At 63.6% G+C, this 56716-nt stretch carries 55 protein-coding genes (2 of these 55 only partly in view); 30 read left to right on the top strand and 25 right to left on the bottom strand.

Annotation, left to right across the window (positions count from 1 at the left end):
• The 7 genes from SKA58_RS15135 to SKA58_RS15105 form a co-directional block, all read right to left on the bottom strand.
• Positions 1 to 323: the start of a cysteine desulfurase gene (locus SKA58_RS15135; RefSeq protein WP_009823341.1), read on the bottom strand. 883 nt of this gene lie to the left of the window's left edge; 323 of the gene's 1206 nt are visible here — the first part of the coding sequence; its start codon is at positions 321 to 323; its stop codon lies off the left edge, out of view.
• A complete protein-coding gene (locus SKA58_RS15130) occupies positions 320 to 1072 on the bottom strand; it encodes a SufD family Fe-S cluster assembly protein (RefSeq protein WP_009823340.1) in 753 nt (250 codons plus the stop codon). Before SKA58_RS15130 ends, SKA58_RS15135 begins: the two co-directional genes overlap by 4 nt.
• The gene (sufC, locus tag SKA58_RS15125; protein ID WP_009823339.1) at positions 1069 to 1815 is read right to left on the bottom strand and encodes a Fe-S cluster assembly ATPase SufC; all 747 of its coding nucleotides are present in this window, start codon (positions 1813 to 1815) and stop codon (positions 1069 to 1071) included. Before sufC ends, SKA58_RS15130 begins: the two co-directional genes overlap by 4 nt.
• Positions 1816 to 1818: 3 nt before the next feature.
• On the bottom strand, positions 1819 to 2274 hold the full coding sequence (locus SKA58_RS15120) for a hypothetical protein (RefSeq protein WP_037543284.1): 456 nt from the start codon (positions 2272 to 2274) through the stop codon (positions 1819 to 1821).
• Between the two features lie 106 nt (positions 2275 to 2380).
• On the bottom strand, positions 2381 to 3865 hold the full coding sequence (gene sufB / locus SKA58_RS15115; protein ID WP_009823337.1) for a Fe-S cluster assembly protein SufB: 1485 nt from the start codon (positions 3863 to 3865) through the stop codon (positions 2381 to 2383).
• Positions 3862 to 4272, bottom strand: a complete 411-nt coding sequence (locus tag SKA58_RS15110) for an RrF2 family transcriptional regulator (protein ID WP_009823336.1) — start codon at positions 4270 to 4272, stop codon at positions 3862 to 3864. Before SKA58_RS15110 ends, sufB begins: the two co-directional genes overlap by 4 nt.
• Before the next feature lie 76 nt (positions 4273 to 4348).
• Positions 4349 to 5293, bottom strand: a complete 945-nt coding sequence (locus tag SKA58_RS15105) for a helix-turn-helix transcriptional regulator (protein ID WP_009823335.1) — start codon at positions 5291 to 5293, stop codon at positions 4349 to 4351.
• A gap of 346 nt (positions 5294 to 5639) precedes the next feature.
• Here SKA58_RS15105 and SKA58_RS15095 point away from each other — a divergent pair, with 346 nt between their 5' ends.
• Together SKA58_RS15095 and ggt are read left to right on the top strand one after the other, a co-directional pair.
• Positions 5640 to 6692 (top strand): quinone-dependent dihydroorotate dehydrogenase, encoded by a 1053-nt coding sequence (locus tag SKA58_RS15095; protein WP_009823333.1) that lies wholly within the window; start codon positions 5640 to 5642, stop codon positions 6690 to 6692.
• A gap of 71 nt (positions 6693 to 6763) precedes the next feature.
• Positions 6764 to 8473: a gamma-glutamyltransferase gene (gene ggt, locus SKA58_RS15090; RefSeq protein ID WP_009823332.1), complete on the top strand. Its 1710-nt coding sequence runs from the start codon at positions 6764 to 6766 to the stop codon at positions 8471 to 8473.
• A 104-nt stretch (positions 8474 to 8577) separates the two neighbouring features.
• On the opposite strand, the gene SKA58_RS15085 is transcribed toward ggt, so the two are convergent.
• Positions 8578 to 9258, bottom strand: coding sequence for an OmpA family protein (locus SKA58_RS15085; RefSeq protein WP_009823331.1), 681 nt, complete (start codon positions 9256 to 9258; stop codon positions 8578 to 8580).
• A 156-nt stretch (positions 9259 to 9414) separates the two neighbouring features.
• Here SKA58_RS15085 and SKA58_RS15080 point away from each other — a divergent pair, with 156 nt between their 5' ends.
• Together SKA58_RS15080 and SKA58_RS15075 are read left to right on the top strand one after the other, a co-directional pair.
• Positions 9415 to 10734 (top strand): hemolysin family protein, encoded by a 1320-nt coding sequence (locus SKA58_RS15080; protein ID WP_009823330.1) that lies wholly within the window; start codon positions 9415 to 9417, stop codon positions 10732 to 10734.
• Between the two features lie 60 nt (positions 10735 to 10794).
• Positions 10795 to 11610, top strand: a complete 816-nt coding sequence (locus SKA58_RS15075; protein ID WP_050763039.1) for a kinase — start codon at positions 10795 to 10797, stop codon at positions 11608 to 11610.
• Here SKA58_RS15075 and SKA58_RS15070 read toward each other — a convergent pair.
• The 11 genes from SKA58_RS15070 to SKA58_RS15020 form a co-directional block, all read right to left on the bottom strand.
• The gene (locus SKA58_RS15070) at positions 11564 to 12058 is read right to left on the bottom strand and encodes an MmcB family DNA repair protein (RefSeq protein ID WP_009823328.1); all 495 of its coding nucleotides are present in this window, start codon (positions 12056 to 12058) and stop codon (positions 11564 to 11566) included. The two genes, SKA58_RS15075 and SKA58_RS15070, sit on opposite strands and share 47 nt — an antisense overlap.
• Positions 12059 to 12153: 95 nt before the next feature.
• Complete coding sequence (locus SKA58_RS15065) at positions 12154 to 12807, bottom strand: cell wall hydrolase (protein ID WP_009823327.1); 654 nt, start codon at positions 12805 to 12807, stop codon at positions 12154 to 12156.
• Positions 12808 to 12982: 175 nt separating this feature from the next.
• Positions 12983 to 13294: a DUF1491 family protein gene (locus SKA58_RS15060; RefSeq protein ID WP_083784922.1), complete on the bottom strand. Its 312-nt coding sequence runs from the start codon at positions 13292 to 13294 to the stop codon at positions 12983 to 12985.
• Between the two features lie 19 nt (positions 13295 to 13313).
• On the bottom strand, positions 13314 to 13802 hold the full coding sequence (locus tag SKA58_RS15055) for a PaaI family thioesterase (RefSeq protein WP_037543280.1): 489 nt from the start codon (positions 13800 to 13802) through the stop codon (positions 13314 to 13316).
• Complete coding sequence (locus SKA58_RS15050) at positions 13762 to 14229, bottom strand: PTS sugar transporter subunit IIA (RefSeq protein WP_037543705.1); 468 nt, start codon at positions 14227 to 14229, stop codon at positions 13762 to 13764. Before SKA58_RS15050 ends, SKA58_RS15055 begins: the two co-directional genes overlap by 41 nt.
• Before the next feature lie 132 nt (positions 14230 to 14361).
• Entirely contained in the window at positions 14362 to 14955 is a 594-nt protein-coding gene (hpf, locus tag SKA58_RS15045; protein WP_009823323.1) for a ribosome hibernation-promoting factor, HPF/YfiA family, read from the bottom strand.
• A gap of 75 nt (positions 14956 to 15030) precedes the next feature.
• On the bottom strand, positions 15031 to 15723 hold the full coding sequence (gene dnaQ / locus SKA58_RS15040; RefSeq protein ID WP_009823322.1) for a DNA polymerase III subunit epsilon: 693 nt from the start codon (positions 15721 to 15723) through the stop codon (positions 15031 to 15033).
• Positions 15724 to 15754: 31 nt separating this feature from the next.
• Positions 15755 to 16348, bottom strand: a complete 594-nt coding sequence (gene coaE, locus SKA58_RS15035) for a dephospho-CoA kinase (RefSeq protein WP_009823321.1) — start codon at positions 16346 to 16348, stop codon at positions 15755 to 15757.
• Complete coding sequence (aroE, locus tag SKA58_RS15030; RefSeq protein ID WP_009823320.1) at positions 16345 to 17172, bottom strand: shikimate dehydrogenase; 828 nt, start codon at positions 17170 to 17172, stop codon at positions 16345 to 16347. Before aroE ends, coaE begins: the two co-directional genes overlap by 4 nt.
• Positions 17169 to 17774, bottom strand: a complete 606-nt coding sequence (locus SKA58_RS15025; protein ID WP_009823319.1) for a Maf family protein — start codon at positions 17772 to 17774, stop codon at positions 17169 to 17171. The genes aroE and SKA58_RS15025 overlap by 4 nt, the downstream gene beginning before the upstream one ends.
• Positions 17771 to 18598: a pyruvate, water dikinase regulatory protein gene (locus SKA58_RS15020; protein WP_009823318.1), complete on the bottom strand. Its 828-nt coding sequence runs from the start codon at positions 18596 to 18598 to the stop codon at positions 17771 to 17773. Before SKA58_RS15020 ends, SKA58_RS15025 begins: the two co-directional genes overlap by 4 nt.
• Positions 18599 to 18886: 288 nt before the next feature.
• Between SKA58_RS15020 and hemE the strand changes: the two genes are divergently transcribed.
• Together hemE and SKA58_RS15010 are read left to right on the top strand one after the other, a co-directional pair.
• A complete protein-coding gene (gene hemE, locus SKA58_RS15015) occupies positions 18887 to 19945 on the top strand; it encodes a uroporphyrinogen decarboxylase (RefSeq protein WP_009823317.1) in 1059 nt (352 codons plus the stop codon).
• A complete protein-coding gene (locus SKA58_RS15010; protein ID WP_009823316.1) occupies positions 19945 to 20385 on the top strand; it encodes a CopD family protein in 441 nt (146 codons plus the stop codon). Before hemE ends, SKA58_RS15010 begins: the two co-directional genes overlap by 1 nt.
• Positions 20386 to 20400: 15 nt before the next feature.
• Here SKA58_RS15010 and panC read toward each other — a convergent pair whose 3' ends face one another.
• On the bottom strand, positions 20401 to 21246 hold the full coding sequence (panC, locus tag SKA58_RS15005; RefSeq protein ID WP_037543703.1) for a pantoate--beta-alanine ligase: 846 nt from the start codon (positions 21244 to 21246) through the stop codon (positions 20401 to 20403).
• 107 nt (positions 21247 to 21353) lie between these two features.
• Here panC and SKA58_RS15000 point away from each other — a divergent pair, with 107 nt between their 5' ends.
• From SKA58_RS15000 to SKA58_RS14945, 12 genes are all read left to right on the top strand, one after another.
• Complete coding sequence (locus SKA58_RS15000; protein ID WP_009823314.1) at positions 21354 to 22160, top strand: division plane positioning ATPase MipZ; 807 nt, start codon at positions 21354 to 21356, stop codon at positions 22158 to 22160.
• Positions 22160 to 22594 carry a molecular chaperone DnaJ gene (locus SKA58_RS14995; protein ID WP_009823313.1) on the top strand — a complete coding sequence of 145 codons (435 nt, stop codon included), beginning with the start codon at positions 22160 to 22162 and terminating at the stop codon, positions 22592 to 22594. The genes SKA58_RS15000 and SKA58_RS14995 overlap by 1 nt, the downstream gene beginning before the upstream one ends.
• Entirely contained in the window at positions 22591 to 23973 is a 1383-nt protein-coding gene (gene pgmG, locus SKA58_RS14990) for a phosphoglucomutase/phosphomannomutase PgmG (RefSeq protein WP_009823312.1), read from the top strand. Before SKA58_RS14995 ends, pgmG begins: the two co-directional genes overlap by 4 nt.
• Positions 23974 to 24396: 423 nt before the next feature.
• Positions 24397 to 25698, top strand: coding sequence for an OmpP1/FadL family transporter (locus SKA58_RS14985; RefSeq protein ID WP_037543276.1), 1302 nt, complete (start codon positions 24397 to 24399; stop codon positions 25696 to 25698).
• Between the two features lie 85 nt (positions 25699 to 25783).
• Positions 25784 to 26944, top strand: a complete 1161-nt coding sequence (ispG, locus tag SKA58_RS14980; protein ID WP_009823310.1) for a flavodoxin-dependent (E)-4-hydroxy-3-methylbut-2-enyl-diphosphate synthase — start codon at positions 25784 to 25786, stop codon at positions 26942 to 26944.
• Positions 26945 to 26957: 13 nt separating this feature from the next.
• Positions 26958 to 27860 (top strand): DMT family transporter, encoded by a 903-nt coding sequence (locus SKA58_RS14975; protein ID WP_009823309.1) that lies wholly within the window; start codon positions 26958 to 26960, stop codon positions 27858 to 27860.
• The gene (locus SKA58_RS14970) at positions 27857 to 28345 is read left to right on the top strand and encodes a GNAT family N-acetyltransferase (protein ID WP_009823308.1); all 489 of its coding nucleotides are present in this window, start codon (positions 27857 to 27859) and stop codon (positions 28343 to 28345) included. The genes SKA58_RS14975 and SKA58_RS14970 overlap by 4 nt, the downstream gene beginning before the upstream one ends.
• A gap of 102 nt (positions 28346 to 28447) precedes the next feature.
• Positions 28448 to 30769, top strand: coding sequence for a DNA translocase FtsK (locus tag SKA58_RS14965; RefSeq protein ID WP_009823307.1), 2322 nt, complete (start codon positions 28448 to 28450; stop codon positions 30767 to 30769).
• A gap of 265 nt (positions 30770 to 31034) precedes the next feature.
• Positions 31035 to 31673 carry a LolA family protein gene (locus tag SKA58_RS14960; protein ID WP_009823306.1) on the top strand — a complete coding sequence of 213 codons (639 nt, stop codon included), beginning with the start codon at positions 31035 to 31037 and terminating at the stop codon, positions 31671 to 31673.
• Between the two features lie 266 nt (positions 31674 to 31939).
• Positions 31940 to 32737, top strand: coding sequence for an exodeoxyribonuclease III (locus SKA58_RS14955; RefSeq protein ID WP_009823305.1), 798 nt, complete (start codon positions 31940 to 31942; stop codon positions 32735 to 32737).
• Positions 32737 to 33807 (top strand): GTP cyclohydrolase II, encoded by a 1071-nt coding sequence (ribA, locus tag SKA58_RS14950; RefSeq protein ID WP_009823304.1) that lies wholly within the window; start codon positions 32737 to 32739, stop codon positions 33805 to 33807. The genes SKA58_RS14955 and ribA overlap by 1 nt, the downstream gene beginning before the upstream one ends.
• Positions 33804 to 34307: a L,D-transpeptidase family protein gene (locus SKA58_RS14945; RefSeq protein WP_009823303.1), complete on the top strand. Its 504-nt coding sequence runs from the start codon at positions 33804 to 33806 to the stop codon at positions 34305 to 34307. Before ribA ends, SKA58_RS14945 begins: the two co-directional genes overlap by 4 nt.
• Positions 34308 to 34333: 26 nt before the next feature.
• Here the strand turns inward: SKA58_RS14945 and SKA58_RS14940 are convergent, their stop codons facing one another.
• Complete coding sequence (locus tag SKA58_RS14940; protein ID WP_009823302.1) at positions 34334 to 37096, bottom strand: [protein-PII] uridylyltransferase; 2763 nt, start codon at positions 37094 to 37096, stop codon at positions 34334 to 34336.
• Between the two features lie 10 nt (positions 37097 to 37106).
• On the bottom strand, positions 37107 to 39767 hold the full coding sequence (gene mutS / locus SKA58_RS14935; RefSeq protein ID WP_037543700.1) for a DNA mismatch repair protein MutS: 2661 nt from the start codon (positions 39765 to 39767) through the stop codon (positions 37107 to 37109).
• A gap of 147 nt (positions 39768 to 39914) precedes the next feature.
• Between mutS and SKA58_RS14930 the strand changes: the two genes are divergently transcribed.
• From SKA58_RS14930 to SKA58_RS14915, 4 genes are all read left to right on the top strand, one after another.
• Entirely contained in the window at positions 39915 to 42176 is a 2262-nt protein-coding gene (locus SKA58_RS14930; RefSeq protein WP_037543698.1) for an NADP-dependent malic enzyme, read from the top strand.
• Between the two features lie 85 nt (positions 42177 to 42261).
• Positions 42262 to 42756 carry a flavin reductase family protein gene (locus SKA58_RS14925; RefSeq protein ID WP_037543272.1) on the top strand — a complete coding sequence of 165 codons (495 nt, stop codon included), beginning with the start codon at positions 42262 to 42264 and terminating at the stop codon, positions 42754 to 42756.
• Positions 42757 to 42870: 114 nt separating this feature from the next.
• The gene (locus SKA58_RS14920) at positions 42871 to 43851 is read left to right on the top strand and encodes a polysaccharide deacetylase family protein (RefSeq protein ID WP_009823298.1); all 981 of its coding nucleotides are present in this window, start codon (positions 42871 to 42873) and stop codon (positions 43849 to 43851) included.
• The gene (locus SKA58_RS14915) at positions 43848 to 45059 is read left to right on the top strand and encodes a carboxylate--amine ligase (RefSeq protein WP_009823297.1); all 1212 of its coding nucleotides are present in this window, start codon (positions 43848 to 43850) and stop codon (positions 45057 to 45059) included. Before SKA58_RS14920 ends, SKA58_RS14915 begins: the two co-directional genes overlap by 4 nt.
• Here the strand turns inward: SKA58_RS14915 and SKA58_RS14910 are convergent.
• Positions 45031 to 45582 (bottom strand): arsenate reductase/protein-tyrosine-phosphatase family protein, encoded by a 552-nt coding sequence (locus SKA58_RS14910; RefSeq protein WP_009823296.1) that lies wholly within the window; start codon positions 45580 to 45582, stop codon positions 45031 to 45033. The two genes, SKA58_RS14915 and SKA58_RS14910, sit on opposite strands and share 29 nt — an antisense overlap.
• A 163-nt stretch (positions 45583 to 45745) precedes the next feature.
• Positions 45746 to 46465 (bottom strand): hypothetical protein, encoded by a 720-nt coding sequence (locus SKA58_RS14905; RefSeq protein WP_009823295.1) that lies wholly within the window; start codon positions 46463 to 46465, stop codon positions 45746 to 45748.
• Positions 46466 to 46719: 254 nt separating this feature from the next.
• Between SKA58_RS14905 and SKA58_RS14900 the strand changes: the two genes are divergently transcribed.
• From SKA58_RS14900 to SKA58_RS14875, 6 genes are all read left to right on the top strand, one after another.
• Positions 46720 to 47166, top strand: coding sequence for a DUF3576 domain-containing protein (locus SKA58_RS14900; RefSeq protein ID WP_009823294.1), 447 nt, complete (start codon positions 46720 to 46722; stop codon positions 47164 to 47166).
• A gap of 104 nt (positions 47167 to 47270) precedes the next feature.
• Complete coding sequence (leuS, locus tag SKA58_RS14895; protein ID WP_009823293.1) at positions 47271 to 49826, top strand: leucine--tRNA ligase; 2556 nt, start codon at positions 47271 to 47273, stop codon at positions 49824 to 49826.
• Positions 49827 to 49884: 58 nt separating this feature from the next.
• Positions 49885 to 50394, top strand: a complete 510-nt coding sequence (gene lptE, locus SKA58_RS14890) for an LPS assembly lipoprotein LptE (protein WP_009823292.1) — start codon at positions 49885 to 49887, stop codon at positions 50392 to 50394.
• Positions 50391 to 51431, top strand: a complete 1041-nt coding sequence (gene holA, locus SKA58_RS14885; RefSeq protein ID WP_009823291.1) for a DNA polymerase III subunit delta — start codon at positions 50391 to 50393, stop codon at positions 51429 to 51431. The genes lptE and holA overlap by 4 nt, the downstream gene beginning before the upstream one ends.
• 31 nt (positions 51432 to 51462) lie before the next feature.
• Positions 51463 to 51867, top strand: a complete 405-nt coding sequence (gene msrB / locus SKA58_RS14880; RefSeq protein WP_009823290.1) for a peptide-methionine (R)-S-oxide reductase MsrB — start codon at positions 51463 to 51465, stop codon at positions 51865 to 51867.
• Between the two features lie 120 nt (positions 51868 to 51987).
• Positions 51988 to 54096: a transglycosylase domain-containing protein gene (locus SKA58_RS14875; protein ID WP_009823289.1), complete on the top strand. Its 2109-nt coding sequence runs from the start codon at positions 51988 to 51990 to the stop codon at positions 54094 to 54096.
• An 8-nt stretch (positions 54097 to 54104) separates the two neighbouring features.
• Here SKA58_RS14875 and SKA58_RS14870 read toward each other — a convergent pair whose 3' ends face one another.
• A complete protein-coding gene (locus SKA58_RS14870) occupies positions 54105 to 55064 on the bottom strand; it encodes a retroviral-like aspartic protease family protein (protein WP_009823288.1) in 960 nt (319 codons plus the stop codon).
• Positions 55065 to 55330: 266 nt separating this feature from the next.
• Here SKA58_RS14870 and rho point away from each other — a divergent pair, with 266 nt between their 5' ends.
• Positions 55331 to 56587, top strand: a complete 1257-nt coding sequence (gene rho / locus SKA58_RS14865) for a transcription termination factor Rho (protein WP_009823287.1) — start codon at positions 55331 to 55333, stop codon at positions 56585 to 56587.
• A gap of 123 nt (positions 56588 to 56710) precedes the next feature.
• On the top strand, positions 56711 to 56716 hold the 5' portion of the coding sequence (locus SKA58_RS14860) for a YjbE family putative metal transport protein (RefSeq protein ID WP_037543696.1). It continues 714 nt past the right edge of the window; the window shows 6 of its 720 coding nt (coding positions 1-6); its start codon is at positions 56711 to 56713; its stop codon lies off the right edge, out of view.

Below are 56716 nucleotides of genomic sequence, written 5' to 3'. Positions count from 1 at the left end.
GCCTTGAGTTGCGTGCCCGCCCAGCTTTGCGCGACCAGATTGATCCCCTCGGTCGCGCCGCGGACATAGACGATCTCGGCATCGGACGCCGCTCCGATGAACTGCGCGACCTTTCGCCGGGCGGCTTCATAGGCCAGTGTCATATTGGCCGACCGTTCATAGACGCCGCGATGCACGGTCGCATAGTCGGCTCCATAAGCACGAGCGATAGCGTCGATCACCGCCTGGGGCTTTTGCGCGGTCGCGGCGCTGTCGAGATAATGCCAGTCACCGACACCGGGGAAATCGTCGCGCAGTCGCAGGCCCTGGGCGAGGTCGGTCATACCAGCGTCTCCAGCTTCGCGATCGCGGCAGCCTCCAGCCGGTCCTTCACCGCTTCGTCGCTCACATCGTCAAACACGCCGGCGACGAACGCCTTGAGCAGCAGCGTCTTGGCCGTCGCCGGGTCCATGCCGCGACTCGCCATGTAGAACAGCGCTTGGCGATCCAGTTCACCGACCGTCGCGCCATGGGCGCATTTGACGTCGTCGGCAAAGATTTCCAGTTCCGGCTTGGCGTTGGCGGTGGCCGTGCGATCAAGCAGCATCGCCTTCACCGACTGGAACGCATCGGTGCGCTGGGCGTCGCGGGCGACATTGATGCTGCCCAGATAACTGCCGGTAGCGCGCTGGCCCAGGATCGACCGGATCGTCTGGCCACTGGTCGCGTCGGGCCGGGCATGGGTGACCTGGGTCACGATCTCCAGCGTTTGATCGCCGCCCCCGATGATCGCGCCATTAAGTTCGAAATGGCTGCCCTTCCCCAGCGTGACGGCGAAAGTGACGCGTCCAAGCCTGCCGCCGATATTGAGCAGGTGGAAATCGAACCGCCCACCGTCCGCAATATCAATGACATAGTCGTGCACTGCCGCCGCACCGGTGGCGGCGTCCTGCAACAGATGCCCATGCGCGCTTTGGCCGGCCGTAACCGTGATCCGGGTCGCATCCGGCACTGGCCAGACACTCGCGAGCGCATCCAGATCGCTATAGCGCCAGGCTTCGTCGCGGCGCGTGGGAAGAGCGAGCGCGGTCACGCGGCCACGACCTCCGCATAGCCTTCGCGTTCCAGTTCCAGCGCGAGTTCCGGACCGCCCGATTTCACGATCCGGCCGCCGGCAAGGACATGGACGAAGTCGGGCTTCACATAATCGAGCAGCCGCTGATAATGGGTGATGAGCAGCACTGCCTTGTCCGGCTTGCGCATGATCGCGTTGATGCCGGCACCCACAATCTTGAGCGCGTCGATGTCGAGGCCGGAATCGGTTTCGTCGAGGATCGCGAGCCGGGGATCGAGAATGCCCATCTGCACCATCTCGGCGCGCTTCTTCTCGCCGCCTGAAAAGCCGACATTCACCGAACGCTTGAGCATGTCCATGTCGAGGCCCAATAGCGCGGCTTTCTCCTTGGCCAGGCGAATGAACTCGCCGCCATTGAGTTCAGCTTCGCCGCGTGCGCGCTTCTGGCTGTTGAGGCTCTCGCGCAGGAATTGGAGGTTCGACACGCCGGGAATTTCGACCGGATATTGAAAACCCAGGAACAGCCCGGCAGCCGCACGCTCGTGGGGGTCCAAGCTGAACAAGTTCACACCATCAAAGGAGGCATCGCCGCCCGTCACCTCATAGCCGGGACGGCCACCCAAAGTATAGGCCAGCGTCGATTTTCCAGCGCCATTCGGCCCCATGATCGCGTGGATTTCACCCGCCTTGATGGCGAGCGACAAGCCCTTGAGAATAGGCTTTCCGTCGATTTCATTGGTGAGGTTGTCGATCGTCAGCATCTTTTATCCCTTGTGCGCGCGCTGGAGCGTCCGCGCGGTCCAGAAGGCCATGTCGCGCACGTCGCCAGGCGCGGGGAACAGCGTATCGATATGGCGCTTGATCGGCATATAGGGCCACCAGTCCGCGCCCGGTTCCGGCGCGCCCTTTTCCAGCACGCTGGTCACGAATTCGGTCACGGGTTCCATGCGGGCCAGATTGGGGGCCTTGGCCTTGTGGAATGCCTTGTCGGCCTTGAGCCGCTCGGTAAACGCCGCGTCGCCCTTTTCCAGCGCAGCGCGACATTCGGCCTGATAGGCGTCGAGATCGCCAAAATCCTTGCGCGCGCGGGCTTCCAGCTCGCCTTCTTCCAGCTCATAATCTTCGGTCAGGATGCGGATGGCGGCCGTCCATGACTGGCCGTTCCCAACATCCTCCGCGAAATCGGCGAGGGCATCCTGGATATCGTCTTCGTCGCTCAAAATATCTATCCTCATTGTCCCGTTTTTCTGCCCGGACTTGATCCGGGGTCCCGCCGCCTCAGAAGACAGGCAGGACGCCGGATCAGGCCCGGCTGACGTGCATCATTTATCCCACGCTGCCCTCAAGGCTGATGCCCAGCAGCTTCTGCGCTTCCACCGCGAACTCCATCGGCAGCTGTTGCAGCACGTCCTTGGCGAAGCCGTTGACGATCAGCGAAACCGCGCTCTCCGTGTCCAGCCCGCGCTGCATCGCGTAGAAAAGCTGGTCGTCCGAAATCTTGCTCGTCGTCGCCTCATGCTCGATCTGCGCCGAGGGGTTTCGCACCTCGATATAGGGCACGGTATGCGCGCCGCACTGATCGCCGAGCAGCAGGCTGTCGCACTGGGTGAAGTTGCGCACCCCCTCCGCGCCCGGCGCGACGCGCACCAGCCCGCGATAGGTGTTGTTTGACCGACCCGCGCTGATCCCCTTGGACACGATGGTCGAGCGGGTGCCCTTGCCATTGTGGATCATCTTGGTGCCGGTATCGGCCTGTTGCCTGTTGTTGGTCAGCGCGACCGAATAGAATTCGCCTACGCTGTTCTCGCCGTTCAGCACGCAGCTGGGATATTTCCATGTGATCGCGGACCCGGTTTCCACCTGCGTCCACGAAACTTTGCTGTTGCGGCCTTGGCAGAGCGCGCGCTTGGTCACGAAATTATAGATGCCGCCCTTACCATTCTCGTCACCGGGATACCAATTCTGGACGGTGCTGTACTTGATTTCGGCATCGTCGAGCGCGACCAGTTCGACCACGGCGGCATGCAGCTGATTTTCGTCGCGCATCGGCGCGGTGCAGCCTTCGAGATAGCTGACATAGCTTCCTTCGTCCGCGACGATCAGCGTGCGTTCGAACTGGCCGGTATTTTCCGCATTGATGCGGAAATAGGTGCTCAGCTCCATCGGGCAGCGCACGCCCTTGGGAATGTAGACGAAGGTGCCGTCGGAAAAGACCGCGCAGTTGAGCGTGGCGAAATAATTATCGTGCATCGGCACGACCTTTCCCAGCCATTTCTTCACTAGGTCGGGAAATTCGCGCACCGCCTCGCTGATCGAACGGAAGATGACGCCGGCTTCCTCCAGTTCCTTCCGGAAGGTGGTGGCGACCGATACGCTGTCGAACACCGCGTCCACCGCGACCTTGCGGCTGCCCTTCACCCCGGCGAGCATTTCCTGCTCGGCGATCGGGATGCCCAGTTTCTGGTAGGTGGCGAGGATTTCGGGATCGACCTCATCAAGGCTGTTCAGCTCCGCCTTCTTCTTGGGCTCGGCATAATAATAGGCATCCTGATAATCGATTGGCGGGACGTTGAGCTTGGCCCAGTCCGGCGATTCCATCGTCTGCCACTGGGCAAAGGCCTTGAGCCGCCAGTCGAGCAGCCATTGCGGCTCGCCCTTCTTGGCCGAAATGAAGCGGACCGTATCCTCGTTCAGCCCCTTGGGCGCGAAATCCTGCTCGATCGCGGATGACCAGCCATGCTCGTAGGTCGACGCGCGCTCGGCCGCCTCCAGCGCTTCCTGATTGCGTATGGTCGTCACGTCGTCGGTCATGCCATCTCTCTCGTCAAACTCGCGATCGTCACTCCAGCCAGCGCCTGGCGGATCGCATTGTTCGCGACATTCATATGCGGGCGGATGCGGCAATCCCGTTCCAGATTGCAGTCATGCGCGCCCATTTCGGCGCAGGCGGTCATGGCAATCGGCCCTTCGACCGCTTCCACCACATCCGCCAGCGTAATCGTCGCGGGCGGGCGGGACAGGCGGACGCCACCGCCCGTGCCCCGACTCGATTCGAGCAGTCCAGCCCCCGACAACCGGCTCACCAACTTTTGCGCGGTGGGCAGCGGAATGCCGGTTTCGGCGGCCAGCGTTGTCGCGTTCATCCGCGCGCCGCCACAATGGCGCGCGGCCGCGCTCATCAGCACCACGGCATAATCAGCGAAACTCGACAAGCGCATTGCGAACCATTCTCAAATCGGATCGAATCCATCCGATTGCGCATGTGGTCGCCTGCGCCACGGGAATCAAGGGTATTTATGACAGGCGATTGAGAATCGCGATGTCGCTCCCCAAGGATCGACGCAACAGCGTCAGCTGCGCGACCGCCGACGGTTCAGTCTGCAATTGATGCGGGGTCAGGCCGATGAAATGCTTGATTTCGCGAATAAAATGCGACTGATCGTAAAAGCCGGCCTCCTCGCATAATTGCTGCCAGCTTTCGCCATCCAGCGCGATCCGGGCGGAGCAGCGCAGCGCCCGATATTTGCGCGCCAGCAATTTGGGCGGCGCGCCATAATAGCGGTTAGTGAGCCGCGCGAGCTGGCGCTGCGACAGGCCGGTGGCTTCCGCCAGCGCTTCGATACGCGGCGAACCTTCGCCGATCAGCCAGGCATCGACGGCGGCGAGCAATTCCCAAGTCGCCTTCCGCAATGGCTGCACGATCCGCCCAAGCTGGGTCCAGACCAGATCCGCCATGGCATCGCCGTCAGCCGCGTCCATATCCCGCAGGCGATCGAGCAAGGCGGCAAAGACGCCTTCGTGCACGTCAGTAAAGTCGAGCAGCCGGTCGGCAAGGTCGCTTGCATCCTGTCCGCACAGCGACCTCCAGCCAGCAGGCAACAGGGAAATGCCCAGCACGCGTGCCGGGCCATTCAGCACGAACCGGGTTGCCCCCATGGTCGGTCCGAGCAGGCACACGGTCGGCGTTGCGACCTTCGCGCCGTCCTGAAACTGGTAATGACCATTGCCGCTGAGCATGAACCGCAATTGCGGCACATCGGCGCGCGTGGCGTCGGCGTAGGAATCAGCGGTCACGCTGAAATGATAGAGCGAACCGAAATAGAGACGCAGCCGCTCGGGCGGCGGCATATAGTGCAGCCGCACCGGTCCCTGCGCCGCAGCCACCGCATAGGACAGTGGACCCCGCTCATCCGGCAACGCAACCGCGCCCGCCGGCTTAGATGCCTGATGCGACCCCATATTTTCACCCCGCCGCCCACTATGCGCCTGACGTCACAATACGCAAGGGCCATGAAGTCCAATGGCGACCCGCGCCAGCAATGGCAGAGGGGCAAAAAAATGACCCGACGGTTTTCACCGCCGGGTCAGGAAAAGGTCTCGTTGGCCATAGGGCCTAGGAGCCTTCGGGTCGCAGGAGCGCTTTACGCCCGAATCATTGAAAGTTTATTGGACAGAACGGACATTTCTGCGTCCGAAACGGTCTCAATGATGACGTTTGCTGTCATTAAGTAACGCGGAGTCGGGGCGTGTGGCGGAGCTGTCACAGTGACTCGACGGCGATGGGCGGCGCTGGCATAGCGCCGCCATGTCCTATCGCCTGATCCGTCCGCTGCTCTTCGCGCTGGACCCTGAACGCGCGCATAATCTGTCGATCGCCGCCCTGCGCATGACGCCGACGGCGCACCCGCTTCCTGCCGACCCGATGTTGGAAAGTCAGGTTGCCGGTCTGCGCTTTCCCAATCCCGTTGGCCTTGCCGCGGGCTATGACAAAGACGGACGGGTCGCGCACAAGATGCACAGCCTGGGCTTTGGCTTTGCAGAATTGGGCACGCTTACGCCGCTGGCTCAGCCGGGCAATCCTCAGCCCCGTCTGTTCCGCCTTGTCGAGGACCGGGCCGTCATCAATCGGTTCGGCTTCAACAACGGCGGCCAGGGCGCAGCGGCCGACCGAATCGCCCGCTATCGCCGGCCCAAGGGCGAAGGTCCGGTGATCGGCATCAATATCGGCGCGAACAAGGACGCGACGGCGGCGGGCCGGGGGATTGCCGATTATGTCACGGGCGTCACCTGCATGATGCCGCTCGCCGATTATCTGACGGTCAATATCTCCTCGCCCAATACGCCGGGACTGCGGGCGCTTCAGGACCGCGCGGCGCTCGATGATCTGCTGGGGGCGGTGATGGCGGCGCGCGGCGCGGACCGGACGCCCATTTTCCTTAAAGTGGCGCCCGATCTGACGCCCGCGGACATGGAGGACATTGCCGCTGCCTGCACCGATCACGCGATAGACGCGCTCATCGTGTCCAACACCACCACCAGCCGGCCACCGCTACGGTCCGTTTACGCGACGGAGGCCGGTGGCCTGTCGGGCGCGCCGCTCAACGACCTGTCATTGGCGCGGCTGCGCGATTTCCGGCGGCTGCTGGGCGATCGGCTACCGCTGATCGGCGTGGGGGGCATCGCAAGCGCGGAGCACGCCTATGACCGAATCCGCGCCGGCGCATCGCTGGTGCAGATCTACAGCGCGCTTGTCTATGAAGGCCCCTGGCTGGCGCGGCGCATCAATGCCGGGCTGAAGGCGCTGATGATGCGCGACGGGGTGCGCACCATCGCCGAATTGGTGGGAAGAGACGCCTGATCCGTTCAACGGAGCATGATGACGCTATCGAAAAGGTTGCGGCATGTCGCAGAGCGCTTAGGGTGCCGGTCATGACGTTCCGCCTCTCGGCCGCCCTGGCCCCGCTCGCCCTTCTCACGACCACCATAGCGGTTCCCGCGCCGCTGCTGGCCCGCACACCGGTCGCGCTCAACGCCACCGTTTCGGCGGCCGACCCGCGCGCGGCGCAGGCCGGGCAGGAGATATTGCGCCAGGGCGGCAGCGCCACCGACGCCGCGATCGCGATGATGCTGACGCTAGGCGTTGTCGAACCCCATAATAGCGGCATCGGCGGCGGCGGCTTCCTGATGCATCATGATGGCGGCACCGGCCTGCTGGAATCGATCGACGGGCGCGAAACCGCGCCGGCCGCCGCGCGGCCCGACCGCTTCCTTGGCCCCGATGGCAAGCCCCTGCCCTTCATCCAGGCCTGGCCGGGTGGCTATTCGGTCGGGGTGCCCGGCAATCTGCGGCTGGCATGGGAAGCGCATCGCAAATGGGGCAAGCTGCCCTGGGCCGACCTGTTCCAGCCGGCGATCAAACTGGCGCAGGATGGGTTTGAACTGGGGGAGCGCACAGCGACTGCGCTCAACCGGTTGAAGGATATCTGGAAGGATTTTCCTGAAATCCAGTCCTATTTCTGGGTCGATGGCGCGCCGCCGCCGGTGGGCACGCTGCTCAAGAACCCGCCGCTCGCCGCGCTCTACAAGCGGGTAGCTGTGGAAGGGCCGGACGCCTTTTACCTGGGCGAAAACGCGCAGGCCATCGCCAGGGCGGTGACGGACGCGCCCAAAAATCCGGTGCCGATGACGACCGCAGATCTGGCCGGCTATACCGCCAAAATGCGCAAACCCGTGTGCGGCAAATATCGCGCATATACCGTGTGCGGCATGGGTCCGGCATCAGCCGGCGGCGTGACCGTTCTCGAAATATTGGGCATGGTCGAACGCTTCCCGCTGGGCCAATGGGGCAAGGATGATCCACGCAGCTGGCATGTGATCGGCGAAGCGATGCAGCTGGCCTATGCCGATCGCGATACCTGGCTGGGCGATCCCGATTTCGTGTCGGTGCCGGTCGCCGGCATGATCGACCCCGCTTATTTGAAGCGCCGGTCCGCCATGATCCGGCTGGATCGGTCGTTGCGCACATATGAACCGGGCACACCGCCCGGAGCGCAGCCGCGCACCGCGGCAGGGCCGCAGCCCGAGGCCGGCACCAGCCATTTCGTGGCAGTGGACCGCAATGGCGATGTCGCCAGCTGGACCTCCACCATCGAAAGTTTTTTTGGCAGCCAGCTGGTCGCCAATGGCGTGATCCTGAACAATGAACTTACCGATTTCAGCTTTGCGCCGGAAAAGGACGGGAAGCTGGTCGCCAACCGCGTCGAGCCTGGCAAGCGACCGCTGTCCTCCATGTCGCCGACCATCGTGTACGATGACAAAGGCGTGCCGATTTTCACCGTGGGCGCAGCCGGCGGGCGGACCATCATCATGCAGGTGGCCAAGGCGCTGATCGCGCATTTCGACTGGGGGCTGTCAGCGCAGGACTCGATCGCGCATGGCCTTATTTATTATAACAAGGACGGTCTGGTGCTGGAGCAGGGCACATCGCTAGAGGCCATGAAGGCGCCGCTCGAGAAGCTGGGCCATCATGTGACGCTGAGCCCGCTCGGCCTCAAGGCCAATGCCGCCGAACGCACCGCCGATGGCCATTGGGTCGGCGCGGCAGACCCCCGCAGTCCGGGCGTATCTTTGCAGGAATGAAGGGATAAGGTCTGCCACTGCGACCTATCCGATAGGCCTTCCAAATGGCTGCACCCGATCCGCGAGCGGACCGGGTGCAGCCATGTTCATAAAAGCGAGACGGATCAGTTACGAACGTCGGCTTCCGTAACCGGCGCGATCTTGATTTCGACGCGGCGATTGGCGGCCTTGCCCTCCTCGGTTGCGTTGGACGCGATCGGCTGCGTTTCACCAAAGCCGCGCGTGCCGATACGCGCCGACTGGACGCCCCGGCCGACCAGATAATTGGCGACTGCCTGCGCACGCCGTTCCGACAAGGTCTGATTATAGGCGTCCGACCCATCGCTGTCGGTATGCCCATATACGTCGATATAGGTCTTGGGATATTGGGCCAGGACGCTGGCGACATCATTCAGCGTCGGCTGGAACTGTGGCTGCACGTCGGCACGGTCATAGCCGAAGGTAATGCCCGACGGCATGCGCAGCAGCAGATTGTCGCCGTCACGGATCACATCGACGCCGGTGCCGGCGGTTTCCTCACGCAGCTTGCGCTCCTGCGCGTCCATATAAGCGCCAATACCCGCGCCCGCGACAGCGCCGATGCCTGCGCCCAGAATCTTTTCGGTGCGATCATTGCGGCCGCCGACCAGATCGCCCAGCAGATAGCCGCCCAGCGCGCCGCCGATGCCGCCGATCGCCGCCTTGGAAATCGACCGCTGACCGGTGTTCGGATCGGTCGTGCAAGCGGTGGTTGCCAACATGGCGGCCAGACCCGCCGCGCCCATGATGCGATGAGAAATCCTCATAATATCCGTTCCCTTGTCTTTATCCGCCCGCAAAAGGAGCGCATGGCCCCCCAAATGGCCAAGCCTCGATCTTTGTTCCACAGCCGAACTGAACTACCGATGATGGTGATGTTGTGAAATTGAAAGAATAGGCGCTATAGGGGGCAACTGACCACCATGGCCACGATCCCCTCCCCAACTCCGACGCCCTTTCCCTGGGTCGACATCGTCATCATCCTGGCGCTGGTTGCGCTCAATGGCGTCTTCGCCATGTCCGAGCTTGCGATCGTATCGGCGCGGCGGCCCCGGCTGCAGGCGATGGAAAAGGCGGGGCGCCGGGGTGCCAGGGTCGCGCTCGACTTGGCGGCGGATCCTGGCCGCTTCCTGTCGACCGTACAGATCGGCATCACGCTGATCGGAATCGTCGCAGGTGCCTATTCAGGCGCGAGCTTGGGCGGTCCCGTTGGCCAGCGACTGGAGGCTCTGGGCCTGGCTCCTAATATCGCAGCCACAGCCGGCTTTTCGCTCGTTATTGGCCTTACGACCTATGCCTCGCTGATCGTGGGCGAACTGGTGCCCAAACAGTTTGCCTTGCGCGCGCCGGAGACGATTGCCCTGCTGGTCGCGACGCCAATGTTGTGGCTGGCTAGGCTGACCGCGCCGCTGGTCTGGATATTGGATGGATCGAGCGCGCTGATCTTCAAGCTGTTGCGCATGGATCGCGAATCGGAAAATCACGTCACAGCTGAAGAATTGCACCTGATCGTTGCGGAAGCCAGCCGGTCAGGCGTGATCGAGGAAAGCGAACGCGCGATTATTTCGGGCGTGGTGCGCCTGGCCGATCGGCCAGTGCGCGAGGTGATGACCCAGCGTATGGATGTCGACTGGATCGACCTGAATGCCGACGAGGAAACGATTCGCGCCCGGCTGCTGGCGACGTCCCATACCCGTCTGCCGGTCGGGCGCGGGTCGGTCGAGGATATTGTCGGCGTCGTCCAGGCGCGCGACATCATGACTGCCCTGTTTCGGGGGGAAGCGTTGACGCTCGACATATTGATGCGCCGGGCGGAGATCGTACCCGATCAGGTCGATGCCATGGACGCGCTGGAAGTGCTGCGCCGGTCGGATGTGCCGATGGTGATGGTGCATGATGAATATGGTCATTTCGAAGGCATTGTGACGCCAGCCGACCTTATGTCCGCGATCGCGGGGCATTTCGCGTCGGACCGCGACGCCTTTGACGAGCCGGACTTGGTGGAGCGGGAGGACGGCAGCCTGCTGGTGTCGGGCCAGATGCCGATCGACCAACTGGCAGACCGGATCGACATCAGCCTGTCGGAAGACCGTGATTATGCGACGGTGGCCGGCCATGCGCTCTGGTTGATGCGGCGCCTGCCCGAGGTAGGCGATTTCGTGGATGACCAGGGATGGCGGTTCGAGATTGTGGACATGGACGGGCGCAAGATCGACAAGCTGCTGGTGGCGGCATTGCCCTGAGCGGCTGAGGCCGATGAACAGGAAGGTGGGCGGTTGAACGCCATTGACATCGCCACGGCAATGATTGCGCGGACCCTGGCGCAGGTGTCCGATCCGTTGACGATCGTGGGGATCGCCGGCGCGCAGGGCAGCGGGAAATCCACCCTTGCCGCAGCCATCAAGACACGCATGAAAAACGCGCATGTGCCGACCGCGCTGCTGTCCATCGACGACCTGTATCTCACCAAGGCCGAGCGGACTGCGCTGGCGCGAGATGTGCATCCATTGCTGCGCACGCGGGGGGTGCCGGGCACGCATGACATTGGCCTTGGCGTTGAGGTTATCTCGGCTCTTGAACGCGGCGTGGCTGCGGCGCTCCCGCGCTTCGACAAGGGTAGCGATGACCGCCTGCCGCAGGCGCAATGGGATCACGCCCCGACAGGCACGCGCCTCTTGCTATTGGAGGGGTGGTGCGTCGGCGCCCGGGCGCAGTCGATTGACGCTTTGGAAGCGCCGATCAACACCTTGGAGCGCGACGAGGATGCGCACGGACGCTGGCGTCACGTCGTCAACACGACATTGGCAGGACCCTATCAACGGTTGTTTGACCGGATCGATTGCCTTGTCTTTCTGGCCGCGCCCGATTTTTCGGTCGTTCATCGATGGCGCAGCGAACAGGAAGAACCCCTGCGCGCGGCCGGCAAAGGGATGGACGACGCTGCCCTGTCCCGCTTCCTTCAGCATTATGAACGGATCACGCGCCACATGCTCGACCATATGCCGGCGCAGGCCGACTTGCTGATTGAACTGGACGCGGCGCGGGCGGTTGTAAAGGCGCGGGGAAAGGCTGCTACCAGCCCAATTCCGTGGCATGATCCGGGTCAGCCAGCGCGGTAAGACGGCGGGCCGCACGACGGGCAAAGCGCAGGGTTTCCGCCTTGCGCCGGGCGGCGGCAAGGGGTTCGACTGGCGCAGGGCGTACCAGTTCGGCGTCATATTGGTCGGCGACGATCAGTCCCGTGCGCGCCGGCCAGAGCGATTCGCCTTCAAATGGGCTAAGGTCGAAACCTGCTGGCACAGCCCAGTAGAAACGATCACAATAGTCGAAATAATCGGGCCATTTCATGTCGCCCAGCAAATCGGCGCGGCTGCATTTGATTTCAACGATGGTCAGTCGCCCAGCGCTGTCGATCGCCATGATGTCGGCACGCCGGCCATTGGGCAGCGGCACTTCCAGGATGCCGCTCATGTCATGCCGAAAAAAGAGACGCAACGTCCCGCGCGCGACCGCCATGGCCGTGCCGTCGGTAAGCGGGGAGCAGCCGTCTTGTGCAATGCTATTCATGCCTAACCATTAGAACAATATAGGAACAAAAGAAAAGCCGATTCGGGCAGTCCGAACCGGCTCAGTCTTTTGTCTTGTCCGCAAGTCCGGCGGGATCAGCGGTAGAAGATATGATTGTCGATCGAGGCCAATTTGGTTTTGCCCCAGCCCGGCGAAACGCGGCGGGCGTGGAAGAAGAGCGCACCTTCAGCCCGACTGTCCCAGCTGTCCTCCATCGCGATTTGCGCAATGGCGACAGCCTGGCGCCAGCTGCGGCTTTCCATGCGGATCGGCGGCATCGACCCGCGGCGCACGAAGCTGAACTGGCTGGGCTGATAGATGACGCCGCACAGGCTGTCAGCGAAACGACCGGACTTGGCGCGGTTGATGATCACGCGCGCGACGGCCAGTTGGCCTTCCAGGCTTTCGCCCTTGGATTCGAAATAGACCGCTCCGGCCAGGCATTGCATGTCGCCGTCCAGCTCCTCGGGTGCGCCTTGGGCGTCGACCAAAGCAGCGAGGCTGGTTGCCGAAAAATCGGAGTCGGAAGAAGAAGAGGAACCGGCCACATGGTCGGAATCCAGCGGCTGCGCAGTTTCGCGCGGAGCGGCAAAGACGACCGCAGGCTGCGTGGCAGCGGGTACAGTCTTTGGCAAGGACGTCACCGAGGCGATGGATTCGCCAGCGATCGACATTTCAGAAGCGGACATGGCGGCGGCCGCGGACAAGGCAAAGGCTGCGACGATCGCAGCTCTCAAACGAAAACTCATTTCAGCTCAAAAACAAGCGGTTCTTGGCCGGGGCGTCGTCTATTGTAACCCTATTGTCGCGACGACCGGCCGCCTCCCGTCTGCGTGTTTACCAGACCCGCCCCCCATGGACGAAACGGCAACCTGCGCAATGGCGTCGCGCGCCTCTGCCCGGACCATGACGGCCTGTCAACGATCAGCAAATTGTTTCAGCGGCGAACCGTTCCGCTTGCGCGACATCGAGTTCGACTACCCACAGGTCCGGGTCAGACCTGCGGCGGCGCTCGATATAAGCCGATAGCGCTTCGGGCCCTTCCACCGGGGCGGGACCACAACGCATTAACGCATATCCGCCATCAAGGTTCGGCACTCGTTCAAAAAGTCCTGCTTCCCGTCCGCGTTCCACCGCCTGGACAAGGATGACGCCGCTTATCTCATCGCCTTTGACAAGAATGGTGGCGAATCCGCCCGCCTCCACGACTCGCCGTCGCAGCGCTCCGACCAGCATCGCGCTGGTCAGGCGGGGATCAGGCGGCATAGCCGGGAAGCGAGGACAAGGGGAATTGCGAGCGCATGAAGGTGCCCGTTCCCCGACCGACCTCTTCTCCGTCCGAACCGATCAGGCTCGCTTCGGCGACATAGACCCGTCGCTTGCCGCTGATCCAGCGCCCCTCCGCGCGTATCCGTCCCGGCCCGATCGGGCGGGTGAACAGCAGGTTGAAGGCGGTCGTCAGCAGGAAGCGATCGCTGACCAGACTGTTGGCCGCGTAGAAGGCGGCATCGTCCAGCATCTTGAAATAGACGGTGCCATGCACTGCGCCGGCTGCGTGGAACTGGCTTTCATCGACATCGAAGTCGATGCGGGACCGGCCTGCTTCGGTGATGACGAGATCGGATCGAAACAGGCGGTTGATCGGCGCGGAACGATAAAGCTGCTCCAGCGCGCGAAAATGCGCGGCTTCCCCGCTCGGATTTTCAGGCTGCGTCACGCGTCCCGCTGCCTGCAAGGAGCGCATAAAGCGCTTCGGCCGAACTAGCGCCCCGCAGGCGCGCCACATTATGATCGTCACGCAGGTAACGCGACACGCGCGCCAGAGTCTTTAGATGCTCGGCGCCGCTGTCCACCGGCGAAAGCAGAGCGAAGATAATATCGACCGGCGCCTCGTCCACGGCATCGAACGGCATGGCGGGGTCGGCCAGAATGACCAGGGCACACATGCGGGCCAATCCGGGGATCTTGGCATGCGGAATGGCGACGCCGCCGCCAAATCCCGTCGACCCAAGCCGCTCGCGGTCGAACAGCGCCTCGGCTACGATCGCAGCATCAAGGCCATAGGCATCCGCTGCGAGCGCCGCGATTTTCTGAAACAGCTGTTTCTTGCCATTGATCGCGAGCCGCGCGGCCAGCGCGTCGGGCGAGACGATATCGTTGAACTGTACCATGACCATTCCGAACCAGCCGAGCCGCGCTCAGCCAGGGGGAAGATTATGCGCGTATGCTCGGGGACTGTGAAGCCCGGCCCCATAAGCCGCCCGACCCGGAAGGTCAACAGCAGCGGGGCCGGGCGCAAGGGGTCAGGCGCGGGGCTCAACCCAGCCAATCGTCCCATCCTGGCGACGATAGACCATATTATAGGTCGATGTGCCCGCATTCATGAAAAGCAGGGCATTGGTGTTGCGCAGATCAAGCATCATCACCGCATCCGATACGCTCGCCTCTGGGATGTCGACGCGCGTTTCCGCGACGATCAGGGGCGCGTCATCGGGTTCTTCCTCTTCGCGGCCGCCGGCAAAGATGGTGTAGCCTGCGCCATCGACATCATCCAGGCTAAAGCCGTTGGCGCGCTGCGCTTCAGCGGCTGCGGCCTGCTGGCTGCGGTCCTTCAGACGGCGCATATAGCGGCGCAGCTGCTTTTCTATCCGCTCTGCCGCCTGGTCGAAGGCCGGATGCGCCTCCTGCGCTTCGCCCGCGCCCTTGAGGATAAGACCGGTCATGACATGACAGACGATGTCGCAATGAAAAGCGCCGTGCGGCGCGCCGCGGAAGGTGACCTGGGCGGAAATCGTGCGGGAAAAATATTTCTCGGCCATCGCCTCGAGCCGATCCCAGACATGCTGCTTGAGCGCGTCGCCCGTTTCGACCTGATGCCCGGAAACACGAATATCCATATGCCTTCTCCTTATTCTTGCCGAACCGCCGGGAGGGCGGCCGGGTTGGCGTGAAGGCACAGGTCCTTGATGGGCCTATGCCTCCTCCAGCCAGAGCGGCCTGTCCAGCGTCGCGACGAACGCGGCGTGCCGTTCCAGCTCCTGCGCGCTCGCCATGAAGACGCGCGCAGGACGAACAGGGCGAACAACGGGACTTTCCGTCAGTTCCACCCTGACGATCTCTTTTGCCTCCTCCTGTGCCAGACCCAGGCCGATCTGACGGCCGCCGGTCAGTTCGATATAGAGTTGCGCCAGCAATTCCGCGTCCAGCAGCGCGCCATGCTTGACGCGATGGCTGCGATCGATGCCGTAGCGGGTGCAGAGCGCGTCCAGACTGTGTTTGGCGCCTGGATGGAGTTGACGGGCAATCGCGACGGTGTCGATCATGCGGTGCATGCCGACTTGCGGATGGCCGCATAATGTCAGTTCATGGTTGAGGAATCCGAAGTCGAAGCGCGCATTGTGCGCGACCAGCGGACTGTCCTCCAGAAAATCGAGCAGTTCCAGCGCGCCCAGTGAAAAGACCGGATGCTTGGCCAGGAAATCGGCGGACAGGCCATGCACGGCAAAGGCGGCCGCCGGCATATCGCGTTCGGGGTGATAATAAGCGTGGAACGTGCGTCCGGTGGGCACCCGATTGACCAGTTCGATACAGCCAATCTCCACCATCCGGTCGCCGGATGCAGGGTCGAACCCTGTCGTTTCGGTATCGAAAATAATCTCGCGCATCGCCCTCGCAATCGACTCTGTGGGCTAACCCTTATCTGCCTGTCTGGCGGCCAAGGCAAGCGACCAGACGGCGAACCTGTGCGGCCGTTTCGGCTAAGCTCGTACCCGTATTGATGATATAGTCAGCCCGCGTCCGCTTTACAGCATCGGGAGTTTGCAGGTTGACGATCTGCCGGAATTTGGACGCCGTCATTCCGGGCCGGGCGAGCACGCGTCGACGCTGCTTCCACGCCGGTGCGGTAACGACAATCACGCCGTTCAGCCGCCTTTCGCCACGGGTTTCGAACAGCAACGGTATGTCGAGGATGACGAAAGCGCGGGCGCGGTGGCGTTTCAGGAACCGCTTGCGCCGGTCGTGGACGGCCGGATGGACGATCGCCTCCAGCGCCTTGCGCGCTTGCGGATCGCCGAAGACGGCAGCGCCCAGCCTGGCACGATTCACGCCCTTGGGACCCGTGGTTCCGGGAAATCGGGCTTCGATAGCGGGAAGCAAGGGGCCGTCCGGGCCTTGCAACCGGTGCACCTCCGCGTCGGCATCGAATACCGGCACCCCGGCCCGGCGGAACATGGCCGCGACGGTCGATTTGCCCATGCCGATCGAGCCGGTCAGGCCATAGACCTTCATGACTGGGCGGCGAGGAGCCGTTCGCGCAATTCCCCGTCCAGTTCGCGAGGCGGCTGCGCGTCGAAGAATATGTCGAAGGCCAGCGCCGCCTGCCCGATCAGCATTTCAAGGCCATCAAGCGTCCGCAAACCCCGCGCGCGCGCAGCTTTGAGCAAGCCGGTTTCCAACGGGGCATAGACGATGTCGTAGACGATCGCCTTTTCGGGCAACGGCGTCAGGTCAAGATCTAGCGCGGGCTGCCCGACCATGCCGAGCGAGGTTGAATTGACCAGCAGGTCAGCGGCCGGCAGCGCGTCGGCCATGCCAAGCACCCTGCCCTTAACCCTGGCGCGATCAAGCAGCGCCTGACCCTTGGCGGCGTCGCGCGCCATGATGCTGATGTCGGGAACCCCCAGGCTGGCCAGCGCGAAGAGGATCGCCCGCGCCGCGCCGCCTGACCCGATAATGACGGCGCTCTGGCCCTGCCAGCCGTCGCGCAGCAATGGCTGGAGGAAACCGCCCGCGTCGGTGTTGGTGCCGATCAACGGTCCGCCGGTTTCCGAGGCAATGGTGTTGACCGCCCCGATCCGGTCGCGCACGCCGCCCGGATCATCGACATAATCGAGTACTGCGATTTTATGCGGAATGGTGACATTGCAGCCGAGCCAGTCCGGGTCGGCGCGTCGCTGAAGGAAATAGGTGCTGAGGCCATCGGCTGTCACGTGCGTCTTGCGATATTCCGCCTCAATATTGAGGGCCTCAAGCCAGAAATTATGGATGAGGGGCGACTGGCTGTGCGCGATCGGATCGCCGATTACCTCGGCATAGGGAAGTTTGTCGGTCATGCTTTCAGAACGCCACGCACGCGCAGAAAGTCAAGCAGGGGAAGAAGCGGCAGGCCCTGGATCGCGAACTGGCTGCCTTCAATCTGGCTGAAGAGCTGCGCGCCTGGTCCTTCGATCCGATAACAGCCTACGCACCAGCGGCATTCGTCCCAGTCGCTGTCCAGATAGGTAGTAATAAAGTTTTCCGACAACGGCCGCATGGCCATGCGCACCCGCTCGACATGCCGCCAGATCGGCTCACCGTTCAGCACGATCACCGCAGCGCTGTGAAGATGATGCACGCGGCCCGAAAGCTGGCGCAGGATGCGTTCGGCATCCGCTCGGTCGGTCGCCTTGTCGATCATCTCGCCCCGTTCCGCGCCGTCGCTGATGCTGAGTGTCTGATCACAGCCCAGCACCAGCGCGCCGGGCACGCGGCGCGACACCTTCAGCGCCTTGAGTTCCGCCAGGGCATCGGCGAGCGCGCGGGCGTCCAGCCCGTCGGCGCGCAGCGCCGCCTTGGCGGCATCTTCGTCCACGCCGGGGGATAGCGCCTCGAAGGGCACCTGCGCCGCCGTCAGCAGCGCCCGGCGGCTGGCGCTTTGCGAGGCAAGGACGATCATGCGCCGTCTCCCTCCGCGAGCACTCGGTCGTTGAAGAGGTTGATGATCGCCGCGGCGGCTTCCTCGATCGACCGCCGCGTCATGTCGATGACGGGCCAGCCATGGTCAGCGAACATGCGCCTGGCAAAGGCCAGTTCATCCTGCACCTTGTCGATATCGACATAAGCGGTTTCAGGCGCCTGGTTGAGCGAGAGCAACCGGTTACGTCGAATCTGGATCAACCGTTCGGGACTGACGGTCAGCCCCACGACCATGGGATGACGCAGAGTGTAGAGACTGCGCGGCGGCGGCGATTCCGGTACGAGCGGGATATTGGCGGTCTTGTAGCCGCGATTGGCGAGATAGATGGAGGTTGGCGTTTTGGACGCACGCGAAACGCCCGCCAGGACGATATCGGCCTCCTCCCAATTCTCATGGCCAACGCCGTCATCATGCGCGATGGTGAATTGGATCGCCTCGATCCGCGCGAAATAGGCTTCGTCCAATATATGTTTGCGGCCTGGCCGAGTGCGGGTTTCCTGCCCCAATATGTTGGAGAGGGCGTCTGCCACGCTGTCGAGCGCAGCGACATGCGGCAGACCCAGCGCGCGACAGCGAGTTTCCAGCCGCCGCCGCAGCATATGGTTCGTCAGCGTAAACAGCACGAGGCCCGGATTGGCGGCGATATCCTCCATGATCCGGTCAAGATGGACTTCCGACCGCACCATCGGCCAGAAATGGCGGATCGCCTCGACATTTTCGAACAGGCCGATCGCCGCCTTGGCAATATTTTCAAGCGTTTCCCCGGTGGAATCTGACAGAAGGTGGAGGTGGATACGCGCCATGTGCCCATCTGTGTGGAAGGGCTGTGGATAAAGCAAGGGAGGAATCAGTGGATGAAATCGCGGTTTTGGTCCCTCCCCACTGACCGGACTCTTATCCACACCCCTCCCACAGGCGCTGGATTTCATCCACAGCCTGTGGATAGCGGGGGCAGATTGCCTGACTCGGACGCGATTGCGTCAATCGCCAGAGTCAATCTGTTGGCAATTCCGGGCACAGCGCATTAACCCCGCTGCCAACGCACCAACATCTGCATCATCCTTTTTGAATCTTAATTAAGTGAGAGTCTGATGAGCCTGAACGGCCCGGCCCATGGCGCCGACAAGAAACTTCTGGGCGTGCTCCGGGGTGAACGTCCGGCAGTGCCGCCAGTCTGGCTGATGCGCCAGGCAGGCCGCTATCTACCGGAATATCGCGAGTTGCGTGCCGATAAGGGCGGCTTTCTGGAACTGGTCTATGACAGCGCCGCCGCGGCGGAAGTGACGCTGCAACCGTTGCGCCGGTTCGGCTTTGACGGAGCGATCCTGTTTTCTGACATCCTGATCGTGCCCTATGCCATGGGGCAGGATTTGTGGTTCGAGGCCGGCGAAGGCCCACGCCTCGCGCCGATCCTGGCGGAGACGGACCTGTCGGCGCTGACGCCCGAATGGTCGCGTTTTGACGCCGTCTATGACACGGTGCGCCGCGTGAAGGCCGCGCTGAACCCCAATGTCACCTTTCTGGGCTTTGCGGGAAGTCCCTGGACGATCGCGACCTATATGGTGGCGGGCCAGGGCAGCAAGGATCATGGCGCGGCGCGGCGCATGGCCTATTGCGAGCCCGATCGCTTCGCCGCGCTGATCGACGCGATCATTGACGCCACCGTCACTTATCTGAGCGGCCAGATCGCGACCGGGGTCGAGGCCGTACAATTATTCGATAGCTGGTCCGGCAGCCTGGCGCCGATCCAGTTCGAACGCTGGGTGATCGACCCCAACCGCCGCATCGTCGCGGCGCTGAAAGAACGCCATCCCGATGTTCCGGTCATCGGCTTTCCCAAGGGGGCGGGCGCGAAGCTGGCCGATTATGCGGTGCAAACCGGCGTCGATGCTGTTGGCGTGGACGAAACGATCGATCCGCATTGGGCGCATGGCGCCTTACCGGCGGGCATGCCGGTGCAGGGCAATCTCGATCCCCTGGCGCTGATTGCTGGCGGGCGCGCGGTGGAGGAAGCGGTGGACGCGATCCGCGCCGCCTTTGCCGATCGCCCGCATATCTTCAACCTTGGCCATGGGATTTTGCCCGACACGCCCATTGCGCATGTCGAGGCGCTTCTTAGCTATGTGCGACAGCAAGGAGATTGCAGCTGATGGCCTATCTTGGCGCCGCTTATCTGTGGGTGAAGGCCGCCCATCTGATCTTCGTCATCTTCCTGATGGCGGGCTTGTTCATGATGCCGCGCTTCTTCGTCTATCATCAGGAAACCGTGCCGGGATCGCCCGAAGACCAGCGCTGGATCGAACGCGAAGGCCGCTTGCTCAAGATCATCCTCAATCCCTCGCTGGTGCTGGTCTGGGTGCTGGGGTTGATGCTGATGGTGGAAATTGGTGCGTGGCAGTTCGGCTGGTTCCACCTCAAGCTGCTCTTCGTGCTGGGTTTGACCGGCTATCATGGCTGGATCGCGAGCTACACGAAGAAGCTGGCCAAGGGGCAGCGGCCGCTTGGCGACCGGCAGTTGCGGTTGCTGAACGAAATTCCGGGGATCGCGGCGGCCGTGATCGTGATCGCGGTGATCGTGAAACCCTTCTGATCCCCCTGCTTGCGTTTAGGCAGGATCGACTGCGATATTGTCGATAAGGCGCGTGGAGCCCAGTTTCGCCGCGCCGAGCAGCCGCGCCGGCCGATCAAGCCTATGTATCGGCTCGAGCGTTGTCGCGTCGCACAGGGTTATATAGTCGATCGGGCCAAAACCATGGGCCGACAGCGTCGCTATCGCCTGCGCCAGCGCGCCATCGACTGGATCGCCGCGTTCGATCTGCCGCTTGGCTTCGCCCAGCGCGCGCGGCAGCGCCAACGCCTTTTTGCGTTCGTCTTCGGTCAGATAGGCATTGCGCGACGACAGGGCGAGGCCGTCCTCGGCCCGCTGCGTCGGCAGGCCGACAATCTCGATAGGCAGGTCAAGGTCGGCCACGAAACGGCGGATGACGGCAAGCTGCTGATAATCTTTTTCACCAAAGATCGCGACATCGGGCCGGACCTGGTTGAACAATTTGGTCACGACCGTGGCGACGCCGTCGAAATGACCGGGCCGCGCTGCGCCATCCAGTCCTTCGCTGATGCCGGACACGCTGATATTGGTGGCAAATCCGGCGGGATACATGACGTCGACGCTCGGCGCCCAGAGAATGGCAACGCCGGCTGCCTGAAGCAACTGCGCGTCCTTGGCTTCGCGCCTTGGATAGGCGTCCAGATCCTCGTTCGGGCCGAATTGCCGAGGGTTGACGAAGATCGACACGACGACATGGCGTCCGTGGCGGCGCGCTTCCTCCACCAGGGCCATATGCCCGTCATGCAGCGCGCCCATGGTGGGCACCAGAGCGATCGGCCGTCCGTCGCTGCGCAGGGCATCGACAGCGGCGCGGAGGGCGGGCAGGTCACGCAGCGTTTGCACGGGAGGATGGGCTCCGATAAGGGCGAGGAAATAATGGCGTCCTGCTATGCCGGTGCCGGCGCGAGCGTCAATCATCATTGCGACAGTCAACGGGGTTATCAGGGGCAATGGGCAATCCTCAGCCGCATCTCATCATCTTCGCCAATGAAAAGGGCGGTACGGGCAAATCGACGACGGCCGTTCATACCGCCATCGCGCTCAGCGCCCTGGGGCACCAGGTTGGCCTTATCGACCTCGATCCGCGGCAACGGACGGTCACCCGCTATATGGAAAACCGCGTTGAAACCGCACGCCGCCGCGGCATTGACCTGCCAGTGCCCGATTTTTCGGTCTTTACCGGCGACAGCACCGACGCGCTGGACGATCAGGTGGTGGAGATGGCGCAGGGCAAGGATTTCCTGGTCGTCGATACGCCGGGACGCGACGATGTCTTCGCGCGCCATCTGGCGCCCCACGCCAACACGTTGGTGACGCCGATGAACGACAGTTTCGTTGATTTCGACCTCATCGGTCAGGTCGATCCTGAAACCTTCAAGGTGCGGCGCCTATCCTTCTATTCGGAACTGATCTTTGACGCGCGCAAGACGCGGGCAAAGGTGGACGGGGTCACGATCGATTGGGTGGTGCTACGCAACCGCGTCCAGCATCATGATGCGCGCAACAAGAAGCGGGTGGGCGATGCACTGATGGAATTGTCGCGCCGGGTCGGTTTCCGGGTCATCCCCGGTCTGTCGGAACGCGTGATCTTTCGCGAGCTTTTCCCGTCAGGCCTGACCCTGCTGGACAAGGGGCATCTGGGCGAACTGGGTGTCAGCCACATCGCCGCGCGACAGGAATTGCGGGAGATGGTTGCAGGATTTGCCCTACCGACGCAGGGTGGGACCGCGTCGGTAGACCTGCTTGGCGTTGCCTGATGGGCGTTTTGACGCTGCTGATCGCAGCACTCGCCATCTGGCTGATCTGGACCGGCAAGCTGCAACGCATGACCGCGAAGGACGGGATTGCCCTGGGCGCAGCGCTGGTGGGGGCGGTGCTGGCGGCAAAGGGCAAGCCAGTGATCGGCGCGCCGCTGCTGATCAGCGTCGCGCTGTTCTTCGCGCAACAGGGGCAGGCGCGCGCGCGGCGGCGCAAACGGGCGATCCCTCCTGCCCCGACGGCTGATCACGCCGACATTGCGCGCGCACGCGCGCTACTTGGGCTTGGCCCGGATGCCGATGCCGATGCGATCCGCGCGGCGCATCGGCGCCTGATCGCGTCTGTTCATCCCGACAAGGGTGGGACAGAGGCGCTGGCGGCGCAGATCAATGCCGCGCGCGATCTGCTGCTGCAGGAGCGGGCAGGGCGGTGAGCCATCGCTTCGATCCCACGCTGCTGCGCGACTATGACCTGCGCGGCACGGTGGGACGAACATTGCATGAGGCCGACGCCTGGGCGCTGGGGCGTAGTTTCGGGACGATCGTCGCGCGCAGCGGCGGGCGGCGCGTCGCGGTGGGCTATGACGGGCGGTTGAGTTCCCCGATGCTGGAGGCGGCTCTGGTCGACGGTCTGGTTACGACCGGAATCGATGTGGCGCGTATCGGCCTGGGGCCGACGCCGATGCTATATCATGCCGAATATACGGGCGATGTGGATGGCGGCATTCAGATAACCGGCAGCCATAATCCCGCCGATCAGAATGGCTTCAAGCTGGTGAAGGGGCATGCACCTTTTTTCGGGGCTGAGATACAGGCGTTGGGCGCTCTGGCTGCGGCGGAGGACTGGGATGAGGGCGTGGGCTGCGTTCAAAGCCATCCTGTTCTGGACGCTTACGTCGCGCGACTGATGCAGGGCTTTGACGGTCCGGCGTGCCGTGTCGGTTGGGATGCGGGCAACGGCGCGGCCGGGCCGGCGGTGGAGCGCCTGACGCAGCTGCTCCCTGGTGAGCATCATCTGCTCTTTACCGATATAGACGGTCAATTTCCCCATCATCATCCCGATCCCAGCAAGGATGCTAATCTGGCTGACCTGCGCGCGTTGGTCCTGGATAAGCAGCTCGATTTCGGCGTGGCTTTCGATGGGGATGGCGACCGGATCGGCGTGATCGACGGACAGGGCCGTGCGATTCCCGGCGATCAGTTGCTTGGCCTGTTCGCCGAAGAGGTGGTCAAAGCGCGGCCTGGCGCGCCGATCGTGGCCGACGTCAAGACCAGCCAGACCGTGTTCGACCGGATCGCCGCGCTGGGTGGCCAACCCATGATGTGGAAGAGCGGGCATAGCCATATCAAGTCCAGAATGAAGCAGATTGGCAGCCCGCTGGGCGGGGAAACGACAGGGCATCTTTTCTTCGCCGACGATTATCCCGGTTATGACGACGGACTTTATGCCGCCGTCCGACTGATCCGCGCCGTTGGCGGATTGGGGCGGAGCGTGACCGATATGGTTGAAGGCTTGCCCCGAAGCATCATCACGCCGGAAATCCGCATATCGGTGCCGGAAGCGCGCAAATTTACGGTGGTGGATGAGGTGCGCGGACGGCTGGAGGCCAAGGGTGCCGACCTTAATCTGGTTGATGGCGTACGCGTGCGCGAACCGCTGGGATGGTGGCTTCTGCGAGCGTCCCACACGGAAGCAGCGCTGGTGGTCCGGGCAGAGGCCACGGACGAATCTGTTTTGGCCGATATGCTCATGATCCTCGATTCGCAGCTGGAAAAGTCCGGGATCCACAGGAATCCGGCCGGGGAAGGATGAGGGGGGTGTATCCCAACGGCAGAATGATGCAGGTCTTAACGCGACTTTCCCCTAGGGAAAGGAGGCAAAAATCATCCAGTTGCAGAAAATGCAATCATCGATGATCCATTCGCATTTGCGATAATCCGTGCTGCACCGCAAACAGAACAGGCCTTTCAGGCATCCTCTCCTAAAACTTCAAGGCCGCCTTTCCGGGCGGCTTTTTTTTGCCTTCGTTGCCGGGCTTCATCGTCTGGCAGCCGTAGCGTCAGTGAGGTGCGCGCCTGCGCGACCACCTGCAAAAGTGCGATGAACGACGGCGCATATACTGGAAATTCACGACATCTTTGGTAAGTCGCCTGCGTCATAAGCCCGGTTCGCGCGTTGCAGCCAGCGTCCGCCCGGGACCGAAGAAGAGTCGCCAACAATTAGAGGATGCACCCCATGTCTTTAAACCGCCGTCTGCCTTGGTCCCTTCTTGCAACCGCCGCACTCGCTTTGCCGGTGCCCGCGCTCGCCGGCGGTTTCTACCTGCAGGAACAGTCGCCGATCGAGATTGGCCGCGCGCTTTCGGGCGGCGCTGCGGCCGGGGACGACCCGTCCACCATCTATTTCAATCCCGCGGCGATGACGGAACTTCAGGGCGTGCAGCTGTCGGCTGGCGCATCGGCGCTGATGGCGTCGGCGCATCAGACCAATCGTGGCAGCTATCGTTCGGTCCCCGGATCGACAGTGCGCGTGCCCGTGACGGGCGGCGATGGTGGCAATCCGTTCGAGAGCGTGATCCCGGTGCCGAGCTTCTATGCCAGCGCGCAGGTGACCGACAAGCTGTGGCTGGGCCTGGGCGTGAACGCGCCCTTTGGCCTGAAACTGGAATATGACGATGACTTCTTCGGGCGTTATGATTCGCTCTACACCAACCTCAAAACCTATAATATCCAGCCTTCGGCCGCCTATAAGCTGACTGACAATCTGTCGATCGGCGGCGGCGTGGACGTGCAATATGTGAAGGCGACGCTGACCAACGCGCTGCCGCAGGTGTCGCCGCTTGTCCCGACGGATGGTTTCACCAGCCTGAAGGGCGATGACTGGACGGTGGGCTGGAATGCGGGCCTGTTCTATACCACGGGCGACACGAACTTCGGTGTGCATTATCGGTCGGGCATCAGTCACAAGCTGCAGGGTACGCAGATCATTTCGGGCGTGGCCGCGCCGCTGACGGCCGCCAATGGTGAATTTGCCGCGACGGCTCCGCTCGATCTGCCTGATATCGTTACCGTCAGCATGATGCATCGCCTGACGCCGCAACTGCGCGCGATGATTACCGGCAAATGGTATAACTGGTCGAAGTTCAAGGGCATTGCGGTCACGTCCGCCGCTGGTACAACCAACAAGGAACTGGATTACAGGGACAGTTACTCAGTCAGCGTCGGTGGTGAATATGATGTCAGTCCCGCGCTGACGCTGCGGGCTGGCACGATGTTCGACCGCACGCCCACCAATCCGCAATATCTGACCACCCGCGTGCCCGACGGCGATCGCGTCTGGCTGACCGGCGGTGCGACCTGGAACGTGTCGCAGATGATGGCGCTCAACCTCAGCTACGCACACACCTTCGTCGAGAAGGCGAATATCATCCGTCCCGACAGCTATTTCCCGGCGCCCGCCACCGTCACCGCAACCACCCTGGCGCAGACCAGTGGCAACGCCGACCAGGTCGCAGCGTCGCTGACCGTCCGCTTCTGATCAGGCGTTCGTTTCTGCGCGTCTGCGGTTTCAACCCGCCGCGCGAATGACTATAGGGGCTTCGTAACCACGGAGCCCCTTTTTCATGTCTGACCATAATCCCGGCCTGCGTCCCTGGCGCGATATCGCCCGCCGCCAATGCCGGCAGATCATGGTCGGCAATGTTCCCGTGGGGGGCGATGCGCCGGTCAGCGTCCAGACGATGACCAACACGCCCACGCACGACGTCAAGGCGACGATCGACCAGATTCGCCGCTGCGAGGAGGTGGGCGTGGATATCATCCGCGTGTCCTGCCCTGACGAGGCATCGACCGCCGCCTTGAAGCAGATCGTCCGCGCCGCCCGCGTGCCGATCGTTGCGGACATCCATTTTCATTATAAGCGTGCGCTGGAGGCGGCGGACGCGGGTGCGGCGTGCCTGCGCATCAACCCCGGCAACATCGGCAGCGAAGCGCGGGTCAAGGAAGTGGTGGATGCGGCCAAGGCGAATGGCTGCTCTATCCGCATCGGCGTCAACGCTGGCTCCCTTGAAAAAGACCTGCTGGAAAAATATGGCGAGCCCTGCCCCGAGGCATTGGTCGAAAGCGCGCTCGACCATATCAAGCTGCTTCAGGATCAGGATTTCCACGACTATAAGGTCGCGGTGAAGGCGAGCGACGTGTTCCTTGCCGTCGCCGCCTATATGCAGCTGGCCGAGGCGGTCGATTGTCCGTTGCATCTGGGCATTACCGAAGCGGGTGGGCTGATCGGCGGCACGGTCAAGAGCGCGATCGGCATCGGCAATCTGCTCTGGGCCGGCATCGGCGACACCATCCGCGTGTCCCTGTCCGCCGAACCGGAAGAGGAAGTGCGGGTCGGCTACGAGATATTAAAGTCGCTCGGTATCCGTACCCGCGGGGTCAAGGTGATTTCCTGCCCATCCTGCGCGCGGCAGGGATTTGACGTGATCCGCACGGTGCAGGCGCTGGAGGAGAGGCTCCAGCATATCCACACGCCCTTGTCGCTCTCGGTCCTGGGCTGCGTCGTCAACGGCCCGGGTGAAGCGCGTGAAACCGACATCGGCCTGACCGGCGGCGGCGCGGGCAAGCATATGGTCTATCTGTCGGGTGTTACCGATCATACGGTTCAGGACGCCGATATGGTCGACCATATCGTTCGCCTGGTGGAGGCCAAGGCAGCCGAGATCGAGGCGGCGAAGCTGGAGGCCGAAAGCACCGACGCCGGCAAGATCGAAGCGGCGGAATAGGCAGCGCGCGACCATGGACGCCTCGCCGCGTGGCGTCGCGGCCCCCTTTGCCGTCTGCTGCCTGGGCGTCGCGCTGTTTTCAGTGATGGACGCAACGATGAAGGGGCTGGGGCTGGAGATAGGTCTCTACAATGCCCTTTTCTGGCGGGCGCTCGCGGGGACCATACTTGGTCTTATATTGATGCTGGGAACGCGGCAGCGTTGGCCCGGCGCGGCAGTGCTGCGGATCCATCTGCTGCGCGGCGTCGTCGTCGCCGCCATGGCGGCGTTGTTCTTCTGGGCCATCCTGCGCCTGCCGCTGGCCGAGGCGATCGCCCTGTCCTTCATCGCGCCGTTGATCGCCCTGTATCTGGCTGCATGGCTGCTTAAGGAAAGTGTCGGGCGGCGCGCGATCGGCGCATCGCTCCTGGGTCTGATTGGGGTCGCGGTCATCCTGTCGGGCCGGTTGCAGGGGCGCTATGAACCCGATGCGCTGATCGGGGCGCTGGCGGTATTGGGCTCGGCGGTCCTCTTCGCGTGGAACCTTATCATCCAGCGCAGGCAGGCGCAGCTCGCCTCCCCGATCGAGGTCGCCTTTTTCCAGCATCTCATCATGCTGGGCGTATTCACGCTGGCGGCGCCATTCTGGCTGATCGTGCCATCGCTGGATGCTGTCCCGCTGATAGTCCTTGCCGCGACCCTGGCCTTTACCTCGCTCGCGGCGCTGGCCTGGGCCTATGCGCGGGCGGAGGCACAGCGCCTGATCCCGGTGGAATATAGCGCGTTCATCTGGGCCGCGATCATCGGCTGGCTGGTATTTGGCGAACCCTTGACCATACCGACGCTGGCGGGCGCCTTGCTGATCATTGCCGGCTGCCTTATCGCGGCGCGCTCGAAACGGGCGGCAATCGCCCATGTGGAGGCAGGAACGGCATGAGCGCCATCATCATTCGCGCGGCACAGGCCGAAGACATCGATACGATACAGGCCTTCATTCGCGCGCTCGCCGATTATGAACGGCTGGCGCATGAGGTGAAGGCCGATCGCGAAACGCTTGGCCGCTATTTGTTCGGACCCCGCCCGATGGCTGAGGTACTGATTGCGGAGGCGGACGGGTCGGCGGTGGGCTTTGCCCTGTTCTTCCATAATTTCTCGACCTTCGAAGGACGACCCGGCCTGTATCTGGAGGACCTGTTCGTGCTGCCGGAGGCACGCGGGCTGGGCGCGGGCAAAGCGCTCCTGTCCCGCCTTGCAGCGCTCGCGATGGAACGCGACTGCGCGCGGTTGGAATGGTCGGTGCTCGACTGGAATGAACCGTCCATCGCTTTCTATCGAGCCTTGGGCGCGCGTGCGATGGACGAATGGACAGTGCAGCGGGTCGATGGGCAGGCGCTCGTCCGCTTGGCCGCGCTCCAGCCCTAGACCACGGATCGTTACGGTAGATCGACGGGGCGCGGACTTGACGCGGACTCCCCGCTCGGCGCATTGTGCCGAAACGGAACATTTGGGGGACATGGGTAAGTTATGGCCGTCGGCCGCACCGTCAAACGCACGCCGGAATGGCGTGAAATGCTCAAGCGCAGCCTGATACGCAGCGGCGCGCTGATCGGCGCGATCGCGCTGATGCTGGGAACCTTGTTCCTGGCACTGGCGCTGCTCAGCTATGCGCCGAGTGACCCGTCGATGAACACGGTGGCCGGCGATCATGTCGCCAACATCATGGCCTCGCCCGGAGCTTGGGCGGCCGATTTCCTGCTCTGGCTGCTGGGTGTGCCGGTAGCCTTGATCCTGCCGCTGATGGCGGTCACCGCTCGTCGCCTCTGGGGCGATCAGGACATGGCGGGGTGGAAGGGCCAGTTTGGCAAATGCCTTTTCGGCATCATTCTGGTCGGAATCGCCTTGGCATTGTTCCAGACCGACCCGCTGGTCGGCCTGCCCGCCGGCTGGGGCGGGGTGATCGGCCTGGTGACGGCCAAGGGGATTGGCAGCCTGCTGGTGCAGGCTCCCGCCGCCGCGCCGTGGATCAAGGGCGGCTTGATCGTCCTGGCACTGATCGTCGGCCTGTTCACCTGCTATCGCAGCCTGGCGCTGGAAAAGCCGATCATCGCGCTGCGCCGCCCTGCGTTGCCGAGGCTGAACCTGCCGCGTCCCAGGCTTGCGCTGGCGGGAAGCCCGGCCGCCGACGAACCCGTGTCGCAGGATGAGGAGGATGAGCGGATCATCGCGCCGCGCCGGCAGGTGTCGAATGAACCCAAACCGCCGATCACGATCCAGGCGCCCAAGCCGGCGCCGGTGCAGCGCGCCATGGCTCCCGTCAGCCAGGACGATCTGTTTGGCAACAGTTCGCTGCCGTCGCCCGATTTGCTCAACCCCATTCCTGCCAATCAGGGCGGCAAGATCGACAAGGCTGCGCTGGAGCGCAACGCTCGCCTGCTCGAATCCGTGCTCGACGACTTCCATGTTAAGGGCAACATCACCGAAGTGCGGCCCGGCCCGGTCGTCACCATGTATGAACTGGAGCCCGCGCCCGGCATCAAGGCGAGCCGCGTCATCGCGCTGGCGGACGATATCGCGCGCAACATGTCGGCGCTGTCGGCTCGCGTGGCCACGATTCCCGGACGCACCGTCATCGGCATCGAACTGCCCAATGCCAATCGCGAGGGCGTGTCCTTCCGCGAACTCATCACCAGCGAGCAATTCGGGCAGGAAGCGACTTTGCCCATCATCCTGGGCAAGAATATCTCGGGCGAGCCGATCATCGCGGACCTGGCGCCCATGCCGCACCTGCTGATCGCGGGGACGACCGGGTCGGGCAAGTCGGTGGGCTTGAACGCGATGATCCTGTCGTTGCTCTATCGCATGACACCCGATCAGTTGCGCCTGATCATGATCGACCCAAAGATGCTGGAACTGTCGACCTATGACGACATCCCACATCTCCTTTCGCCGGTCGTGACCGAACCCAACAAGGCCATCCGTGCCTTGAAATGGGCTGTCGAGCAGATGGAGGATCGCTATCGTATGATGGCGTCAATCTCCGTGCGCAACCTTGCCAACTATAATGAGAAGGTGCGCGCCGCCAAGGCGAAGGGCAAGCCGCTTGGCCGCCGCGTCCAGACCGGCTATGATCCCGAAACCGGCAAGCCGATCTATGAGGAGGAACAGCTCGATTTCCAGCCGCTGCCGCAGATCGTGGTGGTGGTGGACGAGTTGGCCGACCTCATGATGACGGCGGGCAAGGAGGTCGAATTCCTGATCCAGCGACTGGCGCAGAAGGCGCGGGCGGCGGGTATCCACCTCATTCTTGCAACGCAGCGCCCCTCGGTCGACGTCATCACCGGCGTCATCAAGGCGAACCTGCCGACCCGCATCAGTTTCTTCGTCACCTCCAAGATCGACAGCCGCACGATCCTGGGCGAACAGGGCGCTGAACAGCTGCTGGGCAAGGGCGACATGCTCTATATGCATGGCGGTAAGGGGCTGACCCGCGTCCATGGTCCCTTCGTGTCAGATGACGAAGTGCGCATGGTCGCCGACCATTGGCGCGCGCAGGGCCAGCCAGACTATATCTCCGCCGTCACCGAGGAGCCGGAGGAAGGCAGCTTCGCGCTTGATGGCGTCGATCTGGGCGATGACAGCCCCGACGCACAGCTGTTCCGCAAGGCGTGTCAGCTGGTGTTCGAAAATCAGAAGGCCTCGACCAGCTGGCTCCAGCGGCAATTGCGCGTTGGCTACAACAGCGCGGCGCGCCTGATCGAGCGGATGGAGGAGGAAGGGCTGGTCGGCCCGCCCAACCATGTCGGCCGCCGCGAAGTGCTGCGCGACGAAAATGGCAATCCCATCTGAGGCGGTTGCAGGGCGTGCAATCGTCATCGAATGCTTCGCATTTGAACGCAGGCGCGCGTAAAGGCATAGGGAAAAGGCCTTTCAGGCATCCTCTCCTAAAAACTTTCAGGGCTGGTCTTCGGACCGGCCCTTTTTTTCCGCCATTGGAGCGGCGGAAATTTGGCTTGCAGAAATCCTTGCAGTTTCGGAACGAGCGGGTTCACAGCGGGTTCAAGCCGCGCCTACTAGGCCATAAGGCCATAGGAACGAACCGGAGTTAGACGCCATGAAGCGCATCGTTGCGCCCCTTATGCTGGCCCTTGCCGCTGCGCCGCTGGTCGTGCCGACCCTGCCGGCCGCCGCGCAGCAGGGCGATGCCGACCTGTCGCGGGTCAATGCCTATATCCGCGCGGTCACGACCATGACCGCTGATTTCAGCCAGACCGACCGGAATGGTCAGACGCTGACCGGCAAGCTGACGCTGAAGCAACCTGGCAAGATCCGCTTTCAATATCAGAAGGGCGTTCCTTTGCTGATCGTGGGCGATGGCAAGGCGCTGACCGTCATCGACTATGAAGTGCGGCAGGTGCAGCGCTGGCCGATCGGAAATTCGCCGCTGGGTGCGCTGATTGATCCGAGCAAGGACCTGTCGAAATTCGGCAAGGTGATCCCGACCGATGATCCCTCGATCCTGTCGGTGCAGGCGCGCGATCCCAAGCGGCCGGAATTCGGCACCATCACCATGATTTTCAAGCGTGACGCGGCCAGCCCGGCTGGCCTTCAACTTTATGGCTGGGTAGCCCTCGATTCGCAGAATAACCGCACCGCCGTGCGCCTGACCAACCAACGCTATGGCGCGCCGGTGGAGGATTCCGCCTTTCGCTGGACCGATCCGCGCCCGCGCGGCAGGTCGGCCGGCGGCTGACCGGAGCATCGGGCGCGGTGGATGGAAAAACTTTTCAATCTGTTCATCTGCCGCTCATATCGGCAGCGCTAATCAGCATTTCACGGCGGAAGGCAAAACCGGGATTTCCCCCCTGTTACCCGGTCCCCATCTTTCGCCGCGAAGCGCTTCAAGGGCGCGATCGAGACCCCCGTTCCACGCCCCCGGAGCGGGGGTCTTACATTGTCCGGCATAAGCGCCGAAGTCCGCTGCTTGCGCAACGACCCGCGGCCTTTTAGGGCATCGTCATGGCCCAAACCCTTTCCATCTGTTCCTGGAACATCAACAGCGTTCGCGCCCGCATCGACATCGTCGAACAATTGCTGCGAGAGGAAACGCCCGACATCCTGTGCCTTCAGGAAACCAAGGTGGTGAATGAGACTTTCCCCACCGAGATGTTCCGGCGGCTGGGCTATGTCCATCAGGTGTTGAACGGCCAGCGCATGCATCATGGCGTCGCGATCCTGAGCAAGGTGCCGATCCATGAGGATGACCGGCTGGACTGGCAGGCCAATGGCGAGGCGCGCCATGTCGGCGTGCGACTGGACAATGGCGTGCGGATCGAAAATGTCTATGTGCCCGCCGGCGGCGATGTGCCCGATCGCACTGTGAATCCCAAATTCGGCCAGAAGCTGGATTTTCTGCAGCGGATGATCGAATGGTCGGCCGCTCTGGAGGACAAGCCCACCATCCTGACCGGCGATTTCAACATCGCGCCGCTGGAATGCGATGTGTGGAGCCATCGCCAGTTGCTTGACGTGGTCAGCCATACCCCGATCGAGTGCGAGATATTGGGCCGGTTGCAGGCGTCGAACGACTGGGTCGATATCGGCCGCCATTTCCATCCTGCACCCGCCCGGCTCTACACCTGGTGGAGCTATCGGGCGAAGGATTGGGCGGCGTCGGATCGCGGGCGGCGGTTGGACCATATGTGGATGACCCGCGACGTCGCGGAAAAAGCCGTCGGCCATCGCGTGATCGAACCGGCGCGCAGCTGGATCAAGCCGTCGGATCATATTCCGATCATCACGGACTTCGCCTTCTGATGGCAGGCAGCGTAGGGCGCAACGCCGCGCGCGCGATCGACGCGCTGCGCCGGGGCTGGCCGGTGCGGCTGGTCGCGGACGATGGCGCGATCCGGCTGATGGCGATTGAGGGTGCGGACGCCGTGACGCTGGCCGACTTCGATCCCGACGCCAAAGCCGACATTTTGATCTCCGCCGCCCGCGCCGAGACGCTCAACCTCGCCAACCAGCTGGCGGCCGCCGACCCCGAACGCCCAGTGCTGATCGCACGCACGCTCTGGATCGACGCCGACGTCGCGACCAGCATCGCCGATCCCGTGCTGGATCTGGGCTCGCCGCTCAAGGGACCTTTCCGGGCGCGGCCGCTCGTCAGCCCCCATGCCGCCCAGGCGGCGCTTCGGCTGGCGCGGCTTGCAGGTATTTTGCCGGCCTATTTTGTGAGCGCTGCTGACGGCGATGCGGAGGCGGAAGCAAGCGCTGATGATATCGCCGCCTATGACGACGCCATCCATCTGGCCATCGCGACACGCGCGCGTCTGCCGGTCTCGGCGAGCGAGACGGCGGAGATCGTCGCCTTCCGCAGTCCGGACGAGCCGCGCGAGCATGTCGCGCTGATCGTCGGCAAACGCGACAGTTCGCCTCCGGTCGTCCGCCTGCACAGCGAATGCCTGACCGGCGATGCGCTGGGCAGCCTGAAATGCGATTGCGGGCCACAATTGCATGAGGCGCTGCACAGGATCGCGGACGCGCCATGGGGCATCTTGCTCTATCTGCGGCAGGAAGGGCGTGGCATCGGTCTGGTCAACAAGCTTCGCGCCTATGCGATGCAGGATCAGGGGTTCGATACGGTCGACGCCAATGTGCGGCTGGGCTTTGCCATCGATGCGCGCGACTTTTCGGTCGCGGCGCGGATGCTCGACCTGCTGAATGTGGGTGCGGTGCGATTGCTGACCAATAATCCCAAAAAGGTAACGGGACTGGAGGCGGCGGGAATCACAGTAACCGAACGCCTGCCGATCATCCTGCCGACCAATCCGCACAACGAACGCTATCTGGCGACCAAGCGGGACCGGACCGGCCACCAGCTATGAGCGTAATCCGCGTCGATTGCGCCGCAGGGCGGCTTACCTTCGGCGAACTGGCGATGGACTGCACGATCGGGCGAGGCGGCGCCCGCCCAGCGGCCGACAAGCGGGAAGGGGATGGGTGCACGCCGGTCGGACTTTGGCCGATCCGGGGCGTGTTGCTGCGGCAGGGCAGGGTGGAGTCGAGCGATATCCATCTGCCCTGGCGCTGGATCCGCAAAAGCGACGGCTGGTCCGACGATAGTGCGGACCCCGCCTATAATCGTCCTGTCCGGTTGCCCCGCGCCTTTTCCGCAGAGAGCCTGATCCGCAGCGACGATGCCTATGATGTCATCATGGTGCTGGGCCATAATGACGCGCCGCCCGTCGCAGGGCAGGGGAGCGCCATTTTCTTCCACCTGTCGGAAGGCCGGCCGACCGCCGGATGCGTGGCGGTGGAACGGTCAGACATGCTGCGCCTGCTGCCGCTGTTGCGGCCCGGCGATAGGATGGACATCCGGCGCTAACGATCTTCCGCTTTGCCGTTGGGCCCTTATGCCCGTTGCAGCGCCTCGCCCACCTCGCCACCGGCCGCAGCCAGCAACCGGCGCTCAAGCGTCTGGAGCCGCGCCTTGCTCTCGATCTTTCCGCCGATCAGGTCGGTGATGTAGAAGGTGTCGACCGCGCGCTCGCCATAGGTGGCGACATGAGCGCTGTGGACGGTGACTTTCGACTGGAACAGCGCGTTGGCGAGGCTGAACAGCAGCGCTGGGCGATCGCGGGCATTGACCTCGATCACGGTGAAGCGGTTCGACGCCTTGTTGTCGATCAGCACATTGGGTTCGATGCGAAACGCCTCGGCGCGGGTGCGGGGCAGGGGGCGCGCCGCCAATTTGGTAATGAGGCGGTGTCGGTTCGAAAGGGAATCCTCGATCGCGCTGCGAATGCGCTTCAACTGCTCGGGGCTGTGAAACGCGCCGCCGAGCGGGTCCTGTACCAGGAAATTGTCGATGGCGACGCCGTCGCGCGTCGTATGGATGCGCGCGTCGATGATATTGCCGCCAGCCAGATGGATGGCGCCCGCGACACGATAGAAAAGACCCGGATGGTCGGCTGCATAGACCGTGACCAGCGTCGCGCCGCGTTGCGGATAATATTGCGCGGCGATCGACAGCGGCGAATCGCCCGATTCCAGGATATGCTGGACGTTATGGATCAGGATGTCTTCAGGCTCCGCGATCCAGTAGGATTCGGGCAGGCGGCTGCTGAGCGCGTCGAAAGTCTCCTCGCTCATGCCCAATGTCTGGCGCAGCATATCCTGTTTCGCGGCGACCCGTTCGCTACGGCCCTTCTGTTTGTGGCCAAGGCGAAGCACCTCCTCTGCCGATTCGTAGAGATCGCCGAGCAGTTGCCGTTTCCAACTGTTCCATACGCCCGGCCCCACCGCGCGAATATCGACGACGGTCAGGCATAGCAGCAGGCGCAGCCGCTCGGCGCTTTGCACGACCTCCACGAAATCGAGGATGGTCTTATAGTCGGCGAGATCGCGCTTGAAGGCGGTGGCCGACATGAGCAGATGATAGCGCACCAGCCAGGATACGGTCTCTGTCTCCGCCGCCGTCAGGCCAAGGCGCGGGCAGAGCGTGTCGGCGATGTCCGCGCCCAATATGCTGTGGTCGCCGCCCCGACCCTTGGCAATGTCATGCAGCAGCACCGCGACATAGAGGACGCGGCGCGACAGCAATTTGCCCATCAGGTCGGTAGCGAGCGGGTGGTCGGTGCCAAGCTCTCCCTTTTCGATGCGCGCGAGTAGGCCGACAGCGCGGATCGTATGTTCATCGACTGTGTAATGATGATACATGTCGAACTGCATTTGCGCGACGACGCGGCGAAAGTCGGGGATGAAGCGACCAAAAACCGTCGATTCATTCATCCAGCGCAGCACCGTTTCGGGATCGCGGGGCGACGTCAGCACGTCCATGAAAAAGCCGTTGGCGCGCGCGTCCTTGCGCACCTTGTTGGTGATAAGGCCAGCATCGCGGCTGGCGGCGCGCATGGCGCTGGGGTGAATCTGAAGCCCGTGCTTGTCCGCCAGCGCGAATATCTCCAGCAAACGCACCGGGTCCGCCTGGAAAAAATCGTCGCTCGGCAGGCTCAATCGCCCGCGATCCAGCACGAACCCTTCCAGCTTCTTGGGCCGGCGGAACAGGCTGGGGATATAGCGTCGACCCTTGGGGCCAAGCTGGTCGTCGAGATGCGCCAGAAAGACGGCGGTCAGGTCGCCGACCGTTTTGGCGTTCAGGAAATAATAGCGCATGAAGCGCTCCACGCCCGACCGACCGGCGCGGCCGGTGAAGTGCATCCGGGTCGCGGTTTCCAGTTGCAGGTCGAAGGTCAGCCGATCCTCGGCTCGGCCGGTAATGCTGTGGAGATGGCAGCGAACCGCCCAGAGGAAATCCTCCGCCTTCTGGAACTGGCGCAGTTCCGCTTGCGTCAGCAAACCCACGTCGACCAGTTCCGCGACCGAGCGGACGCGATTTACATATTTGCCGATCCAGAAGAGGGTGTGGAGGTCGCGCAGCCCGCCCTTGCCTTCCTTGACATTGGGTTCGACGACATAGCGGCTGTCGCCCATGCGCCGGTGCCGTTCGTCGCGTTCCTCCAGCTTTTCGGTGACGAAGGCGCGGGCATTGCCCTGCATCACTTCGGCGTCGAACCGGGTCGAACTTTCCTCATAAAGCGAGCGGTCGCCCCAGATATAGCGCGCTTCCAACAGGGCGGTGCGGACCGTCAGGTCGCTTTTGGCCATGCGGATCGTCTCATCGACCGACCGGCTGCTATGCCCGACCTTCAAGCCGAGGTCCCAGAGCGAATAGAGCATAGATTCGATCACCTGCTCGGTCCAGCCGGTCGGTTTCCAGGGGGTGATGAAGCCGATATCGACATCGCTGTGCGGCGCCATTTCGCCCCGGCCATAGCCGCCCACGGCGATCAGCGCGATCCGCTCGCCCGTGCTGCGATTGCCGGCTGGATAGAGGTGATGCGTCGTCGCGTCATAGAGCAAGCGCAGAATCTGGTCGATCAGGAAGGCAAAGGCGCTCACCGTTTCGCGTCCACGCGTCGGCCGCTCCTCCAATCGGCGCGCGACATCCGCCCGGCCATGGTCGAGCGCATCTTTGAGTTCCTGCACGATCAGGCCGCGCAGCCGCATGGGATCGCCGCGGTGCTCCAGCGCCAGGGCGTTGATCCGATCGGAAATGGCGCGCCGGTCGATGATCGCGCGACGCGATCCTAAGGCGGGAAACTGCATGACCATGCTGCGCTATCTAGTCGTGCTGCTCCTGCACGACCAGTTGTTTCAATCGATAGATGTGATCGAGCGCTTCACGCGGAGACAGGGCATCCGCATCGATTGCTTCGATCGCCTCGCGCAACGGGTCGACCGGCTCATCCTCCTGCGCCGCGGCCGCTGCGAACAGGGGCAGGTCGTCAAGGCCCGCCGCAATGCCGCCGGTCTTCGCCTTGCCTGCTTCCAGCCGCGCGAGAACATCCTTTGCCCGCTTGAGCACCGCGGGCGGCAGGCCGGCGAGCCGCGCAACCGCCAGGCCATAGCTGCGGTCGGCCGGCCCCTGCGCAAGTTCGTGCAGCAGGACGAGGTCGCCCTTCCACTCACGGGCGCGGACATGGTGCAGCGAGAGCGAGGGGAGAGTTTCCGCCAGCCGCGTCAATTCGTGATAATGAGTGGCGAAGAGGCAGCGGCACTGGTTGACCTCATGCACCGCCTCCACCACGGCCCAGGCCAGCGCTAGCCCGTCATAGGTCGATGTGCCGCGCCCGACTTCATCCAGAATGACGAAACTCCGCTCGGATGCCTGCGCCAGGATCGCGGCGGTCTCCACCATTTCGACCATGAAGGTGGACCGGCCCTTGGCGAGATTGTCCGATGCGCCAACACGGCTGAACAAGCGGTCGACCAATGTCATCGTCGCCGACTGGGCGGGGACATAGCCACCCGCCTGCGCCAATATCACGATCAGCGCATTTTGCCGCAGGAAGGTCGATTTGCCCCCCATATTGGGGCCTGTGACCAGCCACAGCCTATCGCTTTCGCCAAGCCGGCAATCATTGGCGACGAAGGGCTGGCCTTCCTTACGCAGCGCATCCTCCACGACCGGGTGGCGCCCGCCGACGATGTCGAGACATTGCCCCCCATGACCACCGACTCCATCGGCAGCGACGAAATGGGGCCGCTGCCATCCCCCCTCCGCCGCACGCTCGGCCAGCGCAGCGGCGACGTCGAGCCGAGCGAGCGCATCGGCCGCGCGGGCAATATCGGCCTTGCGATCGAGTACGGCGTTGGTGAGGTCCTCCAGATGCGCGGCTTCGGCGACCAGCGCATGCGCGCCGGCCTGGGCGACGCGCCCGGCTTCCTCATGCAGGTCCACCGAATTGAAACGCACCACGCCGGCCAGCGTCTGGCGATGGGTAAAGCCGCTGTCGGGCGCCATCAGCGCGTCGGCGGCGCGGGCGGGGACCTCCACATGATAGCCGAGCACGCCATTGTGCCGGATCTTGAGCGCGCCGATGCCGGTTTGCTCGCGATATTTCGCCTCCAGCGCGGCGATGGCGCGGCGGCCGTCCCCGGCTATGCGGCGCAGTTCGTCCAGCGCCGCGTCATAGCCATCGGCGATATAGCCGCCATTGGCGGTTTCGGTTGGCGGCGCAGGGATGAGCGCGCGCGCTAAGGCGTCCACCATCTGTCCATGGCCGTCGAGCGCAGGGAGCAATTGTTGCAGCAGCGGCGGCTGGTCGGGCAGACGGCCCAGCCGTTCGCGCAGCATCCGGGCTTCGCCAAGACCATCGCGCAACTGGCCCAGGTCGCGGGGGCTGCCCCGGCCGACCGCGACGCGCCCCAGCGCGCGGCCAATGTCGGGCAGGGCGCGCAGGGCGCCGCGCACTTGATCGCGCAGGCCCGCATCATCATGGAACATCTGCACCAGGCCCAGCCGCGCCTCGATGGCGGACAGGTCCATCAGGGGCGCGGAAATATCCTGCGCCAGCAGTCGCGCGCCCGCGCCCGTGACTGTCCGGTCGATGGCGGCGAGCAGGCTGCCTGCGCGCGTGCCGGCGGTGGTGGCGACGATCTCCAGGCTTTCCCGCGTGGCCGCGTCAATCGCGATATGTGCGCCGCTCGCCTTGCGCATCGGGGGCGCAAGGAAAGGCAGTGTGCCCTTTCCGGCATGATCGAGATAGGCGACCAGCCCGCCCATGGCGGCAAGTTCGGCACGGCCGAATTGGCCAAAGCCATCCAGCGTTGCCACGCCGAACAGCCGCTTGAGCGCAGCTTGCGCCCGGCTGCTGGAAAAGGCGGCGCGGTCAAAGGCTATGGCGCCCGGAACATCCATCGTCGCGCCGTCCGCCAGCACGGTTTCGCTCGGCCGCAACCGGGCCAACTCGGCGGGCAGGTCGACGATGGGGCAGGTCAATGTCTCAAACCGGCCAGTCGATATATCGGCGGCGGCGATGCCGACTTCGCCCGACGTCTCGCCCCCCACCTGCGCCAGCGCCACCAGCATATTGTCGCGCCGCGCGTCGAGCAGCGTTTCTTCGGTCAGCGTGCCGGCGGTGACATAGCGAACGATGTCGCGCGCCACCAGCGCCTTGCTCCCGCGCGCCTTGGCCTGCGCAGGGGTTTCGGTCTGTTCGGCGATGGCGACACGGTGGCCGCCCTTGATCAACCGCGCGAGATAGGATTCAGCGCTGTGCACTGGAACACCACACATCGGGGTCGGTGCGCCCTCATGATCGCCGCGGCTGGTGAGCGCTATGTCCAGCGTCGCGGCGGCCAGTTTTGCGTCGTCAAAGAAAAGTTCGAAGAAGTCGCCCATCCGGTAGAAGAGCAGGCAGTCCTGCGCCTGTGCCTTGAGCGCCAGATATTGGGCCATCATCGGCGTGGGCTGGGCGGTCGTGTCGCTGGATTTCGCCATGGCGCAGCCGATAGCCCGAACGCCGGCCTGAAACCAGAGCGTCGCGAAAGGTGCGGGAAAATTGCGTATCTCGCACTTGCCCACAAGATAGGCGCACCGCTAGGGCCTGTTCATCTTTCCAAAAGTTCCAATAGTTGGGAGCCTATGATGTCCGACCGATCCAATGTGGAATTTTCCGAACGCGAGGCGCTGTTCTTCCACGCGACTGGGCGGCCTGGAAAGATCGAGATCATCGCGTCCAAGCCAATGGCGACGCAACGCGACCTTTCCCTTGCTTATTCCCCCGGCGTCGCCGTTCCGGTCCGCGCCATCGCGGCCGACCCCGCAACTGCCTACGACTATACCGCCAAGGGCAATTTGGTTGCAGTCATCTCCAATGGCACCGCAATTCTTGGCCTTGGCAATCTGGGCGCGCTCGCCTCCAAGCCGGTGATGGAAGGCAAGGCGGTGCTGTTCAAGCGCTTTGCCGATGTCGATTCGATCGACATCGAACTGAAGACCGAGGATGTCGACCGCTTCATCGATGCGGTCGAGCTGATGGAGCCGAGCTTTGGCGGCATCAACCTGGAGGATATCAAGGCGCCCGAATGCTTCGTTATAGAAACGACGCTGAAGGAGCGGATGAATATTCCCGTCTTCCACGACGACCAGCATGGCACCGCGATCATCGCCGCTGCGGGCGTACTCAATGCCGCACTGCTGACGGGCCGCGACATGAAGACCATGAAGGTGGTGGTGAATGGAGCCGGGGCCGCATCGATCAGCTGCACCGAACTCATAAAGGCGCTGGGCGTGCCGCACGACAATGTCATCATGTGCGACAGCAAGGGCGTGATCTACCAGGGCCGCAGCGAAGGCATGAACCAGTGGAAATCGGCCCATGCGGTCAGGACCGACGCACGCACTCTGGCCGAAGCCGTGAAGGGCGCGGATGTGTTCCTGGGCCTTTCGGTTGCCGGCGCGATGAGTCCGGAAATGGTAGCGTCCATGGCGGACAAGCCGATCATCTTCGCCATGGCCAATCCCGACCCAGAAATCCTGCCTCCCGATGCCAAGGCGGTGCGGCCGGACGCGATCGTCGCGACCGGGCGGTCCGATTTCCCCAATCAGGTCAACAATGTCCTGGGTTTCCCCTTCATCTTTCGCGGGGCACTGGACGTGCGGGCTACCGGCATCAATGAGGCGATGAAGCTGGCGGCGGCCAAGGCGATCGCCGAACTGGCGCGCGAACGCGTGCCTGAGGAAGTGGCCAAGGCCTATGGCCGGTCGCACAGTTTCGGGCCCGATTATATCATTCCTGCCCCGTTCGATCCGCGCCTGATGGAAGTGGTGCCGGCCGCTGTCGCTCAAGCGGCGATGGAAACCGGCATGGCGCAGCGACCGATCGAGGATCTAGGCGCCTATCGCCAGTCCCTAAAGGCGCGGCTCAATCCCACGACATCGGTGCTGAACAGCGCCTATGAAATCGCCAAGGCCAATCCCAAACGCGTGGTCTTTGCCGAAGCGGAGGAGGAGGTGGTGCTGCGCGCCGCGATCCAGTTTCGCGAACTGGGCTATGGCGTCCCCGTCCTGGTCGGGCGCGGCGACGTGGTGGACAAGTTGCGCGCGCTGGGCGTGCGCGATCCCGAGAGCTTTGAACTGCATAACAGCGTCAATTCGCCATTGGTGCCCGATATGGTCGACATGCTCTATGCGCGGCTTCAGCGCCGGGGCTATCTGCGCCGCGACTGCGAGCGGATGGTGAACCGCGATCGCAATATCTTCGGCACCTTGCTGGTGAAGATGGGCGTTGCCGACGCGATGCTGACCGGCATGACCCGGCCCTATGCCCAGACCCTGCGGGAGGTAAAGCGGGTTATGGACCCGGCGGCCGGCCGCACGCCCTTTGGCATCCATGTCATGGTGGCGAAGGACAAGACGGTGTTTCTGGCCGACACGACGGTGAACGAGCGACCGAGCGCGGCGGAACTGGCCGACATCGCCATGGGCACAGTCGCGGTTGCGCGCCGCATGGGCCATGATCCGCGCGTCGCTTTCCTGTCCTACGCCAATTTCGGAAACCCGCCCGGCAGCTTCCTCGACAATATTCGCGGCGCGGTGAAGCTGCTGGACGAACGAGCGGTCGATTTCGAATATGAGGGCGAAATGACGCCTGACGCGGCGCTCAATCCGGCGGTGATGAAAAATTATCCCTTCAGCCGGTTGTCGGGTCCCGCCAATGTCCTGGTCATGCCGGGCCTGCATTCCGCCAACATCTCGGCCAAGCTGCTGCGTGAACTGGGTGGCACCTCGATGATCGGCCCGCTGCTGGTGGGGATGGAAAAATCTGTCCAGATCGCGACCATGTCCTCCAACGCGTCGGAATTGCTGACTTTGGCGGTGCTGGCGGCGGGCGGCGTGGCGCTCTGACCGGCTCTCTGTCGCTTTTCGCTTGCGCCAGAGCGTCTCGACGCGACAGGGAAGGCGCGACAATAGCAATGGGGAGCGTGACGCCATGGGCATGACCGGTTTTGACAGCGCGACCTTTCGTCGCGTGCTCGGCCATTACCCGACCGGTGTGTGCGTCGTGACCGCCGTCGAAGCGGATGGCGCGCCGGTGGGCATGGTGGTCGGTTCCTTCACCTCCGTCTCGCTCGATCCGCCCTTGGTCGCCTTTTTCCCGGCCAAGACGTCGAGTAGCTGGCCCCGCATTGAAAAGGTCGGCCGCTTTTGCGTCAATATCCTCGCCAGCGATCAGCTGCCGGTATGTCGTCAGATCGCCGCGCCCGGAGTCGATAAATTTGCCGGCATCGCCCATCGCGTATCGGCCCACGGCTCTCCGATCCTGGACGATGTCGTCGCCTGGATCGATTGCACGCTCGATGCGGTGCATGAAGCGGGCGATCACCACATCGTGCTGGGGCGCGTAGTCGCGCTGGAGGTGGAGCGGCCCGAGCGGCCCCTGCTCTTCTTCCAAGGCAGCTATGGCGAGTTCGCACTGCTCGATTGACAAAATCGGGCCTCCATATTGCGCAGCGGCGCGCATGCCGACATATCCCGGACATAATACGGCTCCTTAACGCATTGCGCTTACAGGAGCAGGACACTCTGGCCGGATCACCGCATGACCGCGTTGCTCATCACCGTCGATACCGAGCTGTCCGCCCTGTTGCAGCAACGCGGGCTGAGCCTCGACGAAAATCTGCGACGATCGATCCATGCCGAAACAGGTGGCCGGGCCTGTGGCATTGGCTGGCAGATGGATGTGCTGGATCGCCATGGGCTGACAGGCGTGTTCTTCCTCGACCCGCTGCCTGCGCTGGTTCATGGCGCGGCCTTCCTTACGCCGATCGTCGGTGAGATCGTCGGTCGCGGGCATGAGGTGCAATTGCATATCCACACCGAATGGCTCGCCTGGGCCAGGGACTCGCCTGTCGAAGGGCGTCAGGGGCGCAATATCGGCGATTTCTCGCTAGGCGATCAGGTAACGCTGCTCGGTTTGGCCAAAGACTATCTGGAGCAAGCCGGCGCGCCGCCGATCACGGCCTTTCGCGCCGGCAATTTCGGGGCCAATGACGATACGCTGCGCGCACTGGCGGCTGTCGGCATCGACTGGGACAGCAGCGTCAACCCGGCCTATCTGGGCGGCGACTGCCGCATTTCGGCAGATCATGGACAGATTGGCGCAAAGCGTATCCATGGCGTGGCCGAATTGCCCGTTTCAGGCATCATCGACCGTCCCGGCGGATTTCGACCGGCGCAGATTTGCGCCATGTCGGCGGACGAGATGCGCGCCGGCCTGCGTCACGCCGTTCGCAACGGTCATGACGCCTTCGTCGTGGTGACCCATAGTTTCGAAATGCTGTCGCGCGATCGCGCGCGGCCGAACGGGGCCGTGATCCGCCGGTTCGAACAGCTGTGCCGCGAAGCCGCTGGGTTGCCGGGGGTGCGCGGCATGGGCTTTCGCGATCTTTCACCGGGGCTGGCCGACGCGCCTGAACGTCCCCTGGATCGCGTGCCGCCCAGCCGGTTGCGCACCGGAATGCGCATGGCGGCGCAGGCACTGGCCACGTGGCGCTACGAGCATCGGCTTATCCCTGCGTGAGCGCGCTGCCCGGCGTTCTCCTCCTTGGCATGGAAAATGCCATCGCCCTGACGATCACGCGAGAGTTGGGGGAGCATGATGTTCCTGTGCATGGCGTCGCGCGTGATGCGTCCGCCATCGCTGTCGCCTCGCGTCATTGCCGGGGCTGGACCCGGCGCCCGGACGGGTTGATCGCATCCTGGCTGCCCGATCTTATCGCGCGGACAGGCGCGCGGGCCGTGTTGGCGATCGCTGAATCCGACCTGATGGAATTGGCGACGATGCCGCCGATGATCGGCGATTGTCATATTCTCGCGCCTCGGCTCGATCGCCTGGCGCGTGTGCTGGACAAGCGGCAGACGCTGGAGGCCGCAACCGGGGCGGGCCTGCTTACGCCGCAAACGTGGCAACCCGTGCCTGGTGAGGATTTCGCCGCGCGCCTTGCGGACATGCGCTATCCCCTAGTCGCCAAATGGGCGAACCCGCAGGCGATCTTGCCCGCGCTGGAGGCCGTGGGCCTGGAGTGGCGCAAGACGGATTATCTGCACGGCCCCGATGATCTGCGTATCTTGCTGGATCGGTTTGCACCCATCGGCCGCTGGCCCCTGATCCAGCAATATTGCGCCGGTCATGGCCTGGGGCAGATGCTCTACATGCAGGGCGGCCGCGCCACGCTGCGCTTTCAGCATCGGCGGCTGCATGAATGGCCGCCCGAAGGTGGCGTATCGACGCTTTGCCGGGCAGAACCGATGGACCGCCATGACGCGCAAATGGCGCTGTCGGAAAAATTGCTGCGGGCCATTGGGTGGGAGGGTCAGGCAATGGTCGAATATCGTCATGATCCTGACAATGATCGATATTGGCTGATGGAGGTCAATGGCCGCTTCTGGGGCAGCCAACCGCTTGCCTGGCATTGCGGCGCGCATTTCGCCTGGGAGGCCTATCGCCGTGTCGTCCTGGGGCAGACCGATCCGGCTCGGGCGCCCCGCGACGATCTGCGCGCGCGGTACATGGTGCCCGAAACCAAGCGGCTGGGGCGCATTCTGCTGCGCTCGCGCACGATCGACGATCCCTATTTCCGTCGGCGGCCGCTGGCGGAGCTGGCGGGCTATCTAATCGGATTTCTTGATCCGCGATCGCGTTATTATGTGTGGTCCTGGCACGACTTCCGGCCGTGGCTGCGCGACATGGCGCAGATAGTCAGGAAAGCCGTGCGCCGGGAAGGCTGACAGCGATCCGGGCGACCGCCCTTTCGATGCGGGTCAGGCACTGGGCCATATATTCCTCGTCCAGCCCATAAGGGTCGTGCAGATGCGGCGTCATCGGTCGGGTCCATCGGCCCAGCAATGTGCGCGGCACGTCGCGCAGGCGCGGATCTGCGGCCAACCGGGCCAGTTGCCGCACTTCCATCACCAGCAGCAGGTCGCCCGGCTGCGGCTGATAATCTGCAAGATCGGTGGCGCGATGGGCGTGGAGGTCGTGGCCAAGCGCGTGCGCGGCCGCGATTGCGGGCGGATGAGCGGGGCGACCGGGCGTGGTGGAAAGGCCCACGGATACCGCGCGCAGGCCGGCACGACGCGCTACCGCCTCGGCAAAGGCGCTGCGGCAGATATTGCCCTGGCAGACGAAGACCAGCCGGCGCACGCAGGCGGGATCGAACGACCTGCCCGTGGACAGGCCCAGAAACATCTGTGGATAGGAGAGGGCAAGCCGCACCAGTCCGCGAAACGTGCCGAAGTGCCGGCGAATCATCGGCAAGGGTGAAGGCGGGGGGGCATCACTACGTTGATAGCCAAGCCATGGATGGGATCAACCAGGTTGGGGGCCGTTCGTGGTTCAGATTCACGCAATACCGCGTTGCGGAAACCCGTGCCGCGCATTGATCACCGGCGCGAATCGATCCACGGCCAAGCCGTCAGAATTTGAAGCTGGTGCCCAGATAGACGGCCTGACTATCCTGCCGGTCGTCGGTCATGGGGGTCAAACGACCCACGACATTATTGTTGTAGCGCACGCCCGCCGTTACGTTAAGGTTACGGGTCAGCGAATAGGAACTGGCGAGGTCCAGCGAATAATCCTTCTCAGCCGCCGGGTTGCGCGCGGCGCTCGGTTCGCGACGGCTTTCGATCAGTACCTTGGTGCTGAAACGGTCCTTCTTGCCATCATCGAGGGAGAAATTCTTGGCATCAACCATCGTTTCGACCGGCACCGGGTCAAGCGCCTTGCGGCCCACCGATTCGGGCAGGGCGAATTTGCGCCAGTTATGCGCGCCGTTCAGGCTGAAGGCCATGGGCTTGATATCGACGGGCGTCTCGGTCTTGTCCGAGCCACCGCGATCGCTCGCGCGGACCATGATGGTGATTTCACGCTGGCCGCTCAGCGATCCGCTGGTGGGCGTGAAGCGGAAACCCTGCCGGCTGGCGGATGCTGCGATCTTGGCGTAAGCCGCAGCAAGCTGAGGATCCTTGGTGGTGGGGGTGAAGGAGGAAATGCTGCCGAGCGCGCCCAGCGATACCGGCGCATCGGGGCGCAGCGGCGCCAGATCCATCGCCGCGCCAATGGCGGGAGACAGCAGGAAGCCGGCAACGGCAATTGCCGATCCTGCTACCGCTAAATATCCCCTGTTCATGCGCATGACCCGAATCTCGTCCCCGCCAACTTGTATTTGTTAACGCATTACACCGACAAAGCCGCCACTGGCTAGAGGCCCGGCGGCTTTTTATCCAAGCTGTTGCTCCAAACCCACATGTTTGTCGAAGGTGCCGGCGGCGCAATAATTTCGCGGTCAACGCCCGCGCGGGACGGACTGATCCAGCGCCCCTTGCCCAATGGCGCGCGGACACTATAGAAGCGGGCTGATTTTCGTCTTTTCAAGCTAGGACATGCCTGATGGCCCGTCGCCTTCCCGCCCCTGTTTCCGCCGGTCTGCTGCTGGCTGCGCTTCTGCCGCTCCCGGCGTGCGGCGGTGGTTCCAAGGACCGGCCCAAGGCGGATCTCGCCGCCTCTCGCGTGACGACGATCGGCGTCAACGCCTATCTGTGGCGCGCGACGCTCGACACCTTGTCCTTCATGCCGCTGGCGCAGACCGACTCGAACGGCGGCGTGGTCGTCACCGACTGGTATATCGATCCCAATACGCCCGGTGAACGGATGAAGCTGACCGTGTCGATCCTGGATCAGGATCTGCGCGCCGATGCGGTGCGCGTCGCTGCCAGCCGCCAGGTCAGCCAGAATGGCGCCTGGGTCGATGCCCCGGTCAAGGCCGCCACGGTGCAGAAGCTGGAGGAGATCATCCTCACCAAGGCGCGCGACCTGCGCCGCATGGCGATCGGCTGACCCTACCCCAATTTCCAGGGGCCGCGCGGCGCGGCCCGTTTTTCAGCATCCGGGGCTGGGCTTCATCGCAGGCCCAGCCCCGCGCGTATGTGTAAGGATTAGAGATGCAAAGGCGCTTCAACCCGCTGGAGGCCGACGCCCGCTGGCAGGCGGTGTGGGACGAAAAGCAGAGCTTTCGCGCGAACGATGCTTCGCCCAAGCCGCGATCCTATGTGCTGGAGATGTTTCCCTATCCATCGGGGCGCATCCATATCGGCCATGTGCGCAACTATTCGATGGGCGATGTGCTGGCGCGGTTCCGGCGGATGACCGGGCATGAAGTGCTGCATCCGATGGGCTGGGACGCCTTTGGCATGCCGGCCGAAAACGCCGCGATGGAAAAGAAGGTGCATCCGGGCGACTGGACCCGTTCCAACATCGCCAACATGCGCGCGCAGCTGAAAAAGCTGGGCTTCGCGATCGACTGGAGCCGCGAACTCGCCACCTGCGAACCGGACTATTATGGCCATGAACAGGCGCTGTTCCTGGACATGCTGGAGGCTGGCCTCGTCTATCGCAAGGAATCGTCGGTCAACTGGGACCCGGTCGACATGACCGTGCTGGCGAACGAACAGGTGATCGACGGCAAGGGCTGGCGATCGGGTGCGCCGGTCGAAAAGCGCAAGCTCAACCAGTGGTTCCTCAAGATCACCCAGTTCGCCGACGACCTGCTGGACGGGCTGAAGAGCCTCGACCAATGGCCCGAAAAGGTGCGGACCATGCAGGAAAACTGGATCGGTAAGTCGGTCGGGCTCCAATTCCGGTTCGACTTCGCACCCTTCCCGGAACGCGAAGCGCTGGAGGGTCTGGACGCGGGCGCGGGGATCGCGGTCTATTCGACCCGGCCGGACACCATCTTTGGCGCCAGTTTCGTCGCGATCGCGGCGGACCATCCCGTGGCGCAGGCGATCGCCGCCAACAATGCGGACGCCGCCGCCTTCATCGAGAAATGCAAAGAAGGCGGCACCACCGCGGCCGAGCTGGAGACGGCCGAAAAGCTGGGTTTCGACACCGGCCTGTCGATGGTTCATCCGTTCGACCCGGACTGGCAGCTGCCCGTCTTCATCGCCAATTTCGTGCTGATGGACTATGGCACCGGCGCGGTCATGGGCGTGCCCGGCCATGACCAGCGCGACCTCGACTTCGCTCGCAAATATATGCTTCCCGTGGAGCGCGTGGTCGCCGCCGAGGGCGAGGCCGACAAGCCCATTCATGACGAGGCCTATACCGGCCCCGGCCGCCTCGTGAACAGCCGCTTCCTTGATGGAATGGCGGTGGAAGAGGCCAAGGCCGCCGTCATCGCCCGCGCCGAGAGCGAAGGCTGGGGCGAGGGCAAGACCGTGTTCCGCCTGCGCGACTGGGGCGTGTCGCGCCAGCGTTACTGGGGCACGCCGATCCCCGTGATCCATTGCGACGGCTGCGGCGTGGTCCCGGTACCCAAGGATCAGCTGCCGGTCGTGCTGCCAGAGGATGTCAGCTTCGACATTCCCGGCAACCCGCTCGACCGGCATCCGACCTGGAAGCATGTCGATTGCCCGGCCTGCGGCAAGCCCGCCCGGCGTGAGACGGACACGCTCGACACCTTCGCCGATTCCAGCTGGTATTTCATTCGCTTTGCCAGCCAGCCAAAGGACAGGCCGTTCGATCGCGCCACGGTCGAGCAATGGCTGCCGGTCGGCCAATATATTGGCGGCGTCGAACATGCGATCCTGCATCTTCTCTACGCCCGCTTCTGGACGCGCGCGCTCCAGCATATGGGGCAGCTGGGCTTTGCCGAGCCGTTCATCGGGCTGTTCACCCAAGGCATGGTGACGCATGAAACATACAAGGCCGGCGATGGCAGCTGGCTGTCGCCCGGCGAGGTGAAGAAGTCCGGCGACGACTATACGCATATCGAAAGCGGCGCGCCCGTTACCGTTGGCCGCGTCGAAAAAATGTCCAAGTCCAAGAAAAATGTCGTCGATCCCGATGACATCATCGAACAATATGGTGCGGACGCGGTGCGCTGGTTCATGCTGTCCGACAGCCCGCCCGAGCGCGATCTGCCCTGGACCGACAGCGGCATCGAGGGCAGCTGGCGTTTCGTCAACCGTGTCTGGCGGCTGTTCGCTGAGGCCGATGCGGCGGCGGAAGGCCAGGACAAGGCGCTGGACCGCAAGCTGCACCAGACGATCGACGGCGTGGCGAAGGATATTGAATCGCTGGGCTTCAATAAGGCGGTCGCCAAGATCTACGAGCTGGTGAACGCGATCGAAAAGGCCAGGCCATCGGCCAGCCGCACCACGGCCATTCGTACGCTGGCGCTGCTGGTCGCGCCGATGACGCCGCATCTGGCCGAGGAAGGCTGGGCGCAGATGGGGCAGGACAATGGCTGTTCCGGCCTGATCGCCGAGGCTTCATGGCCGGCGGTCGATCCCGCGCTGCTGGTCGATGATGAAGTCACCATCGCCTGCCAGGTCATGGGCAAGCTGCGCGACACCATCACCGTGGCCAAGGGAACGCCCAGGGACGAACTGGAAAGGTTGGCGCTCGCTGCCCCGAATGTCGCTCGTATCCTGGACGGTGCCAGCCCCAAGAAGGTGATCGTGGTGCCCGATCGGCTGGTCAATCTGGTCATCTGAATCGAACCTCGTCGTTCCCGCTTTCGCGGGAACGACGGAAGGTTTAAGGGTCCGGATCATGAAGCGCATCCTTCCCGTCATCGTCCCCCTTATCGGTCTTGCGTCCCTTACCGCCTGCGGGCTGCGGCCGGTCTATGGTGGGGGCGGCGCTGGGCCGGTCGCGCGGGCGCTGGGCAATGTCGAGGTCGCCCCGATCGAGGGCAAGGCGGGCTGGCTGGTCCGCAATGCCCTCAACGATCGGCTGGCCGCGATGCAGAGCGGCAGCGGCCCGCGCTACCGACTGGTCGTCAAGCTGGACGATAATATTGCGGGCCTGGGTCTGCGCGCCGACGCGGCGATCACGCGCGAGCGGCGGACGCTGCGCGCGCGCTACCAGTTGGTGGATGAAAGCACAGGCGCGCAGATATTGGACGATACCGCCGGGTCGGACGCGGGCATCGACGTCACCTCCAGCGAATATGCCACGATTGCCGCCGAAGATACCGCGCTGGAACGGCTGTCGCAGACGGTCGCTGATCAGATTATCACCCGCCTTGCTCTCTATTCGCGCAAGGCCGCCAATCCTTGAAGGCCAATCGCGGCCAGATGGAAAAGGCGCTGGACGCCCCCGGTCAGGGTGCGGCCGCGAACACCCGGTTCTTCCTGCTCTACGGCCCCGATGAGGCGGGCAGCCAGGCGCTGGCGAAGCGTCTTGAACGCGCCATGGGGCCGCAGGCGGAGCGGATCGATCTCGACGCGCCGACCCTGCGCGAGGATCCGGCGCGCCTGTCCGACGAAGCGGCGGCCTTTTCCATGTTCGGCGACAAGCGGTGGATTCGCGTCAACGGCATTGGCGATGATTGCCTGCCCGCCCTCAACGCCTTGCTGGACGCCGAAGCGGCGGGCAACCCGGTGATCGCGGTCGCCGGCGCGCTCAAGCCGACGTCGAAGCTGGCCAAGCTGGCGCTCGATCATAAAGGCATATTGGCCTGCATCTCCTATCAACCCGACGGCCGGGAGGCGGAGCAGATCGCCATCGGTATCGCGCGGGACGGCGGGCTGCGCCTGTCGTCTGACTTGGCCCGGCGGATCGTCGACCTGTCGGGCGGGGACCGGGCGCTGATGGCGGGCGAGATCGAAAAGCTGATTCTCTATCTCGACGCGGCGCCCGACCGGCCGGCCGAAGCCACGGGGGAAGCGCTGGATGCGCTGTCGGCGGACAATCCTGAAACGGAAGTCGGTCCCCTGGTCAACGCCGTGCTGGGCGGCGACCTTCGCGCGATGCATCGCGAATTGACGGCATTGGCGCAGGCGGGCGCCGCAATGGCGGCTGTGATCCGCCCGTTGCTCACCCGCGCGATGCTGCTGGCGACGATCCGTGACGCCTTCGACGCCAGCGGGCGGCTGGAGGCGGCGGTCGATCAGGCCGGCCGCGCGGTGTTCTGGAAGGAAAAGGGGCTGGTGACGCGGCAGGTGCGACTTTGGGACGCGCCCGGTATCGCGCGCGTGATCCAGCGATTATTGGCAGCCGAGCGATCGAGCCGCGGGGGCAGGGGCCTGGGCGACCTGATGGTGCGGCATGAATTGCTGGCCATAGCGCGGCAGGCAGCGCGGGAGCGGGCTTGATCCGCCTTCGCCCCATGGCCATATTGCCGCCATGGAAAAGATCAGCCTCACCGACGCCGAATGGCGCCAGCGCCTGACCCCCGAACAATTTCATGTGCTGCGCGAAGGGGGCACGGAGCGGGCCTTCACCGGCAAGCTCAACGCCAACAAGATCGATGGCGTCTACTATTGCGCCGGCTGCGGCGCGGAACTGTTCGATGGCGAGGAAAAATATGATAGCGGATCGGGCTGGCCCAGCTTCACAGCGCCCGTCGACATCGACGCGGTCGAGGAAATTCGCGACACCAGTCACGGCATGATCCGCACCGAAGTGCGCTGCGCCAAATGTGACGGGCATCTGGGCCATGTCTTTCCCGATGGCCCCGGCGTCAATGGCCTGCGTTACTGCATGAACAGCGCCAGTCTGGACTTCAAGCCGCGCGAACAGCATCCATGATCGTTCATCGCTGGTAAAGCGCGTATCGCCATGGAAGGGGCGAAGCGGTCCTTTTCGAATGCCGGACGCATGATTTGCGCTGGCCCGGACCAGGTTTAGCGCGTATCCGGGGCGGCACAGATGGCAGGATCAGGCAAGAGCAAGGGCACGCCCCGCGGCGTCAGGAAATGGCTGATGCGCGGGCTGAAGATCGGCTTGGCGGCAGCGGTCGCGGCCATGTTGGCGCTGGTGATCGCTGTCGTGATCGCGCTTCAGTCGCTGCCCGACTATGAAAGTCTCAAATCCTCGCCCAATGGCCAGATGATCCGCGTCCATGCCGCCGATGGCAGCGTGATCGTTTCGCTTGGTCCCAGTTTCGGCCGCTGGATGACCTATGATCAGATCCCGGCGGTCATGGTTGACGCGATGGTTTCGACCGAAGACAAGCGTTTCTATATGCATCCCGGCATCGACCCGGTGGGCATGGCGCGCGCCGCCTGGGTCGCGGTGGAACGGCGCGGGTCCGGCCGCCGCCTGCAGGGCGCATCGACCATTACGCAGCAGGTGACGCGCAATATCTTCCTCAACAACAGCTATAGTTTCGGGCGGAAGATCCGCGAAATGGTGCTGGCGTTGGCGATGGAACGCAAATTTTCCAAGCGGCAGATCCTCGAACTCTATCTTAATAAGGTGTATTTTGGCGGCGGCGCCTATGGCATCGATGCCGCCAGTCGCAAATTCTTTGGCCATCCCGCAACGACGATCGACCTGCCAGAGGCCGCGATCATCGCCGGACTTGTCAAGGCGCCTTCCAGCTATTCCCCCACCGCCGACGCCGAGGCGGCGATCGGCCGCGCGGGCGTCGTGCTCGACCTGATGCAGGATAATGGCAAGATTTCCGCATCGGAACGCGCCAGCGTCGACCTGGACGACGTCAAGATGGCGCCCGAACCGCCGCAGAACAGCGTGCGCTATTTCACCGACTGGGCGTTGCCGCAGCTCGACCTGCTGATCGACGAACCCAATGAGCCGCTGGAGGTCTATACCACGATCGACCTTGGCATGCAGCGCGCCGCGACCGCAGCGGTGCAGGCCAACGCGCCCAAGGGCGCGCAAGGCGCCATGGTCAGCCTGGATCGCGACGGCGCCGTGCGTGCGATGGTCGGCGGCCTTGATTATGTGTCGTCCAACTATAACCGGGCCGTCACCGCCACCCGTCAGCCCGGTTCCGCGTGGAAGATCTTCGTCTATATGGCAGCGCTCGAGGCGGGTTATACGCCCGACACCGGCATCACCGACGAGCCGGTAACGATCAACGGGTGGAGCCCCCGCAACAGCAATGGCCGCTTCGCCGGCGCGATCGATATCCGGACCGCCTTTGCCTATTCCATCAACACGGTCGCGGCCAAGCTGGGCGTGGAAGTGGGCTTTTCCACCGTCGCCGACATGGCCCGCCGCTTTGGCATATCGACGCCGATTAACACCCATCCTTCCATGGTGCTGGGCACGTCCGACGTGCGCCTGATCGACATGACGCGCGCTTTTGCCTCGATCGCGCGCAAGGGGATCGCGGTCACGCCCTATGGCATCACCAAGGTGACGACGGCGGACGGGCGACTGCTCTACGAACATCAGGATGACACCAGCCGCGTGCTGGTCGCGCCCTGGGTGGCGGCGGGCATGACCGACCTGATGCAAACCGCGGTCAGCACCGGGACGGGCCGCGCCGCACAGATCGGCCGGCCAGTCGCGGGCAAGACTGGCACCACCAGCAGCAACAAGGATGGCTGGTTCCTGGGCTTTTCCAGCGGCATCACCACCGGCGTCTGGATGGGCCGCGATGATGCGCGTGCGGTGGGCGGATTGCAGGGGGGGCGCGCCCCGGCGCGCGCCTTCGCGGACTATATGAAGGTCGCCGTCGCCAAGCGACCGGTCGAAAAGTTCGACACCGAAGTCACCCTGCCCGAATGGCAGCTCGAACCGGATGAAGAGGCCTATTATGAGGGCCCCGACAATGGCGCCTATGCCGGCGGCATGATGGTCGATGAAAATGGCTATCCGATCGAGCCGCCAGCCCCCGCGCCTTCGCAGGGCTATGAGGATGAGCCGGATATGGAGGTCGACCCGCAGGATCGCCCGCAGCCGCCGCGGCTCGACCAGCAGTGGATCGACAATGTGCTGGGCCGCGACCGCGCGCGCCAGCCGGCGCAACAGCCGCCGTCCAACCGGCCGCCATCGCAGCAGCCCTGAAACGCGGCTCAGCCATCCGCCGGTTGGTTCGCCGCCAAGCGTGTGGGCGTGATCGCACTGGCGTCGGGTAACAGGAAGTCGACCTTCCCCCGCGCGAAATCGATCGCCACCCGATCGAACACGCGCAGCGCGCTGATGCCCAGCAGCAAGGCGGGCTTGTCCTGCATGCCCAGTTCCGCAAAGGGGCTGGCGTCGGCAAAGATCACCGGCACTTCGGTCAGGTTGACGCGGCCCAGCGCCACCGATCCTATGCGGCCGACTTCCCCGATCAGCGTGCCGCCCGTGACGCTGGTGAGTGTCGCGGTCAGCAGGTCGGGCGCGCGCTTTTTGCGCAGCAGCTTGTCGCGTAGCGCCAGGTTGCCGATGCTGTAATGGCTGCCGGTATCGAGCATGATGTTGACCCGCATCCCGTTGACCCGCGAATCCAATAGAATCAGCTGCCCGCGCTTGCGCCGCGCCTCCACCACGATCGTGTCGGGATCGGTTGGAAATGTCCGTCGGCGGCCACTGTCGGCAATGTCCATCGTGCCGCTGCGGAAATTCAGGACGACGCGCCTGTCGTGCAGGCTATCCAGCCCCAACAGGCCCGCTGCGCCCAGATGCTCCCCCTCCAGCACAGGCGCTTCGATATCGTCGATCACGCCCGCACCGAATGTCAGGCGCGGCAGGGCGACCGTTGCGACCTGGGACCGCCCGGTCATGCTAAGGATCGTGACATCGGCGCGCGGCGGCAACGCCAGGCGTTGAGCCAGGTCGCGTGCGATCACCGTGCGCTGCGATCCAGTATCAATGACGAAGGGCCATGGCCCCTTGCCGTCGATGGAAATGGGGATGGTGACGCGATCGTCCAGGCTGGCGGTGCGCACGAGCGCGGGAGGTACTTGTGGATCGAGCGGCGGCGTCTGCGCAGCCAGGGGCGCGTCACCGAACGCCAGCATGATCGCCAGCAGGGCAGGGAGCCGTCCCATATCCTCATCCTCTCCGTGTCTTCCGCCGCCCTTATAGCATGACAGGCGACAATCGCACCATGTGCACCGCTGACCGCGCCATTGGCGAACGGGCCCAGATTTGCGGATTTTGGATGCCTGTCCCAGCTTGACGGAAGGATGCACGGCCCGCTACACGCAAACAACCTGTCCACGCCCTTCCGGAGCGCGGAGTCCCGGCGGTCCTCGCCGGCTAAATCCTTCCTTTCCGGCCTTTTCCTTCTTCACCTCATCGGACCGACTCGCTCATGCACCTCAAGGACCTCAAGAAAACCGTCCCCGCCGACCTCGTCACCATGGCGGAGGAACTGGGCGTAGAAGGCGCATCGACGTTGCGCAAACAGGACCTGATGTTCGCGATTCTGAAGGCCGAGGCGGAAAATGGCGAACAGATCATGGGTGAAGGCACGATCGAGGTGCTGCCCGATGGTTTCGGCTTCCTGCGCAGCCCGGAAGCCAATTTCCTCGCTGGTCCCGATGACATCTATGTTTCGCCTAATCAGGTCCGCAAATTCGGCCTGCGCACTGGCGACACCGTGGAAGGTGAGATCCGCGCGCCCAAGGATGGCGAGCGATATTTTGCCCTCACCAAGCTGACCACGGTCAATTTCGATGACCCCGATGTGGTTCGCCACCGCGTCAATTTCGACAATCTGACGCCGCTCTATCCGGACGAGAAGCTGCGGCTCGATACGCTGGACCCGACCGTCAAGGACAAGTCGGCGCGCGTCATCGACATCGTTTCCCCGCAGGGCAAGGGCCAGCGCACGCTGATCGTCGCGCCGCCGCGCGTCGGCAAGACGGTGATGCTGCAGAATATCGCCAAGGCGATCACCGACAATCATCCCGAAGTCTTCTTGATCGTGCTGTTGATCGACGAGCGGCCCGAGGAAGTCACCGACATGCAGCGCAGCGTGAAGGGTGAGGTTGTCTCCTCCACCTTCGACGAGCCCGCCACCCGCCACGTCCAGGTCGCCGAAATGGTGATCGAAAAGGCCAAGCGTCTGGTCGAGCACAAGAAGGATGTGGTGATTCTGCTCGACTCCATCACCCGCCTTGGCCGCGCTTACAACACGGTCGTCCCTTCGTCGGGTAAGGTGCTGACCGGCGGCGTCGACGCCAACGCACTCCAGCGTCCGAAGCGCTTCTTCGGCGCGGCGCGCAATATTGAGGAGGGCGGGTCGCTCTCCATCATCGCCACCGCGCTGATCGACACCGGCAGCCGTATGGACGAAGTCATTTTCGAAGAGTTCAAGGGCACCGGCAACTCGGAAATCGTGCTGGACCGCAAGGTTGCGGACAAGCGAATCTTCCCGGCGCTCGACGTCGGCAAGTCCGGCACCCGCAAGGAAGAATTATTGGTCGATAAGCCCACGCTCAGCAAGATGTGGGTGCTGCGCCGCATCCTCATGCAGATGGGGACGATCGACGCGATGGAATTCCTGCTCGACAAGATGAAGGACAGCAAGACCAACGAGGATTTCTTCGCGACGATGAACCAGTAAACCCGCGGGGGGTTCATTCTTCACGGACATGGGGCGCTTCGGGCGCCCCATATTGTATCGGAGCGCCGGATCATGCGATGGTTCGGCGTTCTTCCTATCGACGACAGGGACGCAAGGGCCGCCATGATC

This window comes from Sphingomonas sp. SKA58 (assembly GCF_000153545.1).
Classification (GTDB): Bacteria; Pseudomonadota; Alphaproteobacteria; order Sphingomonadales; family Sphingomonadaceae; genus Sphingobium; species Sphingobium soli.
Note: the sequence above shows the minus strand (reverse complement) of the source record. Positions and strands in the feature narration are given on the sequence as shown.

Bases quoted from the DNA above. Each gene is read 5' to 3' on its own strand.
- mutS (WP_037543700.1), bottom strand. From the start codon at position 39,767: ATGGCGAAATCCAGCGACACGACCGCCCAGCCCACGCCGATGATGGCC.
- SKA58_RS14970 (WP_009823308.1), top strand. From the start codon at position 27,857: ATGAGCGCCATCATCATTCGCGCGGCACAGGCCGAAGACATCGATACG.
- SKA58_RS14965 (WP_009823307.1), top strand. From the start codon at position 28,448: ATGGCCGTCGGCCGCACCGTCAAACGCACGCCGGAATGGCGTGAAATG.
- coaE (WP_009823321.1), bottom strand. From the start codon at position 16,348: ATGAAGGTCTATGGCCTGACCGGCTCGATCGGCATGGGCAAATCGACC.
- SKA58_RS15050 (WP_037543705.1), bottom strand. From the start codon at position 14,229: ATGGTACAGTTCAACGATATCGTCTCGCCCGACGCGCTGGCCGCGCGG.
- SKA58_RS15080 (WP_009823330.1), top strand. From the start codon at position 9,415: ATGGCCACGATCCCCTCCCCAACTCCGACGCCCTTTCCCTGGGTCGAC.
- SKA58_RS14925 (WP_037543272.1), top strand. From the start codon at position 42,262: ATGGGCATGACCGGTTTTGACAGCGCGACCTTTCGTCGCGTGCTCGGC.
- dnaQ (WP_009823322.1), bottom strand. From the start codon at position 15,723: ATGCGCGAGATTATTTTCGATACCGAAACGACAGGGTTCGACCCTGCA.
- SKA58_RS14870 (WP_009823288.1), bottom strand. From the start codon at position 55,064: ATGGGACGGCTCCCTGCCCTGCTGGCGATCATGCTGGCGTTCGGTGAC.
- SKA58_RS14940 (WP_009823302.1), bottom strand. From the start codon at position 37,096: ATGGTCATGCAGTTTCCCGCCTTAGGATCGCGTCGCGCGATCATCGAC.
- rho (WP_009823287.1), top strand. From the start codon at position 55,331: ATGCACCTCAAGGACCTCAAGAAAACCGTCCCCGCCGACCTCGTCACC.
- SKA58_RS14945 (WP_009823303.1), top strand. From the start codon at position 33,804: ATGAGCGTAATCCGCGTCGATTGCGCCGCAGGGCGGCTTACCTTCGGC.
- ispG (WP_009823310.1), top strand. From the start codon at position 25,784: ATGTCTGACCATAATCCCGGCCTGCGTCCCTGGCGCGATATCGCCCGC.
- ribA (WP_009823304.1), top strand. From the start codon at position 32,737: ATGGCAGGCAGCGTAGGGCGCAACGCCGCGCGCGCGATCGACGCGCTG.
- SKA58_RS15055 (WP_037543280.1), bottom strand. From the start codon at position 13,802: ATGCGCTCCTTGCAGGCAGCGGGACGCGTGACGCAGCCTGAAAATCCG.
- SKA58_RS15025 (WP_009823319.1), bottom strand. From the start codon at position 17,774: ATGATCGTCCTTGCCTCGCAAAGCGCCAGCCGCCGGGCGCTGCTGACG.
- SKA58_RS14920 (WP_009823298.1), top strand. From the start codon at position 42,871: ATGACCGCGTTGCTCATCACCGTCGATACCGAGCTGTCCGCCCTGTTG.
- SKA58_RS14930 (WP_037543698.1), top strand. From the start codon at position 39,915: ATGTCCGACCGATCCAATGTGGAATTTTCCGAACGCGAGGCGCTGTTC.
- SKA58_RS14905 (WP_009823295.1), bottom strand. From the start codon at position 46,465: ATGCGCATGAACAGGGGATATTTAGCGGTAGCAGGATCGGCAATTGCC.
- SKA58_RS15070 (WP_009823328.1), bottom strand. From the start codon at position 12,058: ATGAATAGCATTGCACAAGACGGCTGCTCCCCGCTTACCGACGGCACG.
- SKA58_RS14900 (WP_009823294.1), top strand. From the start codon at position 46,720: ATGGCCCGTCGCCTTCCCGCCCCTGTTTCCGCCGGTCTGCTGCTGGCT.
- msrB (WP_009823290.1), top strand. From the start codon at position 51,463: ATGGAAAAGATCAGCCTCACCGACGCCGAATGGCGCCAGCGCCTGACC.
- SKA58_RS14910 (WP_009823296.1), bottom strand. From the start codon at position 45,582: ATGATTCGCCGGCACTTCGGCACGTTTCGCGGACTGGTGCGGCTTGCC.
- ggt (WP_009823332.1), top strand. From the start codon at position 6,764: ATGACGTTCCGCCTCTCGGCCGCCCTGGCCCCGCTCGCCCTTCTCACG.
- SKA58_RS14985 (WP_037543276.1), top strand. From the start codon at position 24,397: ATGTCTTTAAACCGCCGTCTGCCTTGGTCCCTTCTTGCAACCGCCGCA.
- SKA58_RS14960 (WP_009823306.1), top strand. From the start codon at position 31,035: ATGAAGCGCATCGTTGCGCCCCTTATGCTGGCCCTTGCCGCTGCGCCG.
- sufC (WP_009823339.1), bottom strand. From the start codon at position 1,815: ATGCTGACGATCGACAACCTCACCAATGAAATCGACGGAAAGCCTATT.
- SKA58_RS15065 (WP_009823327.1), bottom strand. From the start codon at position 12,807: ATGAGTTTTCGTTTGAGAGCTGCGATCGTCGCAGCCTTTGCCTTGTCC.
- hemE (WP_009823317.1), top strand. From the start codon at position 18,887: ATGAGCCTGAACGGCCCGGCCCATGGCGCCGACAAGAAACTTCTGGGC.
- SKA58_RS15110 (WP_009823336.1), bottom strand. From the start codon at position 4,272: ATGCGCTTGTCGAGTTTCGCTGATTATGCCGTGGTGCTGATGAGCGCG.
- SKA58_RS15085 (WP_009823331.1), bottom strand. From the start codon at position 9,258: ATGAGGATTTCTCATCGCATCATGGGCGCGGCGGGTCTGGCCGCCATG.
- lptE (WP_009823292.1), top strand. From the start codon at position 49,885: ATGAAGCGCATCCTTCCCGTCATCGTCCCCCTTATCGGTCTTGCGTCC.
- leuS (WP_009823293.1), top strand. From the start codon at position 47,271: ATGCAAAGGCGCTTCAACCCGCTGGAGGCCGACGCCCGCTGGCAGGCG.
- sufB (WP_009823337.1), bottom strand. From the start codon at position 3,865: ATGACCGACGACGTGACGACCATACGCAATCAGGAAGCGCTGGAGGCG.
- SKA58_RS14875 (WP_009823289.1), top strand. From the start codon at position 51,988: ATGGCAGGATCAGGCAAGAGCAAGGGCACGCCCCGCGGCGTCAGGAAA.
- SKA58_RS14955 (WP_009823305.1), top strand. From the start codon at position 31,940: ATGGCCCAAACCCTTTCCATCTGTTCCTGGAACATCAACAGCGTTCGC.
- hpf (WP_009823323.1), bottom strand. From the start codon at position 14,955: ATGGATATTCGTGTTTCCGGGCATCAGGTCGAAACGGGCGACGCGCTC.
- SKA58_RS15010 (WP_009823316.1), top strand. From the start codon at position 19,945: ATGGCCTATCTTGGCGCCGCTTATCTGTGGGTGAAGGCCGCCCATCTG.
- aroE (WP_009823320.1), bottom strand. From the start codon at position 17,172: ATGACCGACAAACTTCCCTATGCCGAGGTAATCGGCGATCCGATCGCG.
- SKA58_RS15000 (WP_009823314.1), top strand. From the start codon at position 21,354: ATGGGCAATCCTCAGCCGCATCTCATCATCTTCGCCAATGAAAAGGGC.
- SKA58_RS15095 (WP_009823333.1), top strand. From the start codon at position 5,640: ATGTCCTATCGCCTGATCCGTCCGCTGCTCTTCGCGCTGGACCCTGAA.
- SKA58_RS15020 (WP_009823318.1), bottom strand. From the start codon at position 18,598: ATGGCGCGTATCCACCTCCACCTTCTGTCAGATTCCACCGGGGAAACG.
- SKA58_RS14975 (WP_009823309.1), top strand. From the start codon at position 26,958: ATGGACGCCTCGCCGCGTGGCGTCGCGGCCCCCTTTGCCGTCTGCTGC.
- SKA58_RS15105 (WP_009823335.1), bottom strand. From the start codon at position 5,293: ATGGGGTCGCATCAGGCATCTAAGCCGGCGGGCGCGGTTGCGTTGCCG.
- SKA58_RS15060 (WP_083784922.1), bottom strand. From the start codon at position 13,294: ATGCTGGTCGGAGCGCTGCGACGGCGAGTCGTGGAGGCGGGCGGATTC.
- SKA58_RS15075 (WP_050763039.1), top strand. From the start codon at position 10,795: ATGATTGCGCGGACCCTGGCGCAGGTGTCCGATCCGTTGACGATCGTG.
- SKA58_RS14995 (WP_009823313.1), top strand. From the start codon at position 22,160: ATGGGCGTTTTGACGCTGCTGATCGCAGCACTCGCCATCTGGCTGATC.